The organism is Bacteroides zhangwenhongii, from assembly GCF_009193325.2.
GTDB lineage: Bacteria > Bacteroidota > Bacteroidia > Bacteroidales > Bacteroidaceae > Bacteroides > Bacteroides zhangwenhongii.
In genome coordinates this window covers 230,104-287,774 of the sequence record NZ_CP059856.1, presented here as the reverse complement: position 1 = coordinate 287,774, position 57,671 = coordinate 230,104, and the positions used below count along the sequence as shown (strand labels likewise).

General features: G+C 44.1%; 47 protein-coding genes, 2 tRNA genes, 2 rRNA genes and 1 pseudogene (2 of these 52 only partly in view). 30 read left to right on the top strand and 22 right to left on the bottom strand.

The window, feature by feature from the left end; all coding sequences use genetic code 11:
• The 9 genes from GD630_RS01290 to GD630_RS01250 form a co-directional block, all read left to right on the top strand.
• Positions 1-228: ribosomal RNA gene (locus GD630_RS01290) — 23S ribosomal RNA — on the top strand (it extends 2,652 nt beyond the left edge of the window).
• 95 nt (positions 229-323) lie between these two features.
• Positions 324-434: ribosomal RNA gene (gene rrf, locus GD630_RS01285) — 5S ribosomal RNA — on the top strand.
• A gap of 251 nt (positions 435-685) precedes the next feature.
• Positions 686-1,126 carry a hypothetical protein gene (locus GD630_RS01280; RefSeq protein ID WP_143865348.1) on the top strand — a complete coding sequence of 147 codons (441 nt, stop codon included), beginning with the start codon at positions 686-688 and terminating at the stop codon, positions 1,124-1,126.
• A 164-nt stretch (positions 1,127-1,290) separates the two neighbouring features.
• Positions 1,291-2,094: a MotA/TolQ/ExbB proton channel family protein gene (locus GD630_RS01275; protein WP_143865346.1), complete on the top strand. Its 804-nt coding sequence runs from the start codon at positions 1,291-1,293 to the stop codon at positions 2,092-2,094.
• 29 nt (positions 2,095-2,123) lie between these two features.
• Positions 2,124-2,729, top strand: a complete 606-nt coding sequence (locus GD630_RS01270; RefSeq protein ID WP_143865344.1) for an ExbD/TolR family protein — start codon at positions 2,124-2,126, stop codon at positions 2,727-2,729.
• A 16-nt stretch (positions 2,730-2,745) separates the two neighbouring features.
• The gene (locus tag GD630_RS01265) at positions 2,746-3,399 is read left to right on the top strand and encodes an ExbD/TolR family protein (protein WP_143865342.1); all 654 of its coding nucleotides are present in this window, start codon (positions 2,746-2,748) and stop codon (positions 3,397-3,399) included.
• Between the two features lie 26 nt (positions 3,400-3,425).
• Positions 3,426-4,241: an energy transducer TonB gene (locus GD630_RS01260; RefSeq protein WP_007767748.1), complete on the top strand. Its 816-nt coding sequence runs from the start codon at positions 3,426-3,428 to the stop codon at positions 4,239-4,241.
• A 4-nt stretch (positions 4,242-4,245) separates the two neighbouring features.
• Complete coding sequence (locus GD630_RS01255) at positions 4,246-5,193, top strand: PstS family phosphate ABC transporter substrate-binding protein (protein ID WP_143865340.1); 948 nt, start codon at positions 4,246-4,248, stop codon at positions 5,191-5,193.
• Positions 5,194-5,214: 21 nt separating this feature from the next.
• Complete coding sequence (locus tag GD630_RS01250; protein ID WP_182505680.1) at positions 5,215-6,681, top strand: tetratricopeptide repeat protein; 1,467 nt, start codon at positions 5,215-5,217, stop codon at positions 6,679-6,681.
• Between the two features lie 92 nt (positions 6,682-6,773).
• Here GD630_RS01250 and GD630_RS01245 read toward each other — a convergent pair whose 3' ends face one another.
• From GD630_RS01245 to GD630_RS01220, 6 genes are all read right to left on the bottom strand, one after another.
• Positions 6,774-8,411, bottom strand: a complete 1,638-nt coding sequence (locus GD630_RS01245; RefSeq protein ID WP_143865338.1) for an alpha-galactosidase D — start codon at positions 8,409-8,411, stop codon at positions 6,774-6,776.
• Between the two features lie 71 nt (positions 8,412-8,482).
• Positions 8,483-8,555: transfer RNA gene (locus GD630_RS01240), tRNA-Pro, on the bottom strand.
• A gap of 13 nt (positions 8,556-8,568) precedes the next feature.
• Positions 8,569-8,641: transfer RNA gene (locus GD630_RS01235), tRNA-Phe, on the bottom strand.
• Between the two features lie 185 nt (positions 8,642-8,826).
• Complete coding sequence (gadC, locus tag GD630_RS01230; protein WP_143865336.1) at positions 8,827-10,491, bottom strand: putative glutamine/gamma-aminobutyrate antiporter GadC; 1,665 nt, start codon at positions 10,489-10,491, stop codon at positions 8,827-8,829.
• A 178-nt stretch (positions 10,492-10,669) separates the two neighbouring features.
• Positions 10,670-11,635 carry a glutaminase A gene (gene glsA / locus GD630_RS01225; RefSeq protein WP_007767643.1) on the bottom strand — a complete coding sequence of 322 codons (966 nt, stop codon included), beginning with the start codon at positions 11,633-11,635 and terminating at the stop codon, positions 10,670-10,672.
• A 7-nt stretch (positions 11,636-11,642) separates the two neighbouring features.
• Positions 11,643-13,085 (bottom strand): glutamate decarboxylase, encoded by a 1,443-nt coding sequence (locus tag GD630_RS01220; RefSeq protein ID WP_143865334.1) that lies wholly within the window; start codon positions 13,083-13,085, stop codon positions 11,643-11,645.
• 189 nt (positions 13,086-13,274) lie between these two features.
• Here GD630_RS01220 and GD630_RS01215 point away from each other — a divergent pair, with 189 nt between their 5' ends.
• Together GD630_RS01215 and GD630_RS01210 are read left to right on the top strand one after the other, a co-directional pair.
• Positions 13,275-14,498 carry an MFS transporter gene (locus GD630_RS01215; protein WP_143865332.1) on the top strand — a complete coding sequence of 408 codons (1,224 nt, stop codon included), beginning with the start codon at positions 13,275-13,277 and terminating at the stop codon, positions 14,496-14,498.
• 3 nt (positions 14,499-14,501) lie between these two features.
• Positions 14,502-15,416 carry a DMT family transporter gene (locus tag GD630_RS01210; RefSeq protein WP_007767632.1) on the top strand — a complete coding sequence of 305 codons (915 nt, stop codon included), beginning with the start codon at positions 14,502-14,504 and terminating at the stop codon, positions 15,414-15,416.
• 80 nt (positions 15,417-15,496) lie between these two features.
• Here GD630_RS01210 and GD630_RS01205 read toward each other — a convergent pair whose 3' ends face one another.
• The 3 genes from GD630_RS01205 to GD630_RS01195 all read right to left on the bottom strand — a co-directional run bounded on the left by GD630_RS01205 (position 15,497) and on the right by GD630_RS01195 (position 17,741).
• Positions 15,497-15,889 carry an HIT family protein gene (locus tag GD630_RS01205; RefSeq protein ID WP_007756718.1) on the bottom strand — a complete coding sequence of 131 codons (393 nt, stop codon included), beginning with the start codon at positions 15,887-15,889 and terminating at the stop codon, positions 15,497-15,499.
• A 52-nt stretch (positions 15,890-15,941) separates the two neighbouring features.
• Positions 15,942-16,406 carry a transcription elongation factor GreA gene (gene greA / locus GD630_RS01200; protein ID WP_007756719.1) on the bottom strand — a complete coding sequence of 155 codons (465 nt, stop codon included), beginning with the start codon at positions 16,404-16,406 and terminating at the stop codon, positions 15,942-15,944.
• Between the two features lie 183 nt (positions 16,407-16,589).
• Positions 16,590-17,741 carry a DUF4369 domain-containing protein gene (locus tag GD630_RS01195; protein WP_143865330.1) on the bottom strand — a complete coding sequence of 384 codons (1,152 nt, stop codon included), beginning with the start codon at positions 17,739-17,741 and terminating at the stop codon, positions 16,590-16,592.
• Positions 17,742-17,936: 195 nt separating this feature from the next.
• Between GD630_RS01195 and pnp the strand changes: the two genes are divergently transcribed.
• The gene (gene pnp, locus GD630_RS01190; protein WP_007767627.1) at positions 17,937-20,063 is read left to right on the top strand and encodes a polyribonucleotide nucleotidyltransferase; all 2,127 of its coding nucleotides are present in this window, start codon (positions 17,937-17,939) and stop codon (positions 20,061-20,063) included.
• A 549-nt stretch (positions 20,064-20,612) separates the two neighbouring features.
• Here pnp and buk read toward each other — a convergent pair.
• Entirely contained in the window at positions 20,613-21,674 is a 1,062-nt protein-coding gene (gene buk / locus GD630_RS01185) for a butyrate kinase (protein ID WP_143865328.1), read from the bottom strand.
• A 23-nt stretch (positions 21,675-21,697) separates the two neighbouring features.
• Complete coding sequence (locus tag GD630_RS01180) at positions 21,698-22,657, bottom strand: phosphate acyltransferase (RefSeq protein WP_007756724.1); 960 nt, start codon at positions 22,655-22,657, stop codon at positions 21,698-21,700.
• Between the two features lie 187 nt (positions 22,658-22,844).
• Between GD630_RS01180 and GD630_RS01175 the strand changes: the two genes are divergently transcribed.
• From GD630_RS01175 to GD630_RS01140, 8 genes are all read left to right on the top strand, one after another.
• On the top strand, positions 22,845-23,753 hold the full coding sequence (locus tag GD630_RS01175) for a S66 peptidase family protein (RefSeq protein ID WP_143865327.1): 909 nt from the start codon (positions 22,845-22,847) through the stop codon (positions 23,751-23,753).
• A 70-nt stretch (positions 23,754-23,823) separates the two neighbouring features.
• Entirely contained in the window at positions 23,824-24,807 is a 984-nt protein-coding gene (locus GD630_RS01170) for a M20 family metallopeptidase (RefSeq protein ID WP_143865326.1), read from the top strand.
• A gap of 10 nt (positions 24,808-24,817) precedes the next feature.
• Positions 24,818-25,243: a SufE family protein gene (locus GD630_RS01165; RefSeq protein WP_007756730.1), complete on the top strand. Its 426-nt coding sequence runs from the start codon at positions 24,818-24,820 to the stop codon at positions 25,241-25,243.
• A gap of 140 nt (positions 25,244-25,383) precedes the next feature.
• A complete protein-coding gene (locus GD630_RS01160) occupies positions 25,384-28,440 on the top strand; it encodes a SusC/RagA family TonB-linked outer membrane protein (RefSeq protein ID WP_143865324.1) in 3,057 nt (1,018 codons plus the stop codon).
• A 12-nt stretch (positions 28,441-28,452) separates the two neighbouring features.
• Positions 28,453-29,844, top strand: coding sequence for a RagB/SusD family nutrient uptake outer membrane protein (locus tag GD630_RS01155; protein ID WP_143865322.1), 1,392 nt, complete (start codon positions 28,453-28,455; stop codon positions 29,842-29,844).
• A gap of 26 nt (positions 29,845-29,870) precedes the next feature.
• On the top strand, positions 29,871-31,103 hold the full coding sequence (locus GD630_RS01150; protein ID WP_143865320.1) for a DUF4929 family protein: 1,233 nt from the start codon (positions 29,871-29,873) through the stop codon (positions 31,101-31,103).
• Positions 31,104-31,121: 18 nt separating this feature from the next.
• Complete coding sequence (locus GD630_RS01145) at positions 31,122-33,968, top strand: M16 family metallopeptidase (RefSeq protein ID WP_143865318.1); 2,847 nt, start codon at positions 31,122-31,124, stop codon at positions 33,966-33,968.
• Complete coding sequence (locus GD630_RS01140) at positions 33,961-34,848, top strand: ChaN family lipoprotein (RefSeq protein ID WP_143865316.1); 888 nt, start codon at positions 33,961-33,963, stop codon at positions 34,846-34,848. Before GD630_RS01145 ends, GD630_RS01140 begins: the two co-directional genes overlap by 8 nt.
• Here GD630_RS01140 and GD630_RS01135 read toward each other — a convergent pair.
• From GD630_RS01135 to GD630_RS01115, 5 genes and pseudogenes are all read right to left on the bottom strand, one after another.
• On the bottom strand, positions 34,838-35,611 hold the full coding sequence (locus tag GD630_RS01135; RefSeq protein WP_143865314.1) for a CPBP family intramembrane glutamic endopeptidase: 774 nt from the start codon (positions 35,609-35,611) through the stop codon (positions 34,838-34,840). The two genes, GD630_RS01140 and GD630_RS01135, sit on opposite strands and share 11 nt — an antisense overlap.
• A gap of 143 nt (positions 35,612-35,754) precedes the next feature.
• Positions 35,755-36,735: a riboflavin biosynthesis protein RibF gene (gene ribF, locus GD630_RS01130; RefSeq protein WP_143865312.1), complete on the bottom strand. Its 981-nt coding sequence runs from the start codon at positions 36,733-36,735 to the stop codon at positions 35,755-35,757.
• Between the two features lie 10 nt (positions 36,736-36,745).
• Entirely contained in the window at positions 36,746-37,369 is a 624-nt protein-coding gene (locus GD630_RS01125; protein WP_143865310.1) for an HAD family hydrolase, read from the bottom strand.
• The gene (locus GD630_RS01120; RefSeq protein WP_143865308.1) at positions 37,359-40,064 is read right to left on the bottom strand and encodes a calcium-translocating P-type ATPase, PMCA-type; all 2,706 of its coding nucleotides are present in this window, start codon (positions 40,062-40,064) and stop codon (positions 37,359-37,361) included. The genes GD630_RS01125 and GD630_RS01120 overlap by 11 nt, the downstream gene beginning before the upstream one ends.
• A 108-nt stretch (positions 40,065-40,172) precedes the next feature.
• Positions 40,173-40,655 (bottom strand): annotated as a pseudogene (locus GD630_RS01115) (hypothetical protein); the annotation flags it as partial.
• A 223-nt stretch (positions 40,656-40,878) separates the two neighbouring features.
• Here GD630_RS01115 and rd point away from each other — a divergent pair.
• Complete coding sequence (gene rd, locus GD630_RS01110; protein WP_007767584.1) at positions 40,879-41,043, top strand: rubredoxin; 165 nt, start codon at positions 40,879-40,881, stop codon at positions 41,041-41,043.
• Positions 41,044-41,135: 92 nt separating this feature from the next.
• On the opposite strand, the gene GD630_RS01105 is transcribed toward rd, so the two are convergent.
• The 3 genes from GD630_RS01105 to GD630_RS01095 all read right to left on the bottom strand — a co-directional run bounded on the left by GD630_RS01105 (position 41,136) and on the right by GD630_RS01095 (position 43,707).
• Entirely contained in the window at positions 41,136-41,522 is a 387-nt protein-coding gene (locus tag GD630_RS01105) for a HepT-like ribonuclease domain-containing protein (protein WP_143865304.1), read from the bottom strand.
• A complete protein-coding gene (locus GD630_RS01100) occupies positions 41,506-41,799 on the bottom strand; it encodes a nucleotidyltransferase family protein (RefSeq protein WP_143865302.1) in 294 nt (97 codons plus the stop codon). Before GD630_RS01100 ends, GD630_RS01105 begins: the two co-directional genes overlap by 17 nt.
• 210 nt (positions 41,800-42,009) lie before the next feature.
• On the bottom strand, positions 42,010-43,707 hold the full coding sequence (locus GD630_RS01095; protein WP_143865300.1) for a Na/Pi cotransporter family protein: 1,698 nt from the start codon (positions 43,705-43,707) through the stop codon (positions 42,010-42,012).
• 83 nt (positions 43,708-43,790) lie between these two features.
• Between GD630_RS01095 and GD630_RS01090 the strand changes: the two genes are divergently transcribed.
• Both GD630_RS01090 and GD630_RS01085 read left to right on the top strand, forming a co-directional pair.
• Complete coding sequence (locus GD630_RS01090) at positions 43,791-45,464, top strand: nucleoside kinase (protein WP_143865298.1); 1,674 nt, start codon at positions 43,791-43,793, stop codon at positions 45,462-45,464.
• 96 nt (positions 45,465-45,560) lie between these two features.
• Positions 45,561-45,962 (top strand): hypothetical protein, encoded by a 402-nt coding sequence (locus GD630_RS01085; RefSeq protein ID WP_007767559.1) that lies wholly within the window; start codon positions 45,561-45,563, stop codon positions 45,960-45,962.
• A 107-nt stretch (positions 45,963-46,069) separates the two neighbouring features.
• Here GD630_RS01085 and GD630_RS01080 read toward each other — a convergent pair whose 3' ends face one another.
• Positions 46,070-47,443 (bottom strand): aminopeptidase P family protein, encoded by a 1,374-nt coding sequence (locus tag GD630_RS01080; protein ID WP_007767557.1) that lies wholly within the window; start codon positions 47,441-47,443, stop codon positions 46,070-46,072.
• Between the two features lie 139 nt (positions 47,444-47,582).
• On the opposite strand from GD630_RS01080, the gene rpoN reads away from it, so the two are divergent.
• From rpoN to GD630_RS01050, 6 genes are read left to right on the top strand one after another with little or no spacing between them, the layout of a single operon-like run.
• The gene (gene rpoN / locus GD630_RS01075; RefSeq protein WP_143865297.1) at positions 47,583-49,067 is read left to right on the top strand and encodes an RNA polymerase factor sigma-54; all 1,485 of its coding nucleotides are present in this window, start codon (positions 47,583-47,585) and stop codon (positions 49,065-49,067) included.
• Between the two features lie 21 nt (positions 49,068-49,088).
• Complete coding sequence (locus GD630_RS01070) at positions 49,089-49,760, top strand: phosphatase PAP2 family protein (RefSeq protein WP_007756778.1); 672 nt, start codon at positions 49,089-49,091, stop codon at positions 49,758-49,760.
• A gap of 29 nt (positions 49,761-49,789) precedes the next feature.
• Complete coding sequence (gene gcvH / locus GD630_RS01065) at positions 49,790-50,170, top strand: glycine cleavage system protein GcvH (protein WP_007756779.1); 381 nt, start codon at positions 49,790-49,792, stop codon at positions 50,168-50,170.
• A gap of 16 nt (positions 50,171-50,186) precedes the next feature.
• Complete coding sequence (purE, locus tag GD630_RS01060; protein ID WP_007756780.1) at positions 50,187-50,696, top strand: 5-(carboxyamino)imidazole ribonucleotide mutase; 510 nt, start codon at positions 50,187-50,189, stop codon at positions 50,694-50,696.
• Entirely contained in the window at positions 50,696-52,546 is a 1,851-nt protein-coding gene (locus tag GD630_RS01055) for a 4-hydroxy-3-methylbut-2-en-1-yl diphosphate synthase (protein ID WP_143865296.1), read from the top strand. The genes purE and GD630_RS01055 overlap by 1 nt, the downstream gene beginning before the upstream one ends.
• Before the next feature lie 45 nt (positions 52,547-52,591).
• Positions 52,592-53,026 carry a DUF6078 family protein gene (locus GD630_RS01050; protein WP_143865295.1) on the top strand — a complete coding sequence of 145 codons (435 nt, stop codon included), beginning with the start codon at positions 52,592-52,594 and terminating at the stop codon, positions 53,024-53,026.
• Between the two features lie 122 nt (positions 53,027-53,148).
• Here the strand turns inward: GD630_RS01050 and GD630_RS01045 are convergent, their stop codons facing one another.
• Positions 53,149-55,263, bottom strand: a complete 2,115-nt coding sequence (locus GD630_RS01045) for a BT4734/BF3469 family protein (protein ID WP_143865294.1) — start codon at positions 55,261-55,263, stop codon at positions 53,149-53,151.
• A 608-nt stretch (positions 55,264-55,871) separates the two neighbouring features.
• On the opposite strand from GD630_RS01045, the gene GD630_RS01040 reads away from it, so the two are divergent.
• A complete protein-coding gene (locus GD630_RS01040; RefSeq protein ID WP_143865293.1) occupies positions 55,872-57,368 on the top strand; it encodes a hypothetical protein in 1,497 nt (498 codons plus the stop codon).
• Positions 57,369-57,615: 247 nt separating this feature from the next.
• Here GD630_RS01040 and GD630_RS01035 read toward each other — a convergent pair whose 3' ends face one another.
• Positions 57,616-57,671, bottom strand: the end of a protein-coding gene (locus GD630_RS01035) for a hypothetical protein (RefSeq protein WP_143865292.1). The gene runs 1,927 nt beyond the window's last position; only the last 56 of its 1,983 coding nucleotides appear in the window; the start codon falls outside the window, past its right edge; the stop codon is at positions 57,616-57,618.

The window sequence follows — 57,671 nt, the reverse complement described above, 5'->3', positions numbered from 1 at the left end:
GTACGAGAGGACCGTGTTGGACTGACCTCTGGTTTACCAGTTGTGCCGCCAGGTGCATTGCTGGGTATCTAAGTCGGGATTGGATAAGTGCTGAAAGCATCTAAGTACGAAGCCAGCCACAAGATTAGATTTCTTAGGGTCGTCAAAGACGATGACGTTGATAGGATGCAGGTGTACAGGTGGTAACATCATAGCCGAGCATTACTAATTGCCCGTCCACTTTCTTTCGGACTTGTACGGATCGCGATATATACGTTTAGCGGATTACCCCCGGAAACGGGTAATACACTGAGATTTTACTTTTCATCATGTCATAACCTTATTCAGGTGGTTATAGCACGAGGGTTCCACCTCTTCCCATTCCGAACAGAGAAGTTAAGCCTCGTCACGCCGATGGTACTGCGTAACAGTGGGAGAGTAGGTAGCCGCCGTTTTTGAAGAAGCCCCTTGATTCAGCAATGAGTCAAGGGGCTTTCTGTTTTCTGTCGCTTCTGAAAATGATTGTTATAAATCTTTTTTAAGACATTAAATGACTTTCTTTGGAAACAAAATCCTTTCTGGCTTGTTCTAATAGTATGATTAAGATTTATAGTTTAAATGATGTGAATGATGATAAACTTAATCAATTTAATGGCTATATTTGCGACCGGATTAGGTAAGACTAATAAATAACAACTAAGATATAATGAAAAGTTCTCCGAGATTCATATTGGCTTGTGTTCTGCTGATGCTATCTTTTAGCATAAGTGGAAATGCTATGGATTTCTCTACTTGCATATCTAGTTGTGAATCGACTTGTCAGTTCTCTGAATCATCTTCAGACAATACGAATCATCGTTCTTCTGTAGGTGGTCATCATGTAGATTATGATAGCACACAGTCTTTATCCATTTCTGATGTAGAATTGGGCTTTAAGCCTGTTTCCGAAACGAATTCTAATTATCGTCTGCGTAGAATCATTGAAATTAATGACTCTTTGAAAGACATTATTAATAAGTTTTTCTTGTTGAGAGAAAACTCACTGGTATTAGATCAAAGTAAATCCTATTACTCGGATAAGGATCCTCATTATTCCATTATCTGCAGCGACTATTATGTATTCGCTCTGAGACGTATCCTTATTTAGTATTTATTCCCTTCACTTCAATTAGTAATTTACTTTTCATACCCTGTATGGACTGTGTGGCTTTTTGTATCTAAAAAGTTACCGGGTCTATAGCGCAGTGTGTCTAATTCTGTTGACAATTTTTTCTAAATAACTAAAATTAATATCTTAACAAAAAACTTATTATGGAAACTACTAAAAAAACTCATGTCGTAGGTATAAAGAATGCCGGTATCGTTATTATTTGCTGTTTTATTCTGGCAGTATGTATTTATCATTTCCTATTGGGAAATCCGTCAAACTTTATGAACAATGATCCGAACAATCACCCGTTGCCAGGAAACTTTTTGGGTACCATTTACAAAGGTGGTATTATCGTGCCTGTCATTCAGACATTGCTGTTGACTGTACTCGCATTGAGTATCGAACGCTATTTTGCTCTCCGCTCTGCTTTCGGAAAAGGTTCTTTAGCTAAATTCGTTGCTAATATCAAAGCTGCATTGGCTGAGGGGGATATTAAGAAAGCGCAGGAAATCTGTGATAATCAGAAAGGTTCGGTAGCTAATGTGGTTACTTCTACTCTTCGTAAATATGACGAAATGGAGAAGAATACTGCTTTGTCTAAGGAGCAAAAATTGTTGGCAATCCAGAAAGAGCTGGAAGAGGCTACTGCATTGGAAATGCCTATGATGCAACAGAATCTTCCGATTATTGCCACAATCACTACATTGGGTACATTGATGGGATTGCTCGGTACTGTAATCGGTATGATCCGTTCGTTTGCCGCTTTGTCTGCAGGTGGTGGTGCTGACTCTATGGCTCTGTCACAAGGTATTTCCGAAGCCTTGATTAACACTGCTTTCGGTATCTTGACCGGTGCATTGGCTGTTATTTCCTACAACTATTACACTAACAAAATTGATAAACTGACTTACGGTCTCGACGAAGTCGGATTCTCTATCGTGCAAACTTTTGCCGCTACTCACTAATTCTGCGGACCCTTTAAAATCTATAAGTCATGGGTAGAGCGCAAATTAAAAAGAAAAGTACGTTCATAGATATGACCGCTATGAGTGACGTTACTGTATTGCTTCTTACCTTCTTTATGTTGACTTCAACATTCGTGAAGAAAGAACCGGTGCAAGTAAACACTCCGGCTTCCGTATCGGAAATCAAGATTCCGGAGACAAACGTGCTCCAGATTCTGGTAGATCCTAGCGGAAAGATATTTATGAGCCTCGACAAACAGCAGGATATGCAGGCTGTTTTGGAGAGCATGGGCGAAGAGTATGGCATTAAGTTTACTCCGGAACAGCAGAAGCGGTTTACGTTAGCTTCTACTTTCGGAGTGCCTATCAGAAGTATGCAAAAATTCCTCGATCTTCCTGAAGAACAACGGGATAAGATTCTTAGAAACGAAGGAATTCCATGTGATAGTACCGACAACCAGTTTAAGGCATGGGTACGCAATGCGCGTGCAGCCAACACTGATTTGCGAATCGCTATCAAGGCGGATGCATCTACTCCATACTCGGTGATAAAGAACGTTATGAACTCACTTCAGGATTTGAGAGAGAACCGGTACAACCTGATTACTTCTCTCAAAGGGGAATCTGAAGAATAGAAAGGAGGAAAACAGTATGAGTGCTGAAGTACAAGAGAGCGGCGGAAAAAATGGAAAGAGCAAACAGAAAAAGTTTGCCGTGCGGGTGGATTTCACTCCGATGGTGGATATGAATATGTTGCTGATTACTTTCTTTATGCTTTGTACCACCCTGAGCAAGCCTCAGACGATGGAGATAAGCATGCCGAGTAACGATAAAAATATAACAGAACAACAGAAGAGTATGGTGAAGGCTTCGCAGGCAATCACATTGCTGCTGGGAGCGGACAATAAGCTCTATTACTACGAGGGTGAACCGAACTATAAGGATTACACTTCGCTGAAAGAGACGAGTTACACTCCGGATGGAATACGTTCCATACTTCTTCAGAAGAATGCGGCTGCCGTGAACAAAGTGAGGGCTTTGAAGCAGCAGAAGCTGGACCTTAAGATTTCAGAAGAGGAATACCGGAAACAGGTTTCCGAAATTAAGAGCGGAAAAGATACGCCGACCGTGATTATCAAGGCGACGGATGATGCTTCTTATAAGAATCTGATTGACGCGCTGGACGAGATGCAGATATGTAATATAGGTAAGTATGTGATTACGGACATTGCCGAAGCAGACGAATTCTTGATGAAGAATTTCGATGAGAAGGGTGCCTTGTCACAGAATCTGGCCGATAAATGATGTAACACCTAAAACAGAAAAGTAAAATGGCAAAAATAGATTTGACTTCTTCGGAATGGTGTCAACTGATTTTTGAAGGCAAGAATCAGGCGTATGGTGCCTATAAGATGCGTGCCAATTCGACAAAACGGCATAATCTGGCAATGTTTGCCGTATTGGTCATCGCATTGATCGGGTTTACGATTCCTACGTTGCTCAAGTTGGCAACTCCGAAACAAAAGGAAGTGATGACGGAGGTTACTACTCTGTCGAAATTGGAAGAACCGGAAATCAAGCAGGAAGAGATGAAGCGGGTAGAACCCGTAGCTCCTCCACCCCCTGCATTGAAGAGTTCTATTAAGTTTACGGCTCCCGTCATCAAGAAGGATGAAGAGGTGCACGAGGATAATGAGATCAAGAGTCAGGAAGAGTTGACTTCTACTAAAGTAGCGATCTCCATTGCCGATGTGAAAGGTAATGATGAAGAGAATGGTGCGGATATCGCCGACTTGAAGCAGGTAGTAACACAGGCTGAGCCGGAACCGGAAAAAGTGTTCGATATGGTAGAACAGATGCCTGCCTTCCCGGGCGGAATGCAGGAATTGATGGCTTATCTGGGAAAAAACATCAAATATCCTACCATCGCGCAGGAGAACGGAACACAAGGACGTGTTATCATTCAGTTTGTCGTAGAGCGCGACGGTACTATTTCGGATGTGCGTGTGGCACGTGGTGTAGACCCTTATCTGGATAAGGAAGCCGTACGTGTGGTAAAGAGTATGCCGAAGTGGATTCCGGGCAAGCAGAACGGTAAGGCGGTGCGTGTGAAGTTTACAGTTCCGGTAATGTTCAGATTACAATAAAAAGATGATGAAAAGACAATTTTGGCTGATAGGAATCGTTTTGCTGGCGGCATTAAGTGCTTGCCGTTCTAAATCGAAAGACGGACCGACGGATACGTATTCGTCTGGGGTGATAGCTATTGCGGCGGATGAAAGTTTCGAACCCATTGTGCAGGAAGAAATCGATGTGTTTGAGAGTTTGTATCCTCTGGCCGGAATTGTTCCTCGCTACACTACTGAAGTAGAGGCGATTAATTTACTTCTGAAAGACAGTGTCCGGTTGGCAATCGCAACCCGGACACTGACTGAGGAAGAAATGAATTCGTTTCACAGCCGTAAGTTTTATCCTCGTGAGATTAAGCTAGCTACGGATGGACTGGCACTGATTGTGAACCGTGAGAATCCGGATTCATTGTTGAGTGTGCGCGATTTCCGCCGTATCTTGACGGGAGAAGTGAAAGATTGGAAACAGGTAAATCCGGGTTCCCGTCTGAAAGGTATTCGGGTGGTGTTCGACAATAAGAACTCCAGTACAGTACGCTTTGCGATGGATTCGATCTGCAACGGAAAACCGTTGGCGGAAGGAAATGTGAGTGCTTTGAGGACAAATCAGCAGGTGATAAATTATGTAGCGCAGAATCCTGATGCGATAGGTGTGATAGGTGTGAACTGGCTGGGAAACCGCAGTGATACTACCAATCTCTCTTTCAGGGAGGAAATTAGGGTGATGGCGGTGAGTGCCGAAGATGTGGCGACTCCCGGAAACAGCTATAAACCTTATCAGGCTTATTTGTATTATGGCAATTATCCATTGGCACGGCCGATTTATGCAATTCTGAATGATCCTCGCAACGGGCTGCCTTGGGGATTCACTTCTTTTATGACCTCCGACAAGGGGCAGCGCATCATATTAAAATCCGGACTTGTCCCGGCTACTCAGCCGATACGTGTAGTCCATGTGAATGACGAATAATAACTAAAATTAGAGACTATCATGAAACGAGTACAAATGTTTTTAGCTGGAGCGTTTATAGCAGTTGGGTCGCTCTATGCACAAACTCCTGCCTCCGAATGGAAAGCGGGTGTTGCAAAATTGAAAGAAACTATTCAGGCGAATCCGGCACAAGCGGCCGAAGAGGCTGAACAAATGATAAAAGGCAAGAATAAAAAGAATATAGAGCTGTTGGTGGCTATCGGTGAGGCTTATCTGGAAGCCGGCAAAATACCGGAAGCTCAGCAATATGCGGCTCTTGCCAAAAAAGCGAACGGCAAATCGGCTGATGCGGCCGTATTGGAGGGAGATATTGCCCTCAAACAGAAGAATGCCGGTCTTGCTTCTCAAAAATATGAGGAAGCCATTTACTTTAATCCGCGCTGTGCGGCGGCTTATCTGAAATTTGCGGATATCTATAAGATGGCAAATTCGAGTCTTGCTATCGAAAAGCTGAATCAACTGAAAGCTTTGCAACCGTCTAACACCGGTGTAGACAAGAAGCTGGCCGAGATTTATTATTTGAAGAATGATTTCAGCAAAGCTGCGGATGCTTATTCGCGTTTTGCTATGGGACCGGCAGCTACTGAGGAGGATTTAGTGAAGTATGCGTTTGCTTTATTCTTGAACCATGATTTCGAGAAGTCGCTTGAAGTAGCCAACATGGGACTGCAAAAGAATCCCCGCCATGCTGCGTTCAACCGCCTGGCAATGTATAATTATACTGACTTGAAGCGTTTTGACGAAGCGATGAAAGCTGCGGATATTTTCTTTAATGAAACCGATAAAGCCGATTATTCTTATTTGGACTATATGTATTACGGACATCTGCTGGAAGATTTGAAAAAATATGATGAAGCTGTGATACAATATGAAAAGGCGGTTCAATTGGATCCCTCCAATACGAACTTATACAAAAACATCTCTGCTGCTTACGAGCGGAAGAATGATTATAAAAAGGCGATCAGTGCTTACCGGAAATATTATTCATCTCTTGATAAGGCAAAGCAAACTCCGGACTTACAGTTCCAGTTTGGCAGACTTTATTATGGAGCGGGTACGCAATCTGATTCATTGACAATCACTGTCGAAGAGCGTAAACAGGCTTTGGCGTCTGCCGATTCTGTTTTCCAAGCTATCGCAGTGGCAGCACCGGATAGCTATCTGGGTAATTTCTGGAGGGCGCGTGCCAATTCCGCACTTGACCCCGAGACTACTTTAGGATTGGCTAAACCTTTCTATGAGGAAGTGGCTACTTTATTGGAAAGTAAAAATGATCCTCGTTACAATGCTGCCTTGGTTGAGTGCTACAGTTATCTGGGCTATTATTATTTGTTGGCTATCGAGAATCCGGCATTGAAGACCGAAGCGAAAGCGAACAAGGAGACGTCTAGGGACTACTGGAGTAAAATTCTGGCTATAGACCCCGCTAATGCTACTGCTAAAAGAGCATTGGATGGCATCAAATAGTGAATAATTTTAGTTGTTTGTCGTGACGGGAGGAGTGGAGAGTGATCTTAGCTCCTCCTTTTTGCACTTTTTCTATTTATTGCTATTGCAATTTATAATGTCTTTGTCAATGTGAAACAGTCTATGTCCGGTGCCCAATCGTAGCTGTTGCCGATCCGAATGGTATTGTAACCGGCTTTCAGTTCTACCGGAATTGAGATTTGGCTGTGATTATCGTCCTCTCCCAAAGAGCTGATTTTTGTGATGATACCGTTGACATCTACCTCTATCTGCCGTCCTTGTCCGTGTGAATAGTGGATGGTCATATTATAACGTCCGCCGTTTTCACTATATACTTCGCGCCATTCGGCATAGTTCTCCGGTTTTCCACCAAGAAATCCAACTTTCATTTTGCCGGAGGCTTCTTTGTCATAAGCATACTGGATACCTTTGGCGTTTTTGCCTAAGTCATTGAAAAGAGGCAGGTAAGCCCATTCCGCTTCATACAAAGTCGGTTCCAGGCGTGCCTCACCTTCCATGCGGAGGAACATGGCACTGTGGGCAGGGAGCGTTTGCTCAAAAATACCGGAAAAACTGCCTAAATCACTGTGTCTTACTAAATCACGCACTTTCACATTTCCACCGAATTCCAAAGAAGAGAATGGGACGGAGAATCTACATACGGTGTCGGATGGGTTGTACAATGCTACGGCACGCACATTGCCACGTTTCTGCTCGATATCTTTCACCAATACGTATCCTTCGTTTTTATGTTGTGCTACGTATGCCTGTAATCCCAAAGGATCTTGGTTGAGTGCGATTAATTCCTTATTTTTCAGTAATTCGAGCGAAGAATCCGGCATTTTTTCCAAGTCGCATCCGATGAGTAACGGAGAGCTCATGATACACCATAGGCCGAAATGGGCTTCCTCTTCGGTCGGAGTAAGACCGTTGCCGCCTACTCTGCTATTGTTACGGAATCCGATCACCATCATATCCATGTCGTTATAATGTCCGTTTCCGGCATAGGCAGACAGGTAGAGGTTCTTCCCGACTACATATTTTAATGAATTCCAATGTGCATTGATATCGCCGCTGATACGCCAGGAAGTTGCCGCGTCTTTGGCCCAAGTGCCGGGGTAAGCCCATCGGCAGATGTTTATGGAAACATTTTTATTCACTTTGTCTATGCTGTTGCGGATAGAGGTATATCGTTCTTTCTCATCCAGTCCTAGCGCTTCTCCACCGCAATAATCTATTTTGATGAAATCGAAGCCCCAGTCGCCGAAGTATAATTGGGCGTCTTGCGGTTCGTGGCCGTAGATACCAGCTCCTATTCCTATAGAGTCCTTGTTCCAGAGAGAGCCGCACGTTCTAGTCCCTGCATCCGTATAGAGTCCCGCCTTCATTCCCAAACTGTGTATATGGTCTGCCACAGGTTTCATGCCATTAGGGAAACGTTTCTCGTTTGCTTGCATGACTCCGTTTTCATCCCTTTTGCCGAAGTATCCGTCATCTACATTGATGTACTGATAGCCTGCGTCTTTCAATCCTTTCTCCACCATGAGGTCGGCCTGATGTTTAATAATGTCTTCGCTGATGTCTACCAGAAAGGCGTTCCACGAACTCCATCCCATAATAGGTGGATTGAACGGTCGTTCGTTCTCTGAAAGAGTGGTTTGGGGCTTTGTACAACTGACGCACAAAAGAGAAGCTGCTACTGCTGTAAAGATAAAAGATCTGTTTTTCATGATATAATAGGTTGGTGTCTTAAAACACAAAAGGTAACTTACTGAAAAACAGAAAGCTACCCTTTTGATTGTCGGAATGAGGCGACTCGAACGCCCGACCCCTACGTCCCGAACGTAGTGCGCTACCAACTGCGCTACATTCCGATTGCTTAAGAAGTGGTGTCACCAGGAATCGAACCGGGGACACAAGGATTTTCAGTCCTTTGCTCTACCAACTGAGCTATGACACCTTTCTTGTTTGCGGGTGCAAAGATAAGTATATTTTTTAATACCGCAATAACTTTGGAAGAAATTTTCGCCAATTTCTGATATGGAGAATAATAGTTGTATTTTTTAGATAATATATATCCCGTATCAACTACCTGAATAGCCGATACGGGATTACTTTTTATATACAGAGATATACCTTTACCTTTTAGGACTTAGGTATCTCCTTTTTGGTGTTTCCGGTTTCCGGAGATGTATTATTAGGGGTTGCACTTCCGCTTGAAACCTTAGAACTTCCTGACGGAGTAGCACCGGAAGCTGTTGCACCAGAAGCTGTTGCATTGGAAGTTGTTGCACCAGAACTTGTCGCATTGGAACTTGTCGTATTGGCACTACCGACAGCTACATTCGCAGTTTGAGGTTGTACTTCCCAATGGAACGGTTCGAAATTGGAATTCGGGTCTACCCAAGACGGTTTCTTTGCTGCATAGATGATGAATGGAGCAACAACGACAATGATAGCACCGATAATCAGTACGGAGAACCATACCGTGTTGCTACCTGTAGAAATCTGGCTGGGCGGGATAAAGCTAAGGATAAAGGCAAGCAATGATCCGCAGAAACCGAGTCCGCCGACGAACCACATCAAACCGTTGCCACTCTTACCGATACGGAACGGGCGGTTCAGTTTTTTCATCTTATAACGAAGTGCGATTGCTCCGGAGAACATCAGCAGGTACATGATAAGATAAAGAATCACTGTCAGCTGAGACAGGATCTGGTAGAAACTCTGTACAGAAGGCATTACCACAAACAACAGACTTAATACAGTTACTGCTATACCCTGTACGAACAGAATGTTTTTCTGTACACCCAGTTTATTTGTTTTCTGGAAGAACGGAGGCATATAACCGGCTTTACCTACGGCAAAGATACCTTTTGACGGACCGGCAACCCATGTCAATACACCTGCCAATACACCGAAGGCAAGGGCGATGGCAATGATCGGTGATAACCAGGAAGCATGGATATACTTGAAGTAGTTGTCAAAACCGACAAGTAAGCTCTGAGTCAGGTTAATATCATTTGCGGGGATGATGACACCAAGTGCGAAAGTACCCAGCACAAAGATAAGAACGGTGATAAGCGCACCGATAAATACTGCTTTCGGGTAGTTCTTGGATGGATTATCTACATCTTTCACGTGGATACCGCCCATTTCCATACCGGCATAGAACAAGAAGATACTGGCGGCTAGAACGACATTGTCGAAATTGGTAAAGTCGGGGAAGAAGCTGCTGTCGAAATTCATGTTAGAGTGTCCGCCTGTTGCGAGATAAATGATACCTAGGATGATCAACAATCCGGCCGGAATAATCGTACCGACCAAACCGCCGATTTTAGCCACTTTACCAACCCAGCTCATACCTTTCAAGGAAATGAATGTTGCCAGCCAATAGATGATAAGTACGACGACAAGCGTGTAATACTTGTTGTTTGCCAGTGACATATCATGTACGTCATTCATTCCGATGAAGGCGATGGATACGGCACCGAATGTTAGTACTGTGGGATACCAGATTGTACTTTCAATCCATTGTACCCAAATGGCGAGGAATCCCAGTTTCTTGCCGTAGGCTTCGCCTACCCACCGGAACACACCGCCTTGTTTATCCTGGAACATGGCCGCCAATTCTGCTGCGACGAGCGATGTAGGAATAAGAAAGACAATAGCTGCAAAAAGATAATAAAAGGCCGAACTCATTCCGTATACGGCCTCGGCCGGTAGTCCACGCAATGATACTACTGCCGTAACGTTCATGATAGCGAGGGTAAACACACCCAGCTTCACTGCATTTTTAATATTTGCCATAAGTTAAGGTTTTAAGTGAAAAATATTTTAAAGTCAGTGTTATAACAACATTTTGTACAAGATGTTCCCGCAATCTCTTTCAAAGTTCGTTAATTAACATCGTAAAATAAATAGATTGTAATAGAAAAAGGTTACTATCGCGCAATAGTAACCCTTCACTTTTTATCGGGAAAGTCTTTTAATCGACGATCGTGATATGATTCTGACCGAATACATTCAGTCCTAGCTTGTTCATGATGTACTGGATAGCCAACTGTGCTTTTACAGAGTTACCCGATCCATCCAAAGGAGGAGCGAATGCTGCGATACCGAACTGTCCGGGCAACACACCCATCACACCACCTCCTACACCTGTCTTGGCAGGAATACCGGAAGTATACATCCAGTCGCCGGTATGTTCGTAGAAACCTACCGCGGCAATCATGGCTGTGATTTTAGGAGACAAGCTGGCGTCGAACACTTCTTTCTTGGTCACCGGATTCACACCGCCGTTGGCGATTGTTCCGGCAGCGATGGAAAGCTGCAATGCGGTCACTCCCAATGAACATTGACGCGTATAAAGGTCTAGAGACATATCCGGATCATCATAGATACGGTTGTAGTTCTTCAGCAGCCAGGCAATGGAGCGGTTGTTGAAGTTAGTATCCGATTCGGACTTATACAATTCGTCTATCAGTTGAGGAGCACTGCCGCACAAGTCGGTTATGTTTCCTACGATGGCGTCCCATTTCTTGGCAGAGTCGCCTATTGGTTTCACCATACTGCAAGCGGAGATGGCGCCGGCGTTTACCAATGGAGTAGACGGGTGGTCGTTTTCCAGCAAGATGGCGATGATAGAGTTGAAAGGCAAGCCTGTCGCGTCAGCTCCGATCTTGTCCAATATTTCCTTGGCGCCATATTGACGCAGAGCCAGGATAGCCGTATGTACTTTGGATACGGATTCTATTCCGAAGCGGTAGTCGGTATCCCCCACATGGATGGTCTGCCCGTTGAGCAGGCAGACACTGATTCCAAAGAGATCTTTGTTGACATTGGCCAAGTAAGGGATATAGTCGGCATTCTTGCCTCCCGTATTCGTCTTTACCTGATCGTATGCCTCCTGTACCACTTCTTGCAATTGAGCGAGTGTTACTTTTTTATTCATAGATCTTTTATTTTTTAGCTGTTTTACGACGGCCGCCGTGGTTGAATATTTTAGCTTCTACCGGAAGATTCTTCTCCTGTGCTATGCGGGTAGGAGTAGGATAATCCAATTTTTCCAGTTCTGCAATGGCGTTCTTGATGTCGCCCAGCAACATATCTGCCATATCGCGGCTGAATCCCTGACGGACAACGACACGCATCACTACATAATCTTCCAGTTTGGAAGGCAATGTATAAGCCGGAACCATCCAACCGTGTTGAGACAGTTTATCCTGCAAATCATACAAAGTCCATTTAGCGTTCTTTGCATATTCCGGTTTCAGATACCAGATGAACAACGGGTTTACCACTTCGTTAGAGTAGTTGACGAACGGAGCCATCTTGGCTATTTCGTCATGGATGTATTTAGCGATCTGCAAAGAGTTGTACTGTACTTCTTTGTAACCTTGGAATCCTAAACGGATGAACTGGTAGTACTGTCCCAGAATCTGAGCAGCCGGGCGAGAGAAGTTCAAACCTACTTGAGTGATGTTAGCACCCAGATAATTTACACTGAACGACATCTCTTCTGGCAGATATTCTTTGCCTTTCCAAACCACCCAACCGAGTCCCGGATATACCAGACCGAACTTATGACCGGATACACTGATGGAAAGCACCCATTTCAGGCGGAAGTCCCATTTTGTTTCCGGGTAAAGGAACGGAAGGATAAAACCACCGCTGGCTGCGTCTACGTGGATAGGAATGTCATAACCGGTCTTGGCGTTGTAAGCATCGAGTGCTTTGTCCAATGCTTCTACGTCATCGTTCAGTCCTGTCCATGTAACACCCTGGATAGGTACGATACAAATTGTATTCTCATCACACATCTTCAAGGCTTCTTCGGGGTCGAGTGTGGTTTTGTCAAGTGTCAAAGGCACTTCACGCATTTCAATCTGCCACAACTGTGCAAATTTCTCCCATACAACCTGGAAACCTGTAGAAATAACAAAGTTCGGTTTATCAAACGGTTTACCTTGAGCCTGTCTTTTCTTACGCCAGCGCAACCAGGCAGCTACACCACCCAGCATACAAGCTTCTGAGGAACCGATAGCCAGAGCACCGGTTTTCCAAGTATCTTTTTCCGGAGAATTCCATAGGTTGGCAACGATGTTGATACATTTACCGTTCATCACTGCGATACGCGGATACTCAGTTTCGTCAATGTAGTTAATGTTGATGGCTTCGTTCATCAGCTTGGTAGCATATTCATCCATGTAGGTAGTCACGAAAGTAGCCAGGTTCAGGCGCGGTTGAGTCTGAGCGAATGTTTCGTCTTTTACCATCTGATAGGCGACTTCAGGAGTAGTAGGTCCATCAGGTATCTTCTCTACCGGAGAGGGTTGCAACATTCTGTCTGAACCAAATGCTTCTGTTTTAGCATCGCCTTTTCTGAAATTTAAATCTTCCATACTTAATTTGTTTTTTAAAAGGTTTAGGGCGATGGGGATTTTCCCCGTCGAATTTCCCACAACAACAGCAGGCAGTTTTGAAAGTTTTCGGCTTTTACATTATTTGGCGTTTATTAAGGGGGGATTCGTTTTGAACTTTATGCGATGAGTATTGTTCTCATCAAACCTAAACTTTTAACGAATTTGCGTATGAAAATACAGACGGGAAGAGGAACGATTCCTCTTATCACTTTAATAGCCATCTGGTCTGTTTCGGCACTGACTTCTCTGCCGGGGCTGGCCGTTTCGCCTATATTGGGCGATCTTACGAAGATATTTCCGGAAGCTACGGATTTGGATATCCAGATGTTGACTTCGCTTCCTTCCTTGCTCATTATTCCTTTCATTCTGCTGGGTGGTAAGTTGACGGAGAAAGTCGACTTTGTCCGTATCCTGAAAATCGGGCTTTGGCTCTTTGCGGTAAGCGGTATGTTGTATCTGGTTTCCAATAAGATGTGGCAATTGATTGTAGTAAGTGCCTTACTGGGTATCGGGGCTGGGCTGATTATTCCGTTATCTACCGGTCTGGTGTCGAGGTATTTTACCGGAACTTACCGGGTAAAACAATTCGGCCTTAGTTCAGCAATCACTAATTTTACGTTGGTGATAGCGACTGCCGTCACCGGTTATCTGGCGGAAGTCAGTTGGCATTTACCCTTTCTGGTCTATTTGCTTCCGCTGATTTCTATTCTGTTGATCGGTCGTCTGAAGAAAGACCGGCCGGAAGTTGCCGCTGCGGATAGTGCAAGTTCGAAAGAAGAACGGGCGGCGATAGATACCGGCGGAAGTAAATATGGTATTCATGTGAAGCATTTGATAGAATTGATGTTCTTCTACGGAGTGACGACTTATATCGTATTGGCGGTGATATTCAATCTGCCTTTCCTGATGGAGAAGCATCATTTCTCAAGTGGAAATTCGGGCTTGATGATTTCTCTTTTCTTTCTGGCGATTATGGCTCCGGGATTCTGTCTGGATAAGATTGCGGCTACATTGAAAGAACGTACCAAAGCATACAGCTTGCTGTTCATGGCATTGGGATTGTTGCTCATCTGGATAGCTCCGCTTGAATGGCTGATTATTCCCGGATGTCTGTTTGTGGGGTTGGGCTATGGTGTCATCCAACCCATGCTTTATGATAAGACTACGCATACCGCATTGCCGGAAAAGGCCACATTGGCACTGGCATTTGTAATGATGATGAACTATCTTGCCATCTTACTTTATCCTTTCATCGTTGATTTCTTCCAATGGATATTTCATACCAAGTCTCAGGAATTTCCTTTTATATTCAATCTGGTGATTACCGTTGTCACTTTCTGTTGGGCTTATCTGCGCCGTAATACTTTTTTGTTTAATGATCAACTGAAATAACAAATGAAGAATAAGAAACTGGAGGCCAACTTGAGTATGGCTGTCTCGAAAGTGTTTAGTGGTTTGAATGTGAATGCCTTGAAGTTCCTCCTGCCTTTGTGGATGAGTCCGCTGACAGGGGCTACTTTCCGATGTACTTTTGCTGCCGTCGCTTTTTGGGTGATCAGCTGCTTCATGCCCCCGGAGAAGACAACTGCCAAAGACAAATGGCTTCTTTTCTTATTAGGCGCTTTGGGACTCTACGGCTTTATGTTTCTCTACCTGACCGGTTTGAGTAAGACAACGCCTGTCTCCAGCTCTATTTTTACCAGCCTTCAACCTATCTGGGTATTTCTGATCATGGTATTCTTTTATAAGGAAAAGGCGACAAGAAAAAAGATAATTGGTATCTCCATCGGATTGACCGGCGCATTGGTCTGCATCCTGACCCAACAGAGTGACGACCTCGCCTCCGACGCCTTTTTAGGTAATATGCTTTGCCTTCTCAGTTCTGTCGTTTATGCTGTCTATCTCATTTTGAGTCAGCGCATACTTACCGCTATCGGTGCGATGACAATGCTTAAATACACATTTTCGGGCGCTGCCGTTTCTGCTGTCATAGTGACGCTGATTACAGGATTTGAAGCTCCGGTATTGTCCATGCCTTTCCATTGGACACCTTTCCTTGTGCTGATGTTCGTACTGATTTTCCCGACCACTTTGAGTTATATGTTACTTCCTGTCGGATTGAAATACCTGAAAACGACGGTTGTTGCCATTTATGGTTACTTGATTCTGATTGTCGCGACCGTTGCTTCTTTGATATTGGGGCAAGACCGCTTCAGTTGGACACAAATGTTTGCCATCCTCTTTATTTGCATCGGGGTTTACCTGGTGGAAGTGGCGGAAAGCAAGGAAAGCAGTACAAAACCGGCTTGAAACGATTTACTTCTGCCGTATGAAAAGAAAAGAGGGCAACCCATCGCAGGCTGCCCTCTTGCTTATGTCATCATCATGTTTTATAGAGAGGAGTTGATTGCTTGTGCTATCGACTTGAATTCTTCATCCGACAATTTCAATTTCGGATTTGAGAACAACATATCCGATTCCTTTTGGATAGGAATTAAATGAATATGAGCGTGAGGAACTTCGAGTCCGATAACTGCTTCGCCCACTTTTTGGCATGGGAAAGCTTTTTCGATGGCACGGGCTACCTTTTTTGCAAATACATGCATTGCGGCCAGGTCTTCATCGCTCAAATCGAAAATATAGTCTACTTCCTGTTTGGGCACTACCAATGTATGTCCCTTTACCAACGGATTGATATCGAGGAAAGCAAAAAACTTTTCGTTTTCCGCCACCTTGTAGCAGGGGATTTCGCCTGCGATGATTCTGCTGAATATTGTTGCCATAACTTTTTATTGATAAAATAAGGCAAGCCTCACACGGAGACTTGCCTTTTTGTTAAAATGATATGTTTACTACTTCCAATGCAATTTTGCCCTGCGGAACTGTAATTTCTGCAACTTCACCTACCTTCTTGCCAAGCAGTCCTTGTGCAATCGGAGTGTTAACGGAAATCTTGCCTTCCTTCAAGTTAGCTTCGCTTTCAGAAACAATGGTATAAGTCATTTTCATACCGTTCTTCACGTTCTTCAGTTCCACCTTATTTAAAATCTGTACGGAATCTGTTTTGAGTTTGGACTCATCAATGATTTTTGCATCTGCGATCACCGTTTTCAGTTTGTTGATGCGCATTTCCAACATACCTTGCGCTTCTTTGGCGGCATCGTATTCTGCATTTTCCGATAAGTCTCCTTTATCTCTGGCTTCGGCTATTGCCGCAGAGATCTTCGGGCGTTCCACTGTTTCCAGCTCTTTAAGTTCCGCCATTAGTTTTTTGTAACCTTCTTCTGACATATAAGCCATGATGTTTTCCTCCTTTAATTGTTTTTTATGGTCATATAAACAAAAAAGAATTCCAACATGAGTCATGTTGGAACCCTCTTTTTCATTATTTCTTTGCAAAGATAGCCTTTTAAGTGATACGTGTCAAGTTAAAAAAGCTGCTATGTAACATATTTAAATGAAATATGCTAATTTATAACAACTTTAGAGCAATGACTTGACGGCAGCTTCCAAATCTTTGATATCTTCGCCGCGAAGTTTCAGTTCGTTGTTGCGATTAATCAGGAAGATGGACGGTACTTGGCGTACATTATATACAGCTACATTCGTAGAATATACTCCGTTGCCATCGCGTACGCATACCCACGGAAGGTTGGCGGCCGATGTTTTCCAATAGTGCTCGTCCGCGTCGAGAGATACCTGGTAAATTTCCAGACCTTGCGAAGCGTATGTATTATATAGTTCGCGAAGCATCAGGTTGTGGGGAGCACCTGCTGGCGATTGGAACACGGAGAAGTCAAGTAATACGACTTTACCTTTCAAATCGGTCAGCTTACGTACATTTCCTTTTACGTCACGCAATGCGATATCTATAATTCCTGTTTCTACAATTTTGTCTTGCGGAATCTCCAAAGCTTTCGCTTGCGGCTGGCGTGTATTCTTCATACCTTTGATAACAATGTTATAAAGATTCTTGGAGCGTACGGCATTGGGGAATGTGTTGTTGAGGCTCGTCGCTACGGCTGCAAAACATTTCACGTCATCTTTATTATTCAACGGATCGAATATCAGATAATTGTTCAGCTTCTGGAACAGTGCGAAATAGGCGGCTGCCGTGTTGGGAGCTGCGAAGATATAGTTCACTTTCACGTCCTCTTTATATTTACCGAGCAATGTTGCCAGACTGTCCTCAAAGACATCGTGTCCTATCTTGTTGCCGCGCAGTGCAGCCAACAGGTCATCCACATTTTTCTGGAGACGGATTTGTTTCAGCGTCAGTTCTTTTATCTTGTTGCTGTTTTCCGAACCTTCTACGGTATAATCGGTGGAGAAGTCCACATACGGAGCTTTGATCTGAACCGTTTCGATAGAGTCTACAGAAAAGTTGATTACTTTGTCGTCTATCCGCAGACGGTAAAATTCGGGAGACTCGGGACGAGCTTGTTTAAAGCTGAATGTACCTTCACCTTTCAGTTTCACTGAATCGAGCGGAACAATACCTTCCAGACCGGAAGCTTCCAGATAAAGCATTTTGCCGTCGGCTCCTGATACATCCCCGTTCACCTGGAATTTAGGACCGGTACTACAAGCTGTAATAGTAAGTGCGGCAAGTGCTGTAAAAGTTATCTTTTTCATATAGCGTGTGTTATTTACGAGTTGCAAATATACTTCTTTTCGAGATTAGTCAAAGCATTTTGTTGTGTTCTTCTCCTAATTTTGAAAAAAAAACGGTTTGCAACTAACTTTTTACCTCATTTCCACCTGATTACCACGATAAATGTATATCTTTGCAGGAATTTTGAAAGAAAAAGTATAGATAAAACAATTTTTATGATTAACCCAATTGTTAAGACGATCGAGTTGGCGGATGGAAGAACCATTACACTCGAAACGGGAAAGTTGGCAAAACAGGCAGACGGTTCTGTAATGCTACGCATGGGCAACACCATGTTATTAGCTACTGTTTGTGCCGCTAAAGATGCAGTTCCCGGAACAGATTTCATGCCTTTACAGGTAGAGTACAAAGAAAAATTTGCGGCATTCGGCCGTTTCCCGGGTGGTTTCACCAAGCGAGAAGGTAGAGCTTCTGACTATGAGATTTTGACATGCCGTCTCGTTGACCGTGCTCTCCGTCCTTTATTCCCTGATAATTATCATGCAGAGGTATATGTGAACATCATCCTCTTCTCGGCTGATGGTGTAGATATGCCGGATGCGTTGGCAGGACTTGCAGCTTCTGCAGCACTTGCCGTTTCCGATATTCCGTTCAACGGACCTATCTCTGAAGTACGTGTAGCACGTATCGACGGTCAGTTCGTTATCAACCCGACTTTTGAACAACTCGAAAAAGCAGATATGGACCTTATGGTTGCCGCTACTTATGAGAACATCATGATGGTGGAAGGCGAAATGCAGGAAGTGTCTGAGGCTGAATTGCTGGAAGCCATGAAAGTGGCTCACGAAGCCATCAAGATTCATTGCAAGGCTCAGATGGAGTTGACAGAAGCGGTAGGTAAGACGGTAAAACGTGAATATTGCCACGAAGTGAACGACGAAGAATTGCGTAAGGCAGTTCGTGAGGCTTGTTATGACAAGGCTTACGCCGTAGCAGCTTCAGGAAATAACAATAAGCACGAGCGTTTTGACGCTTTCGAAGCTATCCGTGAAGAGTTCAAGGCTCAGTTCTCTGAAGAAGAGTTGGAAGAAAAAGGACCTCTGATCGACCGTTACTATCATGATGTGGAAAAAGAAGCAATGCGCCGTTCCATCCTTGACGAAGGCAAGCGTTTGGATGGCCGTAAGACTACTGAAATCCGCCCGATCTGGTGTGAGGTTGGTCCGTTGCCCGGTCCTCACGGATCCGCTATCTTTACTCGTGGCGAGACCCAGTCATTGACTTCTGTTACGCTGGGTACTAAGATGGACGAAAAGATTATCGACGATGTTCTGGAACACGGAAAAGAACGTTTCCTGTTGCATTATAACTTCCCTCCTTTCTCTACAGGTGAAGCAAAAGCACAGCGTGGTGTAGGCCGTCGCGAGATTGGTCACGGTCACCTGGCTTGGCGCGCTTTGAAAGGACAGATTCCTGCTGACTATCCGTACGTAGTACGTGTAGTTTCCGATATCCTCGAATCTAACGGCTCTTCTTCTATGGCAACCGTATGTGCCGGTACATTGGCATTGATGGATGCAGGTGTGAAGATCAAGAAACCGGTATCAGGTATCGCTATGGGACTGATTAAGAATCCGGGTGAAGAAAAATATGCCGTATTGTCCGATATACTCGGTGACGAGGATCATCTCGGGGATATGGACTTCAAAGTGACCGGAACAAAGGATGGTATCACTGCTACTCAGATGGATATCAAGGTAGACGGTCTGTCATACGAAATTCTGGAACGTGCTTTGAATCAGGCAAAAGAAGGCCGTATGCACATCCTGAACAAGATCACCGAAACAATTGCCGAGCCGCGTGCTGAACTGAAAGAACACGCTCCGCGTATCGAGACAATGACGATTCCTAAAGAATTTATCGGTGCAGTGATCGGCCCTGGCGGTAAGATTATTCAAGGTATGCAGGAAGAGACAGGTGCTGTGATTACTATCGAGGAAATTGATGGTATGGGACGTATCGAGGTTTCAGGAACAAATAAGAAATGTATTGATGATGCAATGCGCATGATCAAAGCGATCGTTGCTGTTCCCGAAGTAGGCGAAGTGTATAAAGGTAAAGTTCGTTCTATCATGCCTTATGGTGCGTTTATCGAATTCTTGCCGGGCAAAGACGGTTTGCTGCACATCTCCGAAATTGATTGGAAACGTCTTGAGACTGTAGAAGAAGCCGGAATTAAGGAAGGTGATGAGATTGACGTGAAGTTGATCGATATCGATCCGAAAACCGGTAAATTCAAACTTTCTAGAAAAGTTTTGTTGCCAAGACCGGAAAAGAAGTAAAGAGCGAATAGCTTTATAATAGTAAGGATAGTCCGAAAACTTAGTTTTCGGGCTATTTTTTTTATACGATGAATAGGGAATAAGGAGAGAGAATCGGGCTAAAAAAGAGAATCGGAAAGTACCCCCATACTTCCCGATTCGAAACAGTCAAAAATCGACCTTAATCAATTTATTAACTTAACACGTTGCAAATATATGAGATTTTTTTCTTAGAAAGGACTTTTTACGCAAAAAAGTTTAGACTGCGAGGATAATATGCTTTTCCGTTTGTTGTTGCTTGGGATGTTTATCGGCTGTTACAAGGGAGTGATTTTACTTGGTTTTTAATGTCGCTTTTCTTGTTTTTCTTATATTAATTTCGTATCTTAAGAAATTTTGTTTTTGCCTGTTTGGGTGGTCACTTTGCAAAGTGATATTTGTCATTCTATAAAGTGCCATTTGTCTTCTTATAAGGGGACATTGGTCACCTTGTAAGGTGACGACTACCCGCGTGCATAAAAAGGTACTGTTTTGTGTGCGTCAATTCCTTATTCTCTGCGTGGAGCAACCTTACTTATATACTTGTATCGGCAATTCTCCCCGTAATGCACCGAGCGCGTTGAGGGCTAATGCTTCCAATTCATCTTCTCCGGGATACACATATACGGGAGCAATGAATGATATGCGTTCTTTCAATCGGCTGATTACATAATCGGAATGCGCGATACCGCCTGTCAGTAGAATGGCATCCGCCTTTCCGTAGAGCACGGTAGCGGCAGCCCCTATCTCTTTGGCGATATTGTAAATCATGGCATCCAATATCAGTTTGGTATGATGGTCGCCTGCTTCAATGGAACGTATGACGGTGGGGATGTCGGTTGTTCCCAGATGGGCAGCCAGTCCGGCACGTCCGGAAATACGTTTTTTAAGTTCGTCGTTCGTGAACCGGCCGCTGTGGCACAAGTCAATCAACTGCCCGGCAGGCAGTGTGCCGGCACGTTCGGGGGAGAAAGGACCGGAGCCGTCCAATGCATTGTTGGCGTCTATCGCTCTTCCGTGCCGATGGACGGCTACGGAAATCCCTCCACCTAAATGGCAGACAATCAGATCTAAATCTTCATACTTTGTGCGCTGTTCCTTGGCGAAGCGTCGGGCGATAGCCCGTTGGTTCAATGCGTGCCAGATAGTGATTTTCGGCATGAGTGGAGAGCCTGTGATACGGGCAACGTCTTCCAGCTCGTCAACAACTCCCGGATCCGCGATGAAAGCCCGGCAACCGGGAAGCAAGAGGCTGAGTTCGGAAGCTATGAGACAACCTAAGTTACAAGCGTGATTGCGCATGGCATGGATGATATCGTCCAACATGACATCGTTTACCTCATACACTCCACCGGGAATTGGTTTCAACAGCCCTCCCCGTCCGATGATCGCATCAAAGTCGAAAGGTATCTTTTCGGACTCCAGCGCTTTCAGTACCAGGTTCTTGCGGAATTCAAACTGATCGATAATACGTGGGAATGCGGCTAACTCTTCTGTCGTATGTTTTATGTTGCGGATTAGCAATGGCATTTCATTCTCATAAACAGCTATTTTGGTGGACGTGGAGCCGGGGTTGATAACTAGAATCTTCATGGATCGTGAGGCTTAAGTGTGATTTAGATGGATGAACTTGCAACTTGAGTGCCCTGCTTCCTGCATTCACAGTCTCCCGACACTTGCAGGCATGCCATAGCGATACTGTAATATTTGGACAATCCGGAGTCACTGCGCGAAGGAAGAACCACCGGGCAGATAGGCCCTTGCAACAATCCCGCCATTTCTGCTTTGGCGAAGAGGGAAACGGACTTGTAAAAAGCATTCCCCGATTCGATATTCGGGAAAATCAGTACATCTGCCTGTCCGTTGATGGGGGAGACGATTCCTTTGATATCCCCGCTTGCCTGTTCGCAGGAAGTACGCACGTCCAACGGTCCGTCAATAATTACATTGCCGAACTCGCCGGCTTCGGCAAGCTCTACGATATTCACATAATCCAATGAATGAGGGAATTTGGCACTGACCTTTTCGGTGCAGTGTATTAATGAGATGCGCGGTTGTTCGATTCCGAAATGGCGGCAGGTGCAGATGGCATACCAGATCATTTCAATGCGTTGCTGCAATGTAGGACGCGGAATGACGGCTGCATCCGAGAAGAAAAGCAACTTATCGTACGTCGGTATCTCCATGACGGCAAGATGAGTCAGGATTTTTCCTTTAGGGAGCAAGCCTTTTTCCTTGTCGAGGATGGCGTGCAACAGATTGTCCGTATTGATAATCCCTTTCATCAGGATATCGGCTCCCCCTTCGCGGACGATACGCACCGCTTCACGCGCCGCTTCGTCGGGGTCCTCTATATGAAGGGTTTTCACATATTCGGGATATTGCTTGAGTGTGGGATATTTCTCCAGAATGGCTGAATCTCCGATCATGAGAAACTCCGCAATGCCCTCTTCCAAAGCGCGGGAAATGGCGTATTCCGTGTTGGGGTCGTTGGCACAGACTACGGCGATACGTTTTCTGCGGTTCAGTACTTTAAGATGGGCTGTCAGTTGAGCGAAATTTCGAATAGGTTCCATAACGTTAGATTTTTAGCAAATATCTGAAAAATCATTGAAAAAATAACGATTCCAAACCGAAAAGTTGCGCTTGTGATGTAACATTTTGCTATATTTTGTTTGTTTTGTCGGGTAGATGCGCTTAGAATCGTTTTTTCGTGTATTTTTGCATGAGTAAATCTACCGAATCATAAATAGATTATTAAGTATGGATATTCAATTTCCTCCCTTTTTGCAGAAAGGCGATAAAGTGGTCATCGTATCACCTTCCAGTAAGATAGACAAGTTGTTCTTGAAAGGTGCGAAGAAACGGCTGGAGTCATGGGGCTTGAAGGTCGCTATGGGAAAGCATGCCGGTGGCTCTTCCGGTCGGTTTGCCGGAACAGTCAAACAACGCTTGGATGATTTGCAGGATGCAATGGACGATCCGAAAGTAAAAGCCATCCTTTGCAGTCGGGGCGGGTATGGAGCGGTTCATCTGATTGACAAACTTGATTTTACCGCTTTCCGCGAACATCCGAAATGGCTGCTTGGTTTCAGTGATATTACCGCTCTGCATAACCTGTTCCAGAAAAACGGTTATGCTTCGTTACATTCATTGATGGCGCGCCATCTTACGGTGGAGCCGGAGGATGATCCGTGTTCGCTTTATTTGAAGGATATATTGTCGGGCAATCTTCCTGTTTATACTTGTGAGAAGCATAAGTTGAACAGGCAGGGCAGTGCGGAAGGAATTTTGCGGGGCGGAAATATGGCGGTAGCTTATGGCTTGCGCGGTACTCCATACGATATTCCGGCAGCGGGAACAGTGCTTTTTATAGAAGATGTGAGCGAACGTCCTCATGCCATTGAGCGTATGATGTATAACTTGAAATTGGGTGGTGTGCTCGAAAAATTGTCCGGGCTCATCGTCGGACAGTTTACCGAATATGAAGAAGACCGTTCGCTGGGCAAGGAACTGTATGCGGCTTTGGCGGATTTGGTGAAAGAGTATGATTATCCCGTTTGTTTTAATTTTCCGGTGGGACATGTCGCGCACAATCTGCCACTTATCAATGGAGCCAGAGTGGGGTTCACCGTTGGAAAGAAAAATGTGGAATTAAAGTTTATATGTTAATAATCTATTCCATCCGGGTGATACTCTGATGAAAATAACTAATTTTGAGACCTTAATAGATAAGAGGATAATGAAAAAGAAACCTATGATGTTATTGACGACTGCTTTTCTGCTACTGTCTGCATTTTCGTGCGGAGGAGGCAACAAGGCGAATATAACTAATGAACAAAGCGAAAAGATAGTGGTGAATGTACCTCAGTTTGATGCGGACAGTGCTTATTTGTACGTAAAGAATCAAGTGGACTTCGGACCTCGTGTCCCCAACACAAAGGGACATATAGCTTGTGGAAACTATCTGGCGCATCAATTGAAAGAGTTTGGCGCACAGGTGACCGATCAGTATGCCGACTTGATAGCTTATGACGGTACTTTGCTGAAGGCTAGAAACATCATTGGCTCCTATAAACCGGAAAGTAAGAAAAGAATCGCTTTGTTCGCACATTGGGACACACGCCCATGGGCCGACAATGATCCTGACAAAAAGAATCATAAAACACCTATTCTCGGTGCTAATGACGGAGCAAGCGGGGTGGGGGCTTTGCTGGAGATTTCCCGTCTGGTTCATCAACAGCAACCGGAGCTTGGAATCGACATCATCTTTCTTGATGCGGAAGATTATGGAGCGCACGATCAGGATAACGAAGAGTCGTGGTGTCTGGGAGCACAGTATTGGGCGCGCAATCCTCATGTTCAAGGATACAATGCCCGTTTCGGAATTCTGCTTGATATGGTAGGAGGTAAGAATACGGTCTTTCTGAAAGAATCTTATTCCGAGAAGTTTGCGCCGGACGTTAATAAGAAGGTCTGGAAGGCTGCCCGGAAGCTGGGATACGGCAATCTGTTTATCAATGAAGATGGAGGAGGGGTGACGGACGATCATTTGTTCATTAACCGGTTGGCGCGTATCAAGACGATTGATATCATTGCTTCTGATCCGGAAGGTGGATTTACCCCTACCTGGCATACCCTCACGGATAATATGGATCACATTGATAAGAATACATTGAAAGCAGTCGGTCAGACTGTATTGGAGGTAATCTATAACGAGAAATAAAATAAATAGTATGTCAATTAATGAATTACAAGACGAAGTAATTGCAGAGTTCAGTGACTTCGATGATTGGATGGACCGCTACCAGCTACTTATTGACTTGGGAAATGAGCAGGAACCGCTGGATGAAAAATATAAAACAGAACAGAATCTGATTGAAGGTTGTCAGAGCCGGGTATGGCTTCAGGCGGACGATGTAGACGGTAAGATTGTATTTAAGGCGGAAAGTGACGCTTTGATTGTAAAAGGAATTATAGCTTTGCTGATCAAGGTATTGTCGGATCATACTCCTGATGAAATCTTGAATGCCGATCTTTATTTTATAGATAAAATCGGGTTGAAGGAACATTTGTCACCTACCCGTAGCAACGGTTTGCTGTCGATGGTAAAACAAATACGGATGTATGCGTTGGCATTCAAAGCAAAAGAGGGGAAGTAGTTAAAAGTAAAACAGATGGGCAGTTCCGCTCTACCTATTAATAGGTATAATCCTTAAAATAGTTTAATTATTGTAGGTATTATTTGTCTTTATTAGCTTTTCTTTGTTTTTTTACGCCATATAGTTAAAAGACAAAATGTATGAACTACTATTTAAAGAGACGGATACTGTTTTTAGCTTTTCTCTCATTTTGTGTCATTTTGCAAGCGCAAAGAGAAGAAAAACGAATTTCTGGTCATGTGCGCGATGCGCAGGATCTTCCGTTAGCGGGAGTTAATATTAAGGTAAAAAATACGCCTTATGGAGCTATCTCCAATGAAAAGGGGGAGTATGTGTTGAAGGGACAGTGGGAGTCCGGTGTGAGTATTGAGTTTTCCTTTATCGGTATGAAGCGGAAAATAGTTACCTATAAAGGACAAACACGGCTGGATGTGACTTTGCTTGATGATGTGAATAATATGGATGAGGTTGTTGTCACAGCCAAAGCTAATATTAATGAGATTGATATTCGTGCCCGCTCCGGAGTGGTGCAAGAGGTGGATATGCGACGCATCAATAGTAAGCCGATGATCGATATGGGGCTGGCGCTGCAAGGTTCTGTTCCCGGATTGATTATCCAGAATACCGGGGAATTGGGGTCGACTCCTGAAATCCGTATTCGTGGAAACTCTTCTTTACGTAAAGGGAATACGACGAATGAACCGTTGTATATCATGGACGGTAAGGTCATCAGTCCGGAAACTTTCTACAATCTAAACCCGATGGACATCAAGGAAATAAAGGTGCTGAAGGATGCGGCTGCCTGTGCCTTGTATGGAATCAAGGCTGCCAACGGAGTATTGGAAATCACTTCTCAGCGAGGTGTCAGCGGGCAGACAATGGTTACTTATACGTTGGACATGGGAGTCACGACGCGTGGTCGTCGCGGCGTGTCTATGATGGACTCAGCGGAGAAACTGGAGCTGGAACGGTTGCTGCAGAATCCGGAGACTCCGGGATATCGTTACAGTGCTGATTACTACAATAAATACTATGCGGGCGATCCTAACCTGTCGCAATTGATTGCGTCGGGGGAACAGAAGTTGAACGAATTGAGGAATATCAATACAGATTGGTTCAAAGAGTTGATTCGCAACAATCTGTATCAGAAACATAATGTAAGCATTCGGGGCGGAAGCGAACAGACTACCTATTATATATCCGCCAATTATACCAAGCAAGGAGGACGTTTGCCGGGTAACGACAAGCAGCGTATGAGTTTGCGTATGAATCTGGATCAGAAATTGGGACATATCGGTTACGCTCTGCTGAGTGTGAACGGTGGATATGCGAAGACGAATACTCCGAACGGATCTACTTCCGATCCGACTCAGTTGGTTTATGAGTTGAATCCTTATGAAACGAAAGACGGTGGCGAACTGATTTCTTATCCGGGACGTACTTATAAGGACTTGATGAATCAGTTCAGCCAGGAGAGTGCGGCGAAAACTGCCGGAATCAGTGGTAGCCTGACCTTGAATCCCTTGCCCGGACTGGATATTGCCGCAGTGGCGGGATTGGACTTTCTGTTGGATGAAACGGAACAGTTTACCCCTTCTACTTCTTATTCGGAAATGACAAGTGGTATTCCGGAACTTAAACGGGGTATTTTCGCAAAATCAAAGAATACGACCACGAACATCTCTACTAACATTCGTGCGACTTATAATCATGTATTTGCCGGTAGGCATGACCTTACGTTGGGAGCTAATATGGACTACTACCTCACTCAGTTGGATAATGTGTCCATAACCGGTTATGGCGTGGGAACGATTAATTCGGCTGCTGCCATCAATCACTCCATTCAGGGAACCCGTCAGGCGGAAGTCGGCGCTCTGAAAGATAAAAACGCGCAGTTGGGATTGGGAGCTGTATTAGGTTATACCTTTGATAATATTTACGATTTCTATGCGACTTATAAAGCGGACGCGTCTTCTATCCTGCCTTCGGACAAGCGTTGGAATAGCGCTTGGGCAGTCGGTATCGGCTGGACTCCCAGCTATTACTCTTTCCTGGCAGACAATACTGTCCTGACCCGCTTGAATCTGAAAGCGTCTTACGGATATACAGCCAATCTGAACGGTGTTTCCGTTTCCTCTACGGTAGCTACTTTCGCCTATTCCAATAATGCGTATGAGGATCAGCGTGTTCTGGAGTTGATGGGACTTTATAATAAGGACTTGAAACCGGAACAGACGAAATCCATTGATGCGGGAGTCAGTATCGAGCTATTCAATCGGGTGACTTTGGAGACAAGCTGGTACAATCGCCGCACGGAACAAGCGTTGCTTGATGTGCCTATTCCTTCTTCCACCGGTTATACCACATTGAAGCGCAATATCGGTATATTGGAAAACCGGGGAATTGAATTCGGACTGAAAGCGAAAGTCCTGGATACAAGAGATTGGATTTTGAATTTGAGATGGAATATGGCGTACAATCGTAACAAGGTAATTGACTTGTATTATGCAGACAAGATATATGCGTCTGAGGAGGCATTGATTCCGGATTATGAAGTGGGCAAGTCATACGATATGCTCTATGGTCCTCAGTCTTTAGGCATTAATCCTTTGACCGGTTATCCGGTATTCCTGGTGAAAGATAATAAGGAGAAGCAGGCGAGTGAAACATTGACAGTGGATGATGTGGTAGCTTTGGGGCATTCCACACCACCGTATACCGGAAGCTTCGGCCTGTCTCTTTCTTACAAAGCCTTCGACTTGGATGTGGATTTCTATTATGTACACGGCGGCATTCATCAATTCAACTATTCGTATGTGCGTGATAAGGATAATGTGAACCGGAACGCTGTGGCAGGACAGACGGAAAGAATGTGGTTCAAAGCCGGTGATGAAGGGAAAGTATATCCTACTCCTTTTTATACTTCAGCTACTGCGGAAGAGAACCTTACTTTGTATCCCAACTCCTTGACTGTGGGAAAGAGTGATTACCTGAAACTCTCTATGGTTTCTCTGCGATATCGTGTAGACCAACGTTTCTTGCGGAAAACGATACCGTTCGTGAAGTATGCTACTTTTGCTTTTCAAGGTTCCAATCTGTTTACCTGGACTTCATACAAAGAGTCCGACCCGGAAAGCGGTACACTTGCAGGAAGTATGCAGCCTATTTATACATTCAATATGAATCTGACTTTTTAAAGGATAACGATTATGATAAAGAAACTCATTTATATATGTGCCGTCATGGTGGGGAGTCTGTCGGGATTGTCTTCTTGTTCATTGGACATTCCCCCTTCCGATCAGTATTCGGATCCGGATGCTATTGTGGATATTTCAACGGCACGCTCTCTTTTGTCCTCTGTTTATAGTTTGTACCCACATTACGAATATGAACTTTCTATTTTGGGCGATGATTTTTGCCCGACTTCCATTGTGGGAAAAGATATGAGCCTGAAGAACCTTTATGCTTGGCAGGACAATTCTATAACGACTCTTGCCGAAAGTTTGTGGGGAGAGTATTATAATACGATCGCCTCCTGCAACGCTTTATTGGAACGCGTGGATAATATAACGCTGGAGAATGCTTCGGAGGAGAAGGATAAAGCGGCTATCATTAGTGAGGCGAAAGCATTAAAGGCGCTTTGCTATTTCAATCTGTTGAGACTGTTTGCTCCTGCCTATGACAAGAATCCGCAAGCGGACGGGATTGTATTGAAGGATGAACTGGGACTTGCTTTTCCGAAACGTTCTTCCATCGAAACCTGTACGACTACTATCCGTACATTACTGACGGAAGCTGCTGCGGTTGAGAATAATCCGGATAAGAACGGCTGGCTGTCTCAGACTGCGGTTTATTATCTGTTGGCTGAGTTGGAACTGTATGCCGGACAGTATGGGCAAGCCGCAACTTATGCGGAGAAGGTGCTGGAAAAAGCGACGGATGATATGTTCACGGAGAATGGTTACGGAAGACTTTGGGAAACGGCTTCCTGCAAAGAGCGTATATTCGCTTTTTATACATCGAAGAGTTTTTATGCAGGTATTCAGTTTGATGCGACGAACGGTGATTACTTTGCATTGAATCCCGCTATCACTTATGGAGACGATGATATACGTCAAACTTATAATGTATATCCTTTCGAGATGGATGGAGAGTCCCGAAATCTGATGGGGAAATATAATAAATGGAATAAGGAATCCAAAAGTATACAGTATATCAACGTGATGCGCTATGCCGGTGCTTACTTTATTGCTGCTGAGGCTTATAGTCGGCAGACCGGGCAAGAAGGCAAGGCGATTGAAAAGATGAATGAATATCTGGAGGCTTGCCAAGCTACTCCTATGGAGGATGATTTGACGGGAACCGATCTGATAGAGGCTATTCATAAAGAAAAACAAAAGGAATTTGCCGGTGAGGGCGTGCTTTACTTCGATTTGAAGCGTTCGCACTCGGGAGGTTTGTCCCGATTGTCGCAGTGGGGAGATAGAGAAGATACCAAAATAAAGGTGGATGATTATCGCTGGTGTTTTCCCATTCCTCGTTCGGAATATAAATATAATGAGAATATAACTCAGAATGAAGGATGGCCTTTGAATAGGTAAAATTGATTCAATAAAAAAGGAAGATTATGAGATATAACTATTATTATCTGTGTTTACACGTCCTTTTCTTGTTGGGATTAGTGACAAGTTGTAGTAACGATATTGATTATACTTACAAAGGAAGTAATTATATACAGATTAGTACGGCGGATGACCCTGCCATAGCGGAAAATGATGATCGTCCTGTTACCGTAGATGTGCTTTTGGCTACTGCTGTAGAAACAGACGCTACAATTCATTTTGAATTGTCGGGCAATGAGGATGGAGTTTTGAATATGGAGAACGATGGGAATGTGCTGATTAAGGCTGGCGAAAAAAAAGCGAGCTTTAAGGTAGCTTCCAATCATAAAGGATTAATAAAAGCTCAACGGTCAATGACTTTGAAGGTAAAGGGTTATACTGATCCTCGTATGCAAGCCTGGAGAGATTTAAAACTGATTGTGAAGCCAAGTGTGGAATCACCTACTTTGACTGAAGAGCAACTTGAACTTATTAAAGGGTATAAAGAAAAATATGGTTTAGACTTGAATCAGTTTATTGGAGTGCTGAAATGTAATGTGGAAATACGTTATCCGGAAGGCGATATTGGAACATTCTATGATGAAGAAACCCGTTCTTTTGAAGGTAAGAGTGTGATTACGTTAAGTGATAATGCTACTGCTGAACGACCGATATTGAAGATGATTGATAATCCGATGGGGCTGACCTCATTCTTATGGGAGATATTACAAAAAGAAACGATAGAGGAGGAAAGTTGGGCTGCTAATGAATGGAATCAATGTATGTTGACTGCTATTGGGTTTGATCGTGATAAAGAAGAGTTTGAGGTGACACTTGATAATTTGGAATTATTATTGGAAGAACGCTCTATTTCATTTTTGGGAACAGTGTTGGATAATTATGATGAACCAATAATTTCAGTTCCTTTTAAGTATTCTTTTACAGCATGGAACCGTTGGAAACAAAAAGCTGATAATGGTGAGAAAGTAGCTGTTCCGGATGGAGATGGGGATGGTGGAAACCCAATATATACAGAGTACAATGTATCTGATTTAATTGAAATGGGTACTACATTAGAACCTCGTATTTACTTGGTTACATCAACTGTTGATGAGGATATCTTTGAAAATGAACCTTCCGACTTTATTGAATCGAAGGGCTCTTTTAACGGGGATACATTTACTTTCCAATTCCCATGGGATCATTATAATTCAGGTGGTTATACCCAAATTTATGTAACTTATACCTTAAATAAATAACAGACTTATAATTAATTTATGCTACAACAAATTAAAACAAAAGCTATTCTAGTCTTAGCATTTCTTTTAGGAGGAATATCTGTAGATATGCTTGCGCAACAATCCGTTTCAGAGAAGAAGATCGGTTTACCTCCCAACACCGTTGAAGGTGTATTACCGAATGGTTTGCACTATCTGATTCTCCCGAACGGGACACCGGCTCATACGACGGAGTTTCGTTTGGTGATGCGGCTCGGCTCGGCACAGGAGACGGATAAGCAAAAGGGAGCCGCCCATTTTTTGGAACATATGTCTTTTGCCGGTAGCAAACACTTTCCCGGACGCAGTATGGTGGACTACTTGGAAAGTCTAGGAATGAAGTTTGGACGGGATATCAATGCTGTGACCGGCTATGACCGTACTATCTTCATGCTGACAGTGCCGATGGATAAGACTGATTCTGCTGTAAGTGATAAAGTTCTGTTGATACTGAAAGATTGGTTGGACGGACTCTCCTTTGAGGAAGAACGGACGAAGAAAGAACGTGGAGTGATTTTGGAAGAGTTGCGCGGCTATGACATAGGAGATGACTTTTATAGCTTGAAGATCGGTCAAAACCGTTTTACCGACCGTATGCCGTTAGGTAGTTCGGAGGATATCCGTAGCATTGACCGTAAAACACTGATTGAGTTTTATCAGCAATGGTACTCTCCACAAATGGCCACTGTTGTGGTGGTAGGCGATGTAGATCCGGTTTCCATAGAGAAGAAGATCAAAGAAATGTTCGCTTCCATTCCCCGTAAGAAGGTGAAAGGGTATCGTGTTTATCCTCTTACTTATGAAAAAGGAATAGCTCTTCATGAGATAGGAGATGATCTCAAACGCAGTTCTGAACTGGAATTGATGATCCCTCATCCTTGCGTAGTGGGAAATACAGTTGGAACTATCTACCGTAAAGAGCTTGGTTCTTTGTTGGTACGGGCTATTACTAACCGTTTGCAAGCTCGGCAGATTCGTAGTAATGTATCCGATGCCTGGTTCCTTTCCGATAAGAATCATTTTGTGTTTACTTTTTCCGGAACGGATAAATCCGGTCTTTTGCAGCAAGTATCCGATTTGTCTAACGAGCTGGAATGTATCTTGAAGAACGGCTTTACACCGGAAGAGCTGGATGATGCTATCAAAGAGCTTTCCAGAACATTGAAGGTGGACTGTTCCGCACAGTTGTCCGGCAAGTGGTGTGATGATTTTGTAGATTACGTTATATCCGGCGACCGCTACATACAGTCGGAGGAGGAGATGCACCAATTGCTTGAAAAGGTACGGTCGACTGACAGTGCAACTTTGCAGAAATTATTGCAGGAATGGCTTTCTTACAAAGAGCAGGCTTTGCTGGTTGCCTATCGCAATAATACGGGTAAGCAGAACTCTATTCAGAAAGAAGACATACTACGTGCATGGGAAAAAGGAATCCGGAGTCCGTTAAAAGAATTTGTCTACGTACCCAAAGAGGTGAAGGAAGAGACGGTAACGACACCTGTATGTCTGACCAAAAGCCACGTGTTTGATGCTTCTGATATTGTCAGTGAGAAGAAATATCCGGAGATGAATTTGACGGAAGTCTTTTTGAAGAACGGGCTGCGCTTTCTGCTCCGTCCTACGGATGATGAGAATCAGTCTCTCTTTGTGACCGCTTTCGGTAGGGGAGGCGTTGGAGATTTGTCGGATGAGGATTATCCGCTTTACGAAGGAACGGGTGGCTATATGGAAATGGGAGGAATAGCATGTGTGCCTTATGATACCCTGTCTTCTTATATGCAACAAGAAGAAATATCCATGAACCTTGCCATCAGTAACTTCTGGCATGATATAATGGGAATGGCACCTGCCGACAAAGCACAAGAACTGTTTAACCTGATGTATGAGAAGATTTATCGTCCGGAACTTTGTTATAAAGATTTCGATGAAATCCGGCAGGACGAGATAGAACGTTTGGGAAAGGAAACGGTACTTGAGCAGATGATGAAACGTGCTTCGGACCGTGCCTTGACGAATCGTCTGGATTCGCTGATGGGGAATATGGTTTCCCGCCCGGCGTTGACAAAGAAAGATTTAGAGTCGCTTAATCTGGATAAGATTGCTGCCTATTACCGTTCCTTATATGCCAATCCCTCGCAAACGGTGTTCGTCGTGACCGGTAAGTTTGATACGGACAGCATTAAGAAGTTGCTGACCGCTACTTTTGCCCGTATGGAAAAAGTAGAGACGGGATTGTCCTTTTCTGACAAACCATTCAAGTTGCCCGGAAAAACGTATGTCGAAGCATTCCCGAATGAAAATGATACGCAGACTATATTCGATTATGTATTTTGTGGCAATTACCAACCCTCTTTGAGGAATAGTCTTACACTGAAGCTGATGCGTGATATTTTGCAGAACCGTGTGTTGAGTATATTGCGCGAACGGGAAAATATCGTTTATTCTCCGTATGCTTCTTTGTTTTATAATGGACTGCCGCAGCAGGTGTTTTATTTTGATTTGTCTGCTTCCGTTGATTGGGGCAATACGAAGAAAGTGGAAGGATTGATAAAGGAAATCATTCATGAACTCCGTACTCATAAAGTGTCGGAAGAGGAACTGGATGCAATGAAAAAATCGTTCTTGCTGACAAAACAAAAGGTCCTTTCAAACGAGGCGTCTGCGGAATGGCGTACCAATCTGGTGAATTTGTTGAAGAACGGAGAGACGATAGATGACTTTGAACAGTACGAAAAATGCCTGTCTTCTATTTCCACCACGGATATTCGGAAAGCATTCAAGGAATTGGTGAACCCTGACAAGTTTGTATTATTATATATCGGAAAACATCAGAAATACAATGAATAAACTATTTTCTAAAAAAGTATGTGTGTTGTTACTCCTATGTTTGGTAGGAGTGACAGCCTTTGCCCAAAAAGGCTATAAGAAAGCGTATACCTTGTTTGATGCGAACGGCAAGGAGATTGGATATGACGAACTGGTTGCTGCGTTGGCGCAACCGGACGTCGTGTTTATCGGTGAGATTCATAATTGCTGCATTACTCATTGGTTGGAGTACGAGCTTGCCCGTTCTTTGTATGCCATTCATAAGGATAAACTGATGATGGGGGCGGAAATGCTGGAGGCCGACAATCAACTGATTCTGGATGAATATATGAATCGGCAGATCTCTTATGACCGTTTTGAATCGGAAGCGCGTTTGTGGGACAATTATAGTACGGATTATGCTCCGTTTGTGTTCTTTGCTAAGGAGAACCGTATCCCGTTCATTGCGACCAATGTTCCCCGTCGCTATGCAAACGTGGTGAAAGACAGGGGATTGCAGTATCTGGACTCATTGTCCGATGAGGCTAAACGCTATTTGCCGCCTCTCCCGGTATCGTTCACATATAAAGAAGAGGAACAGGGAGCTTTCGCATTGATGCACATGATGGGGAAAAGCAAGGGAAATGCGGAATATCTGGCACAGGCACAGGCCATCAAAGACGCTACGATGGGATGGTTTATTGCCCGTAATATGAAAAGCAAGTTCCTTCATTTCAATGGAAACTACCATTCGGACTTTCAAGGCGGAATCATTCCGTATCTGCTTCAATATCGTCCGGGAACAACGGTAAAGACCGTTTGTTCGGTGCGCCAGGAGAGTATCGGACAATTGGATGAAGAGAATAAAGGAAGAGCGGATTTCTATATTTGTGTTCCGGAAGATATGACCTCTACTTATTAGAGGTCATGCGCTGCATATACAGGATGGTTGCTATGAATATGAGACAGACTCCTGCAAGAACGTAAATATATAAATTGCCGTTTATCAGGTCGTCCATATTCTCAGCTTCCGGAAACTTGATACTGAGATATACCGACAACGAATTATTCAGTATATGCATGAGTATGCAGGGAATTAAGCTGCCGGTTTTGTAGAATATCCATGCCAGCAGGATGCCGATTAAGAATGCCGGAAGTATCTGGGCTGGATTGATATGAAAGGCACCGAATAGGAATGCTGAAATGAGAATTGCTTTTGCCGGACTGTATTGCTGTAACAATGCTTTGGTGATTGCCCCGCGAAACAATAACTCTTCGAGCACAGGACCTATGATGGATATGGCGAGAATACCTCCCCATCCGGATTGGAGAATATCGAAAGACTGTTTCATGATATTAGGAATCCAATCCAGCAGCCCCATCAATGCGGATACTGCAAATCCGGCCGTGAGAATGGCCAATGCGCTGCATGACAGATAGCCCGCTGATACGGGAGACCATGTAGCTTTTTGCGTACTGATATAACCGGCTTTCCATAAATAAATACCCATCATCACTTGTCCCGCCAATTGTGCCGGAATCATAATCGCTTGTGTCAGTATACCTTTATCCAGATTCCCGGTGGTGATCAATAAATAGATGGTATAGGGAATCATTACCAGAATAGGGGCAGCGATCTGCGCGATGACAAGGTCTATTAATATTAATTTGATAGCCGTCTTCATACCACTTTATGTCTTATCGGGTTGTGAAGAAACTGCATATAAACATGGCTAGCATTGATATTGCTATTACCACCAGGGAGATACTCATGAATGTCTTTTGCATACGAATCTGCTTTTAAAGTTATTACTCAGTTATATGTTATTTAGTTCGGTCGTAATTTTGACCGCTCTGCTTGTTTGCCAAGAAGGATTGTTTCCGTCTCTTCGGCGTCTTTATGCAATTGCACTATCAGCTCGTCAATGCCGGCGAATTTCAGTTCGGGGCGTGTCCGTTTGACAAACGTAAGCCGGATAAACTTGTCATATATGTTAGAATGGAAGTGAAGGATATTCACCTCGATTGTACGGTTAGGACCGTTGTCGATAGTCGGGCGGACACCGATGTTCAGCATTCCCATATAGGTTTGTCCGTCGAATGTGACCCATACGGCATAAACTCCGTCTGCGGGAACCAGTTTATCCGGATCGTCTACACTTAAATTGGCGGTAGGAAAACCTATTTTCCGGCCTACTTGATAACCGCCTACTACTGTTCCGTCCAAAAAGTATTCGTATCCCAGGCAAAGAGCGGCCTGTTCCACCTCTCCTTCATGTAGAAGTTTGCGGATCAGGGAGGAGCTAATCGGGGTATTCTGATGTTCTCCTATCTTTATATTATTGGTATAGGCGTGAGCACGAATCACTTCTATGCCTATTTCCTTACCGTAACGTACGTAATCCTCGAAACCTTCACTGCGGTTGTGACCGAAGCGGTGATCGTAACCGATGACTAAGCATTTTACCTGATAGCGTTCTTTCAGCACTTGAGCCATGAACTCGCGGGCTGTCAGCCGGGAAATCTCAGGAGTAAAGTTAAGCATGAGACAATAATCTACTCCGATGTCATCCAGCAGTCTTATTTTCTCTTCCGGAGTAGTCAGTAACTCAGGACGATAATCGGCGTTCATCACCTTGCGGGGATGTACCGGAAAAGTCACTAATGCAGAACGTAAACCTTTGGCGGCCGCTATCTCTTTCACTTGTCGGATCAGATAGCGATGTCCCGTATGCACTCCATCGAAGAAGCCGATGGTAGCTACGGAAGGTTCCGGGCGAAGAGTCGATATGTCACGTATAATCTGCATCTCTACGAATTTACTTGTTCTTAAAAAGGTGGCTCCAGTCTTCTCCGGCTTTGGGGGTATAAGTCGAGATACCGAGTTCTCGGGCTGCTTTGCAATTTATCTCAGAATCGTCAATGAAAAATGTTTCCTGCGGTTCGATGCCTGCATCTTCGATGACTGCTTTAAAAATTTCGGGCTCCGGCTTTACCAGATGCATCTCATATGAGAGGTATGCCTTTTCAAAATAGTCCTCTGCTTTGAACGTACGGTATGGGAACGCATTCTCGCAAGCCCATTTCCAATGAATCTCATTCGTATTGCTAAGCAGATAGACTACATATTTTTCACGCAATTTCAAAAGTAAGTCAAGCTTGTATGTGGGGATGTCTATCAGGAAACTGTTCCAAGCCTCGTCGATTTGTTTGTCGCTGACTGCTTTACCGATCATTTCCCGCATCCCGTTCCTGAACTCTGCGGAAGTAATCAAGCCTTTTTCCTGTTGCATGAAGATACCGTTCAACTGTTGGATATTCAAACGTTCTTCTACATCCGTGAACCCTAATTTCTTAAAGTTCTCCATACATCGTTGGCGGTCGAGATTGATAAGTACACCGCCCAAATCAATAAGAAGGTTTTTGATCCCTTTATTTTTCATTTCTTTCTTTTTTGTGAATCATACGTTGAACAAGGCGAATAAGTTCTCCAACCCATAACACCATGGACGAAACGCCTATAATAAGAAGCCACGTCTGCCAGTCAAGCGGTTCTGTACGGAATACTGCTCCACCGAACTGTACGATCAGGAACTGTCCGACCAGGATGGCCAATACAATTAACTCCATCCCATACGATTTGGAAAGGCCTTTGAATGCCGAATCGGTAGTACCGAATACACGGGCATTGAACAGGTTCCAGAACTGCAGCATGACAAAGAAGGTAAAGAAAACGGTAAGATTGTGTATATCCATACCTTGTGTGCTGTGGTCGAAATAGTAGATCATTCCGAGCAGTATGATAAGGAAGACAGAACCTACACCTATTATATTAGACCGCATCGCTTTACTGATAATAAAGTCAGTGCTGCGACGGGGCTTTTCAAGCATAACGGTTTCACTTGGCGGAATAGAAGCCAAAGCTAGAGCGGCAAAAGTGTCCATGATCAGATTTACCCATAACATCTGTGTTACGGTCAACGGCAGTTCCGTGCCTATCACCGAACCGAGCAGGACAATCAATAGCGCGACAAAATTGATAGTCAACTGGAATACGATGAAACGCTGGATGTTCTTATACAGTGAACGTCCCCACATCACGGCGGTTCCGATACTGTTGAACGAATCATCGAGAAGGGTAATGTCGCTGGCCTCTTTGGCAACGGAAGTACCAGTTCCCATTGACAGGCCTACTTGGGCATGATTCAAAGCCGGAGCGTCATTGGTTCCGTCGCCGGTCACGGCTACTACCGCCCCTTTCTGTTGGAGCAATTGCACCAGACGTTGTTTATCCGTAGGACGGGCACGGGACATGATTTTAAGATCCATCACACGGTCCAATGCTTCCTCATCACTCAACTCGGAGAAAGCAACTCCGGTGATGCGATTCCGCTCCGTATCCGTTTCCGGATTCCAAAGACCGATCTGACGTGCGATTTCCGTAGCGGTTCCCGGAGTATCACCAGTCACAATCTTGATTCCTATACCTGCCGACTGACATTTGGCAACTGCGGCCGGCACATCCGGACGAATCGGGTCGGAGATGGCTACGATACCTAAGAAGTTTAGGTCGTTGGCCGATACCAATGCCGTGCAGTCGTCCGGTTCATTCTCTTCTACAATCTTGAAAGCGAATCCCAATGTGCGCATGGCCATGTTCTGGTAGTTCAGCAGTTGTGCTTCAACTGTCGAACGATATTCGGTAGCGTCTACCTGCTGTCCGTCCAACATGACTTTTCTGCACTTCCCGAGCACTATCTCCGGAGCACCTTTTATATAGAGAATTTTCTTTCCCAGCAAGGCCGACTCTACAAGCGTTGCCATAAACTTCCGTTCTGTGGAGAAAGTCAGCTGATCGAGGATCTGTGCGTTTTCGCGGAGTTTCAGATAATTTCTTCCTTGACTATTGAGCCATAGCAATAGCGCTACTTCGGTGGGATTTCCCACACCTTTCGGCTTTTCACCGGTGTCGGTCTCTTCAAGAAAAGCAGTAGAATTGGCGCTGATACCTTCGGTGATAAGTTTGCTGATATCGTCGTCGGATAATTCGCTGCCGTTCTTTAAACCATAGAAGTTGGGCTCGTGCACTTGCATCAGGTTTTGCGTCAGTGTACCCGTCTTGTCCGTACATATCACGGTGATGGCCCCCATTGTTTCGCAAGCGTGCATCTTGCGTACCAGGTTATTGGTAGCAAGCATACGGCGCATATTCAACGCCAGACTGAGCGTGACACTCATTGGTAATCCTTCGGGGACGGCCACTACTATCAAGGTGACAGCCATCATGAAATATTTGAGAGTCCGTTCAAAAACCGGCAACCATTCGTGCCACCCGTTCAATGCTCCGAAGTCGAAGTAGAGCAGTACATCTTTGACAAAGAAAATAAGGAAAGCGAGTCCGGCAACCGTAAAACCGATCTTTCCGATCAGGTTGGCAAGTTTGGTCAACTGTATGTTTAACGGAGTCGGTTCGAGGTTCTCTTCGGTACTTTGGCGAGCTACCTTTCCAATCTCAGTAGCATCGCCTACGTGGAGAACGCGCATCGTGCCGTGACCGTCGACTACGGTAGTGCCTCGCATTACCAGATTGGAAGCGTACGTCGCTTCTTCATCGAAGTCCGCTTTTATGGTTGTTTTGTTGATAACAGGTTCCCCCGTCAGGTTCGATTCATTTACTTGTAAAGAAATGGCTTCGAGCAGCTCTCCGTCCGCAGGAATCTCTTCGCCTGTTTCCAGAATAACGATATCACCTACTACTATATCTTTGCGTGGGATTTCCTGTACACGGCCGTTCCGGATGACTTTAACTAAAGTCTCTTCATTGACCGCATTCAGTAAGTCGAATTTCTTGTTCGCATCATATTCGAAGAAGAAACCAATTCCGGTGGCCAGCAAGATAGCGGCTATAATTCCGATAGTTTCGGCATATTCATTCTCGATGATAGAAATGATTAACGAGAATGCCGCCGCTACCAACAGTACACGTACAACAGGGTCTTCGAATTTCTCTAAATACAGCTTCCACAGAGAGGGACGCTTGGGAGGTGTTAGTAGGTTGGCACCGTTCTTTTCCCTACTTTGTAGGACTTCATTATCAGTAAGTCCTATGTGATAGATATCATCTTTATTTGTACTCATGCAGATACATGCGTTTAGTTTGAGTTGCAAAAGTACAATATAAAATTGTGATTGACTGTTTAATTAAAACTTTTTATGAAGTTGGATTTATTACTGTGATTTTCCGTTATCGGCTTTCTCTTTGGCAAGTTCCAACTCTTTTTCCGTATTCTTCAAGCGGGTGATGTCATGCACGGTGAGTACCATGTTTTCTTCATCATTCAGAAGAAAGTAGGAGCCGGATATGATAGCATCGCATTCAACGGCCTGATCATCGGCTGTTACAACCGTCAGTGCCGCTTCGAGATCGGTGAAACTTTTTTTGTGTTCAAAAGCCTGACGGATGGCCTGGCGTATCGGACACGAGCCGCAAAGACCGTGCGTGCCGCAACCTCCTTGAGAGGATAAGGCATTACGGCATTGCAACAAGTCACCCACTCTTTTTTCTTCCAGCCCTTTTCTTGTCCCTGTCTTTTGATAGTAATTGGTCTTGAGTACTTTGAAATCATTATCTATCAGCAGTATGTAGGCGTGTACATTCTTTAGAATAGCGCTGGTGATATGATTGGTGCGGTCTAATTTCCTGGATTCCCGGAATAATCGTTTTTGTATCCGAAGACATTTCTTTCGCTCCCATAAGAAGCTGACTAATAGTATAATGGATAAGACTATAAAAGTGGATGATAATGCGATGAGCATGGCTGGTATCTTTGTTTTAGTTTGATGAATCTAGCTACAAAGATAGTTTTTTCTTTCAATATTTGAATAAAGTGTTGAACAAATATATTGCTTTATGTGTTTTATTATACAGAAAACCAATAAAAAGACGAACATTATGAAGAAGTACATTTGCACGGTCTGTGAATATATTTACGACCCTGAACAAGGAGATCCGGAAAGCGGAATTGAACCGGGAACTGCATTTGAAGACATTCCGGAAGATTGGACGTGTCCTCTGTGCGGAGTTGGAAAGGAAGATTTCGAACCGTACGAAGGTTAAAATTAAAAGAGAGAGAATTTATTGAGAGAAAAATGGCTGGGTGTATAGATATATGCCCGGTCTTTTTTTTGCGGCAATACAAGACATTGGATTTATATATTAGCGGCAATATCATTTCTAATCAGCTGAATCGCAAGAAGCAGTTTAGGTAAATGTACTTTTACTATTTTAAAAATCTCTTCGGGGTCAATAGATAAGTATTCATGAGAAATAATATTACGTAATCCAATTATACTCCTCCACGGAGTACCGGCATAATTTATTAATAGTTTATGATTAGTCAGATTATCTATGTTCTTAATAGTTTCACCTATGGTCTGCAAACGCATACAAGTCGCATCAAAAATATCCATCTTATCAGGAGAAGCCAAGAAGTCATTCACAGAGATAACGCTACTACATCTTTCTATAGTTGTATTAATACGTTCTTCAACAAAAAGAAGCATATCCAATATGTCGGCATTAGATATAAATTGCATCTTTCTCTATATGATTTCGAAATAAACTACGCATAATTGCGGTTAAAGACACGACATCCACTTTTGCATTAAAACGCTTTTCTAAAAACTCTTTTATTTCCATTCGAGTAAAATAATCAGGCTCTTGGAGTTTAATACAAATATCAATATCACTATCTTCCTTCTGTTCACCACGGGCCACAGAACCGAAAAGTCCCAACTTTTCAATTCCATATCTCTCCCCAAACTCTTCTTTAAAATTCCGGAGAATAGCGATTATTTCATCTTTTGTTTTCAATTGATACTATAGTTGTTATGCAAATATTAAAATTAATATTGGAATTAGCAAATTCTCAATCACATTTTGTCCTACTACTAATTAAAAAGATGCACAAGCATCGAATTTTCATCGATTCCTTGTGCATCTACTATACTCAATAGTCATTTTCAAGACACATCAACTGAATTATGAGCAGCAGGACCCGGTGCTTCTGTTGATTTTGTTTTATCAGGAAGCTTTCTTCTCTTTTACATCACTGCTGGCTTCTACCACATTTACCACATAGTCACCCAGTTTCTCGCATTCGGCGATAATATCCATATAGTAAACTCCCATCTGATAATCATATTCTTTGTTGTTTACGTCCAGAATATTCTGATTCTTCAGTTGGTTGCGGTAGTTATTGATTTCATTTTCAATGTTGAACGACTTATTGATGTCGATGCTCTGATGTTCCGGTTTCTCCACCACTACGATCATCTGTGCGAGCGCATCGTCAGTCAGCTTCATCATGAAATGGATATGCTCATATTGTTTCTCGGTAAAGTCTTGATTGGTCTGGCGTTTACGGTTGATAGTACGTGCCAGATTATAACAACTGTCACCGATACTTTCGATTTCCGTCACCTCCCGCAACATGGCACGTATCTGCAATTTACTTTCCGAGCTTAGGCGTCCTTCAGAAACCTGATTCAGATAATTGGCAATTTCAAGTTCCATGTTATCGCTGATATTTTCATATTTTTCTATACGGCTGAATACTTTATTGAAATCATCATCCTTTTCTGTGTGTAGCAGATCTTGCACCATGCCGAACATACGATGGGTACGCTCTGCAAAGAGATGGATTTCTTTACGTGCCTGAAGTATAGAGAGCTCTGCAGTGGAAAGCATACCTCCGGTGATGAAGCGCAATCGTGGTTCTTCGTCCTCTTCTTTCGGGTGGATGAGAGCGCATACGGTACGTTCAATCAATTTCACGCCCCATATCAGGATACATACGTTACAGATGTTGAAAATAGAGTGGAAAGCCGACAATTTGTAGGAGATGGCGACTTCCGGATCGCTGCTTTGGAAGAAAGTGTCTACTACCCAGTTAACCATCTGCATGAAAGGATGGAAAATAATCAGCACCCAGATAACACCGAATACATTGAATACAAAATGGGCCAATGCTGCCCGCTTAGCCTGTGTGTTGGCTGTCAATGCGGCGAGATTGGCGGTGATGGTTGTTCCGATATTTTCACCCAATACGAGGGCAGCTCCCAATTCCAGGCTGATCCAGCCGTTGGCACACATGATTAGCGTGATTGCCATCGTAGCGGCGGAGGCCTGTACGATCATGGTCAGTATAGTACCGATGAATAAGAACAGGAGGATGGAGAAAAATCCCATATCCGTGTAGCTTTGTACAAAGGCGAGCATTTCCGGATTGGCATTCAAGTCGGGAGCATTGGCTTTCAAGTTAAAAAGTCCCATAAATAAGAAAGAGAAACCGAAAATGAATTCACCGACGGATTTGCGGTTGCTTTTGCCAGAAAAGATAAGCGGAAGGGCAATGGCCAGAAGTGGAAGGGCGAATGCAGCCATGTCAACCTTAAATCCGAAAATAGAAATAATCCAGGCGGTTACGGTAGTACCGATATTGGCGCCCATAATGACGCTGATGGATTCGGCAAGAGTGAGCAGTCCTGCATTAACGAAACTTACGACCATTACAGTCGTTGCTGAAGAGGACTGGATAAGGGCTGTGATTAGCACACCTGTTAAAACACCCGTTACCCGATTGGTAGTCATTGCCGTCAAGATACTTCGTAGCCTGTCACCCGCGACCTTTTGCAAGCCCTCGCTCATGATCTTCATTCCGTACAAGAAGAGTCCCAGTGAACCGATGAGCTTTAAAAAATCATAAAAAGAATATTCCATCTATAATATTTTTAATGGTTATTTGTTCTCAATCTGATTATAAGTATATTTAGTCCCATAATATTCACCTTTTAACGAACTCGATGAAACAGATGTTACAAATATGTTGCAAAAATAATAATATTTCTAAAGAATTCCCTATCGGGAGCTCACTTTTGGATATTTATTACGGTTTTAATCTTAATTTTCCTTACCAGGTGGTTAGCGCCAAAGTCAATAATCGATCTGAAGGGCTTAATTTCAGAGTCTATAATAATAAGGATATAGAGTTTCTGGATGTGCGTGACCAGTCCGGTATGCGGACTTATGTCCGTTCGCTTTGCTTTGTACTGTTCAAGGCTGTCACGGAACTGTTCCCGGAAGGAAAATTGTTTGTAGAGCACCCTGTCTCAAAAGGATATTTCTGCAATTTGCGGATCGGGCGGCCTGTGGAGCTGGAAGACGTGATGCGTATCAAGCAGCGTATGCAGGAAATTATTGCTGAGGATATTCCTTATCATCGCATTGAATGCCATACGACCGAGGCTGTGCGTATTTTCAGCGAACGGGGAATGAATGATAAGGTCAGATTGCTCGAAACTTCCGGTTCTCTCTATACCTATTATTATACGTTGGGAGATACGGTTGATTATTACTATGGTAATCTGCTGCCCAGCACCGGATATCTGAAGCTGTTCGACATTGTGAAATATTACGATGGATTACTTCTTCGCATTCCGAGCCGTGAGAATCCGGAAGTCTTGGAAGATGTCGTGAAGCAGGAGAAGATGCTGGATGTCTTTAAGGAATATCTGAATTGGAGCTATATCATGGGGCTTAACAATGCGGGTGATTTCAATCTGGCATGTGAAGTAGGACATGCGACGGATTTGATAAACGTTGCGGAAGCATTGCAGGAAAAGAAGATTGCTCAGATTGCCGATACCATCTTCCATCGGGGAGAAAACGGAAACCGGGTGAAACTGGTGCTGATAGCCGGACCGTCTTCTTCGGGAAAGACTACTTTCAGCAAACGCCTTTCTATCCAGCTTATGACGAACGGGTTAAAGCCGTATCCTATCTCTCTCGATAATTATTTTGTAGACCGTGAAGATACGCCGTTGGATGAGAACGGAAACTATGATTATGAATCGCTTTATGCGCTCGACTTGGAACTGTTTAATCGGCAGTTGCAGGCATTGCTTCGTGGAGAGGAGGTGGAACTTCCCCGTTTTAATTTCTCACTCGGAAAGAAAGAGTATAAGGGTGATAAACTGAAAATTGAAGATAATACGATTTTAATCCTGGAAGGTATTCATGCCTTAAATCCCGAGCTTACTCCTCATATTCCGGCAGAACGGAAGTTCAAGATTTATGTTTCTGCGTTGACGACCATTTCGTTGGACGATCACAACTGGATTCCGACAACGGACAATCGTTTGTTACGCCGTATTATCCGTGATTTCAATTATCGGGGATATTCTGCCCGTGAGACAATCTCGCGTTGGCCTAGTGTGCGTGCGGGTGAAGACAAGTGGATCTTCCCTTATCAGGAAAATGCAGATGTAATGTTTAACTCGGCACTGCTTTTCGAGTTTGCCGTGCTTCGTCTCCATGCCGAGCCTATATTGATGGGAGTACCGCGTAATTGTCCCGAATATTGCGAGGCTTATCGGTTATTGAAGTTTATCAAATATTTCGTTCCCGTACAGGATAAGGAAATTCCGCCGACTTCTTTGCTTCGCGAATTTCTTGGGGGAAGCAGCTTTAAATATTAAGTGGAAAGAGGGTGTGTATAATGATATTAAACGCTAAAAGCCTAAACCTTTGATTTCATATTCTGTTAAGTAGTTATATACAAAAATAGTAAGAGTATGATTTTTTATAATAATCTTTTAGCAAAATGGTTCTTAGGAAAAGGAAAGAAGCATTGTTTTATGTTGGGTGGTCTTTTTTTTACCCGATATAAATATTTGGAGATTTGGGAAGATATGGAAGTCAGAATCCATGCAAGGCAGTTCTGGGAATGCTTCTTGTTGACGTTGCTACCCGCTTTGGTCTTGTCGTTGTTCTTCTCATGGTGGTGGATGTTGCTTCCCTTTGCGACTTACCACATCTTTTATTGGTTGGAGAAGTCCTTCCGCCCTCACTCTGTCTTTGATTGGGAGGCACTGGAGAATTGTGGTGATACACTTTATCTTAGAAAAAGGAAGGCGTATGCCTGGATGAGGTGGTATGGAAAGAAAGTATTACCTTTATCCGATTGGGATGATTGAAGTCATTTTCACCACAGATTACACGGATTAACACAGATAATAAATAGATATTGATACTCAATGTATTAATCTAATCTGTGTTAATCCGTGTAATCTGTGGTAAACAATTATCGCAAAGCCTCCACCTCTTCCGGCGTTAAAGGAATCTTCTTGCCTAATCGACGGGCACCGGTTTCGGTAATCAGATAATCTTCCTCATTGCGGATACCGCCGAAATCTTTATAAGTTTCCACTACGTCGTAGTTGATGAAATCGGTAAATTTCTTTTCCGCTTTCCACATATCGATCAATTCCGGAATAAAGTATATACCCGGTTCTACCGTATGTACAAATCCAGGTTCCAGAGGTATGGCAAGGCGTTGTGACTTACGGCCGAACTGCGTACTCTTCGGCTGACCGTTGTAGCCTACCCATATTTCTCCTAGATTTTCCATGTCGTGTACATCCAGCCCCATCATGTGGCCTAATCCGTGCGGATAGAACAAAGCGTGCGCACCTTCGCGAACAGCGTCTTCCGTATTGCCTTTCATCAGTCCGAGAGCTTTCATCCCATCAACCATGACACGGGCGGACAATTCATATACATCCATATAAGGAATGCCCGGTCGGAGTGCTTTAACCGATTCCAGATGCATGGCATTCTGTATCTCGTAGACTTCCCGTTGGCGGGGCGTGAATTTCTTGTCGGCAGGAATGGTAGATGACATATCTCCTGCATATCCCGATTCAACCTCCGCACCGGCATCTATTAAAAACAGATCACCCGGTTTTACTTTATTGCCGTGATAATGGTTATGCAAAGTTTGTCCGTTGATGGTAGCGATTGTAGCGAAAGAAAGTTCGCAGTTATTGGACTCCGCTACCCGGTTCATTTCCGCCACCACTTCATATTCATACATACCCGGACGAAGTACTTTCATGGCGGTGATATGCATATCTGCAGTCACATTGCAGGCCTTTTCTATCTCTACGATTTCTTCTGCCGATTTATAGTTCCGCTGGGCTACTACGGCGCGGATGAATGGAACGGAACCTTCCTGATGTGCAGGGGGAATACCCAGCCAATCCATCAGTTTTAGCTTATGTTCGGGACGGTAAGGAGGCAGATAATGCACCGACTTCCCTTTCTGGACACATTTATGGAGATAGCTGACAATTTCTGCGGATGGCAGTAAGTTAGCCACGCCCACCCGTTCGCATTTTTCATGTAGTGTAGGTTGTGACCCCATCCACACGATGGCATCAATTGATAATTCATCACCGAAAATAATTTCCTTGTCTTCGTCAATATCGATTATTGCCGAAAGTCCTGCACATGACAGTCCGAAATAATAAAGGAAAGTAGAATCCTGACGATAGCGGAAGGTGTTATCTTCGTAATTTAGTCCGCACTCGTCATTTCCTAGAAATAACAAAACTCCGGAGCCTAATTTCTTTTTCAGCAGGGCTCTTCGCTGCATATACGTTTCTTTGGCAAACATATTGTTCTAATTTTAAGTTCGTGCAACAAAGATAACGATTTTTGTGTTATAGGATTAAAAATTATTCCTCTAATCTGTGTAATCTCTGGTTAAAAAGTTACTTTTGTAGCGAGAAACAGAGTAGAAAGCAAAAACGAATATGGCACAAGGTTCCCGTCAAATACAATCGCAGGCGCAACAGCAAATCCAAACGCTCTCGCCTCAGCAGATTCTAGTCGTGAAACTGTTGGAGCTTCCCGCAGTAGAGCTGGAAGACCGTATCCATGCTGAACTGCTTGAAAACCCGGCACTTGAAGAGGGCAAAGAAGAGAATGTCGCAGATGAATATTCCGATGGTGACACTTCCGGAGAGGGTGTGGAGAATGATGCCAACGAATACGATTCTTTGAGTGATTATCTCACCGAAGACGATATTCCCGACTACAAACTGCAAGAGAACAACCGATCCAAAGACGAGCAGGCGGAAGATATTCCGTTCTCCGACTCTACCTCTTTCTACGAAATACTGAAAGAGCAGCTTCGTGAACGCAATTTGACAGAACACCAGCATGAACTGGTGGAATACCTGATCGGCTCGTTGGACGATGACGGCCTGCTCCGCAAATCTTTGGAAAGTATCTGTGACGAACTGGCTATTTATGCCGGTATAGAATCTACGGAAGAGGAGCTGGAAGAAGCACTCTGCATCTTGCAGGATTTCGATCCGGCAGGTATCGGAGCACGTGACCTTCAAGAATGCCTGTTGATACAGATCCGCCGGAAGAAGGAAGAAGGGATGAATCCCGCTCCTATATTGGATATCGAAGAACGCATCATCAGAGATTGTTATGAAGAATTTACCCGGAAGCATTGGGAAAAGATTATAAAAAAGCTGGATGTTGATGAAGAAACATTCAATGAAGCTATCAGTGAGATTACAAAGCTGAATCCCCGTCCGGGAGCTTCTTTGGGAGAGGCTATCGGGAGGAACCTCCAGCAGATAGTCCCCGACTTCATCGTAGAAACGTATGATGACGGTACTATCAATGTCAGCCTTAATAACCGTAATGTTCCGGAGCTTCGTATGAGCCGTGATTTTACGGAGATGGTGGAGGAACATACCAAGAATAAGGCCAACCAGTCCAAAGAGTCCAAAGAAGCGATGATGTTTCTGAAACAGAAGATGGATGCGGCGCAAGGATTTATAGATGCGGTCAAACAGCGGCAGAATACGTTGATGACTACTATGCAAGCTATCATCGACCTGCAGCGTCCTTTCTTTCTCGAAGGGGACGAATCCCTGCTGAAACCGATGATTCTGAAAGATGTGGCCGAACGCACGGGACTGGATATATCGACCATTTCCCGTGTCAGCAACAGTAAATATGTGCAGACCAATTTCGGTATTTATCCGTTGAAGTTCTTTTTCAGCGACGGATATACGACGGAAGACGGGGAAGAGATGTCTGTCCGCGAGATTCGTAAGATTTTGAAAGAATGTATCGACGGAGAAGACAAGAAGAAACCGTTGACAGATGATGAATTGGCGGACATACTGAAAGAAAAAGGCTACCCCATTGCACGTCGGACAGTGGCGAAATACCGTCAGCAGTTGAATATCCCGGTGGCAAGACTTAGAAAATAATTGATTAATAGATAATTGATAATGGACAGAGAGAAAGAGCATATCATAGCGGATAAGACAATGTTGCAGGTGGCAAGAGTCACTTCGATGGTGTTTACCCCGTTTTCTATTCCGTTTTTGTCATTTCTGGTGTTATTCCTGTTTTCTTATCTCCGCATCATGCCGATGGTATATAAGTTGATTGTATTGGGAATTGTCTATTGCTTTACTATATTGACTCCCACTATAACCATCTTTCTGTTCCGCAAGATCAACGGTTTTGCCCGTCAGGAGCTGGGCGAACGGAAGAAACGTTTTGTACCTATCCTGCTGACTATCATTTCGTATGTATTCTGCCTGTTGATGATGCGTAGGCTGAATCTGCCTTGGTACATGACCGGCATTATTCTGGCTTCTCTCGTAGTCTCCATCATTTGCATAGCAGTAAATCTGAGATGGAAACTGAGCGAGCATATGGCGGGCATAGGCGGAGTGATAGGCGGATTGGTTTCCTTTAGCGCCTTGTTCGGTTATAATCCGGTAGGGTGGCTGTGCCTGTTTATATTGATAGCCGGTGTGCTGGGTTCTGCCCGTATCATTCTGGGACATCATACGTTGGGAGAGGTCATCTCCGGTTTTACGGTCGGCCTGGTATGCGCCCTTTTGGTGCTTCATCCGGTGAGTAATATCTTATTTCGAGTATTTTTATTTTAAAACAGTATAAATCCTAAAAACTAATTATTATGAACTTTCCACAGAATTTGAAGTACACGAACGAACATGAATGGATTCGCGTAGAAGGAGACATTGCATACGTAGGTATCACCGATTATGCTCAGGAGCAATTGGGCGATATTGTGTTTGTGGACATACCGACGGTCGGTGAGTCGCTGGAAGCCGGTGAGGTTTTCGGAACTATCGAAGTAGTGAAAACAATTTCCGATCTTTTCCTGCCGGTAGCAGGTGAGGTGCTGGAACAGAATGAAGCGCTGGAAGAGAATCCGGAACTGGTGAACAAAGACCCATACGGCGAGGGTTGGTTGATTAAGATGAAACCTGCTGATGTGAAGGCGGTAGAAGACTTGCTGGATGCGGAAGGGTATAAAGAAGTGATTAACGGATAAATTAAACATTAAAAATATGACTCCAATTGTAAGTATCATCATGGGCAGTACGTCCGACCTTCCAGTTATGGAAAAGGCCGCACAACTGCTGAATGATATGCATGTACCGTTCGAAATGAACGCGCTTTCCGCTCACCGCACGCCTGAGGCTGTGGAAGAGTTTGCTAAGAATGCCCGTACCCGTGGCATTAAAGTAATTATCGCTGCTGCCGGAATGGCTGCCGCCCTTCCCGGTGTAATTGCGGCTAACACTACACTTCCTGTAATCGGAGTGCCGGTGAAAGGCTCCGTGCTCGATGGTGTGGACGCACTTTATTCCATCATTCAAATGCCTCCGGGCATTCCCGTAGCCACTGTTGCTATCAACGGAGCGATGAATGCGGCTATTCTGGCCATTCAGATGCTTGCTTTGAGTGATGAAAAGCTGGCGGAAGCATTTGCAGCTTACAAAGAAGGACTGAAAAAGAAAATCGTAAAAGCAAACGAAGAACTGAAAGAAGTCAAGTTTGAATATAAAACGAACTAATGGATCTATTCAATTATTTTCGGAGGGAAACTACCGAAGTGAATATTGGGGCCGTACCGTTGGGTGGCCCCAATTCTATTCGTATCCAGTCGATGACCAATACGTCTACGCAGGATACACAGGCTTGTGTGGAACAGGCGAAACGTATTGTCGACGCGGGTGGTGAGTATGTCCGTCTGACGACGCAAGGTATCAAGGAAGCGGAGAACCTGAAAAATATTAATATCGGTTTGCGCAGTCAGGAATATATGGTTCCGTTGGTTGCCGATGTACACTTTAATCCGAAAGTTGCCGATGTGGCAGCCCGATATGCGGAAAAGGTACGCATCAATCCGGGAAATTATGTAGACGCTGCACGTACTTTTAAGAAGCTGGAATATACCGACGAGGAGTATGCGCAGGAAATACAGAAAATTCATGACCGCTTTGTGCCTTTTCTGAATATCTGTAAAGAGAATCACACGGCTATCCGTATCGGTGTGAATCACGGCTCTTTGTCCGACCGCATCATGTCCCGTTATGGTGATACGCCCGAAGGCATGGTAGAGTCTTGTATGGAGTTTCTTCGCATTTGTGTTGAAGAGAACTTTACCGATGTGGTTATTTCCATCAAAGCGTCCAATACGGTTGTCATGGTGAAAACCGTTCGTCTGTTGGTAGCTGTGATGGAGAAAGAAGGGATGGCTTTCCCGTTGCATCTCGGGGTGACAGAAGCCGGAGACGGTGAGGACGGACGTATCAAGTCCGCTCTCGGCATTGGTGCGCTGTTGGCCGACGGACTGGGGGATACTATACGGGTATCTTTGAGCGAAGCTCCTGAAGCGGAAATTCCTGTTGCCCGTAAGTTGGTGGACTATATACTGTTGAGGCGGAATCATCCTTATATTCCCGGACTGGAAGCGCCTGGATTTAACTATTTGTCGCCCGAACGCCGTAAGACGCGGGCTGTCCGCAATATAGGAGGTGAACACGTGCCTGTGGTCATTGCCGACCGTATGGACGGGAAAAACGAAGTGAATCCGCAATTTACTCCGGACTATATTTATGCCGGACGTGCTTTGCCCGAACAACGGGAAGAAGGTGTGGACTATATTCTTGATGCGGACGTATGGACCGGAGAAGCCGGTACTTGGCCTGCTTATAATCATCAGCAACTGCCGTTGATGGGAGGATGTAATGCGGAACTCAAATTCCTGTTTATGCCTTATATGGCACAGACGGATGAAGTGATTGCCTGTCTGAAACAACATCCCGAAGTGGTTGTCGTTTCTCAAAGCAACCATCCGAACCGTTTGGGCGAACATCGTGCGTTGGTACATCAACTGATGACAGAGGGGCTGCAAAATCCGGTTGTTTTCTTCCAGCATTATGCGGAGGATGATGCGGAGGATGATGCGGAGGACTTGCAGATAAAAGCTGCGGCGGACATGGGGGCTCTGATCTTTGACGGGCTTTGTGACGGAATCTTTATATTCAATCAAGGCAACCTCAGTCATGCGGTAATTGATGCGACGGCTTTCGGAATCTTGCAGGCGGGACGTACCCGTACTTCAAAGACGGAGTATATCTCTTGTCCCGGTTGCGGACGTACACTCTACGACTTGGAAAAGACGATTGCCCGTATCAAGGCGGCTACTTCACACTTGACAGGACTGAAAATCGGCATTATGGGATGTATCGTAAATGGTCCCGGTGAGATGGCGGATGCGGACTACGGCTATGTCGGTGCGGGACGGGGTAAGATCAGCCTGTATAAAGGGAAAGTCTGTGTAGAAAAGAATATTCCGGAAGAAGAAGCGGTGGAAAGGCTGCTGGAGTTTATCCGGAATGACAGGAAAGAAAACTCCTGATAGCATTTTCTGTGGAGTATATCTGTGTGACTAATAAAAATGATAATGGAAGATAATTTTGACTATGGGGCAGTACCATACAATTTTGCCCACTGCTTTAATGACAGGTGTTCGAAAGGAGAAAAATGTTTGCGTCATTTGGTGGCGGTGCACAGTACCGATCTGCATTCCATCATTTCTGTGGTAAATCCGAAATGTGTTCCGGAAGAGGTGAACATCTGTCCGTTCTATAAGCCGGTTCGGAAGATACGGGTCGCTTGGGGAGTTACCCATTTGCTGGATACAGTTCCGCATCGGGATGCAGTGTCCTTGAAGAATATGTTGCTAGGGCATTTCGGCCGTGCCATGTATTATCGCTTTTATCGTAAGGAGAAATATATTGCTCCCGAACAACAAGAATACATTTGTCGGCTGTTCCGTCAGAAAGGTATTACGGAAGAACCTGTGTTCGACTCCTACACAGAAGAATTTGAATGGTAATCATCTGCCATCCTACACCGGATGGTATGTATCCTGTTGAATGACAATGAGTTGACGGGGTGTAAGATAGGGGTTGCAGATGGGTGTAGGATAAAGTATCCTACACCCATCTGTTCCTTATATTATGAAAGCCTTACTACATGATAAACACTCCCGTGTTTCGTGCGTTTTGAAGGAATCTCATGCTTGCGAAGCACCCGCCCGAACACACTTACCCGCTTGTTGGACAGAGGAATAGCACTGTTCCTGCCAACCTCATCCAGAATCTCTGCCGGGGAAAGCCATTCACCGACTTCCTCCTCTTTGGCGGCACGGAAATAACGGTAAAACAGTTGCTCCTCTAGTGAAACCTGTTCAAACTCACGGTTACTCTCGGTCATAATCCGCTCTTCGGCCGGATCAAACCAATAGCGTTCGCCATGATCCAACTCATACATGGCTTGTGCGTACAGTTGTTCATAGTCTATCGCCCGATTGGTATCTATTGTCCCCAACACTTCGATACAGATGAAACGACGGCTGCCCGTAGGGTCGGTCAAAAGATCTTTCTGATTGCTCGTGGCGATAAAAGAAGCATAACGGCGCAGCTCCAGCACGGCGGTAGCGTGAGGCTTGCGTATATTAACGATGGGCTTTTGCAGAATATGTTTCAGAAATCCCTGTTGCGTAGCGCTTATCTGATCGAACTCGTCAATGTTGATGAGCGCAAACCGGTTCAGATAAAGTTCGGCGTCTTTCTTTTGCGAGAAGTCAATGCTATCCGTATAGTAAACACGTATGGCAGGAGGGATGAGGCTGCGGCAGAATGTGGACTTACGCGTGCCTTGTGCGCCCACCAATAGCGGAGAAACGTTGTTCGCGTGCATTTTATCTGTACCTCTCCAATGAACGACCATGTTCAGAAACCACCGGTGAAACAGCTCCACCCAATGCGGATTTCCGCAAGGCACTGTTTGTGCCAGTTTGCGGATGCGGTCCTTTCCATCCCAGCCGGGGAGATGGTAAAGAAAATCTTCCAGCGGATTGAATACCGGCACACGATTCGAATAAATATACCGGTTGATATCCCGGTCCCACAACGGAATACCTTCCGCTTGCGCGTCCAGCGCGATACTGTTCAATATCCGCTTGTCGATCGGGTTGAAATAAAAGCGGAACGAGTTTCGTTCACGATATTCGACTTCCCCTATTTGAGTATTGTAACGGAATTCGTAACGTCTCTTCATAAACTCTTCAGTCTGCATGGCGAGTAGTTGCTCTTTGCCTAAGCTGTTTTTCTTCCCGAAGTTGTTTTTCTTGCCGAAGCCTTCGCACTCTTCATATACATTCCTGATTAACTGCCGGATCAGTGTTTCCTGCCTTTGCAGATAAAAATGGTAGATCGTGCGTTTCAACGTCTCTTCTTCGGGAATGCCCGAATAGAAGCAGTTGGCGGCAAGTCGTGTCACTATGGCTTGAAAATCATTTTCTTTGGGACGTGCTCCGTCATTTTCCGCTTTATAAATTTCTTCGCGTGTCTTTTTCAGAGCGGCTTCGAAGAGCATGAATGCCGCCCGTTCCGTATCATATCCCGGAACGGCACGTGTCAAGGGTGATTTTTCCGAGCGTACTGCTTCCCGATAGGACAGCTCTTCGGGCATCCCGGCGGGTTGCGACAGATAGAACGGTACGGAGTCGGGGCGGTACTTCAGATCCGGATCGAACGACAACCGTGAAAACTGTTCCAGCGAAGGTGCTTTGAGTAAGATATTGAACTGCATCTGCGGCTGATAACATTTCACAGCCAACTGATAGGCGTGCGCATGGAACATTTCCGCCTCTTCTCTTTTTTGCGGGAGAGAACCGTCCGGACGGGTAAACCGGACCCAGATTTTTACGGTTCGCTCGCTTGAGCCTGTAAAAGTGCAGAATGTCTGCGGTTGTTCCCAAGCCCGCTTTTTTACGAATGCGATCTCCGATTTTCCGGAAAGCGGACCGACGGTCAATTCTACTATTCCGTTATAACTTTTCATTTGTTTTCCCCCTTCTGTCCGGCGGAAATCGGCGGCGGGTAGAATCTTGGGTAACTTGTCTGCTCCGTAGCAGCGTTCATCGGGTAGGGTATACTTGAGCATTTCTCTGAAAACGGTAACCGGTCGTGCCTTGATTTCAGTTTTTGTTTTTTCTATCCATGTTTCTATGTCCATTGTGGTGAGGGCAGTAGTCTCTTCTTTGTCTCTTAACTGAGTAATTTTCATGAATTGTTTTTTGTTTGAAATATCCTATAAAGGTAGTACATTTCTTCTGTTCATGCAAGAAAACTCGTTGTTATATAGGTCCTTTGTAGAAATCTCCGGTCGAATGTTCCTGTTGCTCTTTATTCTTTTGTTTCATAGGCGTTTGAAACACTCTATTCCATGTTGTGAAACATTCTGTTTCACGGCGGTAAACACTTTGTTTCACGCTGGCGAACATATTGTTTCACGCTGATGAAACGCCATTCTATGCCGTATGTTTAGGGTGAAACGTATAGTCGTTTTAGCCGAATCGTGTAGTCGTATGCGGCGAATCGTATAGTTGTATTGGGTGACAGATACGTATATCCTACACCATCTGTCACCTGTATCCTACACCTGCTTAATTTGTTGTTGTTCAGTGAAATAAGTTGTAGATGGTGTAGGGTGGCAGATATTCTTCATATTTCATCGGACTTTTCAGTATATAGGATAATTAATATTAAATGATGTAACGGAAAACTTGATTATTCTTGCAAAATATATATATTTGCTTGATTTATATATCCACTCTGGCGGGCGAATATGTAAATAAGGGTTTAAGTCTTTATATATAATGTAATAGGATGATAATGAAAAAGCTTAGTTTTTATTTGTTAGTTGCGGGTGCTCTGTTAACAGGCAGCTGTTCTGATGATTCAATCGGCGAGCAAATCCCCGATGGTGGAACTTCTATTCCTACGGTATCAAAAATTACTTCAGTTTTCACCAATGGAACGAATCTGAGCATTGGACAGAAGCAAAGTGCTACACGTGGTGGAGGATCTCTTGTTGTAGGTGAAGAGGAAACTCTTTGTGCCAAATATGATGTGGCTGCCGGATTTCAGTCAAACGGCACAGTGCCCTACATAAAAGTAGCAGTACACGTCTATCAAGAGTGCGCCAGTGAGTGTGAGAAATTACGTCTTACATTTAAAGATATCGAACATCTTGAATGCAAAGCCGATGACTTTGCTATCCGTTCTACAGATGGAACTTATCTTGATGGTTGCTATGGGGTTGATGCAGAGGGAAATAAAATCAACGAATATAAATACGGCAACTTGTCGGTTTCCGGTGATTTTGATATTATTATCGGTGGTCTTGACAATCTTTATGAAGGCAATAAGCAGGGCGGTGATGAAGAACCGGTGATTAATACTTTCGAAGTGTGGATTTGGCCGCAGAATACCGCAGGGCATACTTGGACGGAAGTAGAACTTAAAGCACTGGCTGACAGTCACGATCCGTTAATGTGCGTAAAAAGCAGTACTTCTAAAGATCCTCATCCGGGCAAAGATATGGGTAAGATTATCTGGTCTGAAGAGAATATCGAAGGTTACTATGCATGGGGTGAGATTTTCACAGGGAAAACGATTGACCATCCCGGAGACAATGAGAATACCTCGTTTACGTATGGGGATGTAACTTATAAGAACGATGCATCTTATTATCCATATACCAACAAAGCCGGCAAGAACTACTATAATTACAATAATTACCGTTATTTTGACGGTACGACTAAATTGACCAAATATCAGTGGACGGAAAATAAAGTGTCACAGGACGGAAAGACGCGTCTTGATCCTACGGATGATGTAGCTGTGATGCGTTGGGGAAACGGATGGCGTATGCCGACCAGTGAAGAAATGAACGACTTGTTTAACGGTCCGAATACAATGTGCGTACAGGGTAAAACAAAAGTTAGTCGCTATAACCATGAAACGGGTGAATCTTATGAGGTAGAGGTAGATGCGTGGATGGTTACATCAACAATCACCAACAATACTATCGTGTTCCCTAAAACCGGATATTACGGCAGTAATGAAAAAACTAATACGGATAAAAGTATTACTATAAAGGAACTGGATGATGCTTGGTGGCCTTATTCGGGATTGTATTATTGGACAAGTGATTTGTCTACGCAGATTTCTGCAAGTACTAAACGTCATGGAGGTTACCTTTTTGGCGCCGGTCAAAAGTTAGGATGGTGTGATGAAAGCTTGGCGACAATGGGTTTCGACTACACTCAACTGAACGGTTATGACCGTTGTTTTGGAATGAAAGTCCGTCCGGTAAAGGATAAGTAAAAGTTGATTGATAACACATATTAAAAGGTGTGCCTGTAAAAAACAAGGTACACCTTTTTTCTTATAACGAATCTGGAGAGTTGTCGTTCTAATAGAGGAAAAATATTGCATTACCTAAGAATATAATCCTGTTATAGGAAAGGTAGGTAATGATTCTTACGATAGGGAGAAAACGAGGATAATACTTAATATATTGAGCATAATTTGCCTATATTTGTGCAATATAAAATTATTCATTAAAAAACGATTATTCCTCTATGCGTTTACATGTTATTACTCTGAAAGCTGTTTCTTCAGGTATCG

Coding starts and splice junctions, on each gene's coding strand:
- rd (WP_007767584.1), top strand. CDS start 40,879: ATGAAGAAGTACATTTGCACGGTCTGTGAATATATTTACGACCCTGAA.
- ribF (WP_143865312.1), bottom strand. CDS start 36,735: ATGCAGATTATACGTGACATATCGACTCTTCGCCCGGAACCTTCCGTA.
- GD630_RS01070 (WP_007756778.1), top strand. CDS start 49,089: ATGGACAGAGAGAAAGAGCATATCATAGCGGATAAGACAATGTTGCAG.
- GD630_RS01050 (WP_143865295.1), top strand. CDS start 52,592: ATGGAAGATAATTTTGACTATGGGGCAGTACCATACAATTTTGCCCAC.
- GD630_RS01260 (WP_007767748.1), top strand. CDS start 3,426: ATGGCAAAAATAGATTTGACTTCTTCGGAATGGTGTCAACTGATTTTT.
- GD630_RS01160 (WP_143865324.1), top strand. CDS start 25,384: ATGAACTACTATTTAAAGAGACGGATACTGTTTTTAGCTTTTCTCTCA.
- GD630_RS01090 (WP_143865298.1), top strand. CDS start 43,791: ATGAAACAGATGTTACAAATATGTTGCAAAAATAATAATATTTCTAAA.
- gadC (WP_143865336.1), bottom strand. CDS start 10,491: ATGGCAAATATTAAAAATGCAGTGAAGCTGGGTGTGTTTACCCTCGCT.
- purE (WP_007756780.1), top strand. CDS start 50,187: ATGACTCCAATTGTAAGTATCATCATGGGCAGTACGTCCGACCTTCCA.
- GD630_RS01250 (WP_182505680.1), top strand. CDS start 5,215: ATGAAACGAGTACAAATGTTTTTAGCTGGAGCGTTTATAGCAGTTGGG.
- GD630_RS01180 (WP_007756724.1), bottom strand. CDS start 22,657: ATGGAACCTATTCGAAATTTCGCTCAACTGACAGCCCATCTTAAAGTA.
- pnp (WP_007767627.1), top strand. CDS start 17,937: ATGATTAACCCAATTGTTAAGACGATCGAGTTGGCGGATGGAAGAACC.
- GD630_RS01245 (WP_143865338.1), bottom strand. CDS start 8,411: ATGAAAAACAGATCTTTTATCTTTACAGCAGTAGCAGCTTCTCTTTTG.
- buk (WP_143865328.1), bottom strand. CDS start 21,674: ATGAAGATTCTAGTTATCAACCCCGGCTCCACGTCCACCAAAATAGCT.
- GD630_RS01145 (WP_143865318.1), top strand. CDS start 31,122: ATGCTACAACAAATTAAAACAAAAGCTATTCTAGTCTTAGCATTTCTT.
- GD630_RS01095 (WP_143865300.1), bottom strand. CDS start 43,707: ATGGAATATTCTTTTTATGATTTTTTAAAGCTCATCGGTTCACTGGGA.
- GD630_RS01195 (WP_143865330.1), bottom strand. CDS start 17,741: ATGAAAAAGATAACTTTTACAGCACTTGCCGCACTTACTATTACAGCT.
- GD630_RS01165 (WP_007756730.1), top strand. CDS start 24,818: ATGTCAATTAATGAATTACAAGACGAAGTAATTGCAGAGTTCAGTGAC.
- rpoN (WP_143865297.1), top strand. CDS start 47,583: ATGGCACAAGGTTCCCGTCAAATACAATCGCAGGCGCAACAGCAAATC.
- GD630_RS01280 (WP_143865348.1), top strand. CDS start 686: ATGAAAAGTTCTCCGAGATTCATATTGGCTTGTGTTCTGCTGATGCTA.
- GD630_RS01140 (WP_143865316.1), top strand. CDS start 33,961: ATGAATAAACTATTTTCTAAAAAAGTATGTGTGTTGTTACTCCTATGT.
- glsA (WP_007767643.1), bottom strand. CDS start 11,635: ATGAATAAAAAAGTAACACTCGCTCAATTGCAAGAAGTGGTACAGGAG.
- GD630_RS01120 (WP_143865308.1), bottom strand. CDS start 40,064: ATGAGTACAAATAAAGATGATATCTATCACATAGGACTTACTGATAAT.
- GD630_RS01270 (WP_143865344.1), top strand. CDS start 2,124: ATGGGTAGAGCGCAAATTAAAAAGAAAAGTACGTTCATAGATATGACC.
- GD630_RS01135 (WP_143865314.1), bottom strand. CDS start 35,611: ATGAAGACGGCTATCAAATTAATATTAATAGACCTTGTCATCGCGCAG.
- GD630_RS01275 (WP_143865346.1), top strand. CDS start 1,291: ATGGAAACTACTAAAAAAACTCATGTCGTAGGTATAAAGAATGCCGGT.
- GD630_RS01170 (WP_143865326.1), top strand. CDS start 23,824: ATGAAAAAGAAACCTATGATGTTATTGACGACTGCTTTTCTGCTACTG.
- GD630_RS01085 (WP_007767559.1), top strand. CDS start 45,561: ATGATTTTTTATAATAATCTTTTAGCAAAATGGTTCTTAGGAAAAGGA.
- GD630_RS01220 (WP_143865334.1), bottom strand. CDS start 13,085: ATGGAAGATTTAAATTTCAGAAAAGGCGATGCTAAAACAGAAGCATTT.
- greA (WP_007756719.1), bottom strand. CDS start 16,406: ATGGCTTATATGTCAGAAGAAGGTTACAAAAAACTAATGGCGGAACTT.
- GD630_RS01045 (WP_143865294.1), bottom strand. CDS start 55,263: ATGAAAATTACTCAGTTAAGAGACAAAGAAGAGACTACTGCCCTCACC.
- gcvH (WP_007756779.1), top strand. CDS start 49,790: ATGAACTTTCCACAGAATTTGAAGTACACGAACGAACATGAATGGATT.
- GD630_RS01175 (WP_143865327.1), top strand. CDS start 22,845: ATGGATATTCAATTTCCTCCCTTTTTGCAGAAAGGCGATAAAGTGGTC.
- GD630_RS01055 (WP_143865296.1), top strand. CDS start 50,696: ATGGATCTATTCAATTATTTTCGGAGGGAAACTACCGAAGTGAATATT.
- GD630_RS01040 (WP_143865293.1), top strand. CDS start 55,872: ATGAAAAAGCTTAGTTTTTATTTGTTAGTTGCGGGTGCTCTGTTAACA.
- GD630_RS01150 (WP_143865320.1), top strand. CDS start 29,871: ATGAGATATAACTATTATTATCTGTGTTTACACGTCCTTTTCTTGTTG.
- GD630_RS01080 (WP_007767557.1), bottom strand. CDS start 47,443: ATGTTTGCCAAAGAAACGTATATGCAGCGAAGAGCCCTGCTGAAAAAG.
- GD630_RS01210 (WP_007767632.1), top strand. CDS start 14,502: ATGAAGAATAAGAAACTGGAGGCCAACTTGAGTATGGCTGTCTCGAAA.
- GD630_RS01265 (WP_143865342.1), top strand. CDS start 2,746: ATGAGTGCTGAAGTACAAGAGAGCGGCGGAAAAAATGGAAAGAGCAAA.
- GD630_RS01155 (WP_143865322.1), top strand. CDS start 28,453: ATGATAAAGAAACTCATTTATATATGTGCCGTCATGGTGGGGAGTCTG.
- GD630_RS01205 (WP_007756718.1), bottom strand. CDS start 15,889: ATGGCAACAATATTCAGCAGAATCATCGCAGGCGAAATCCCCTGCTAC.
- GD630_RS01125 (WP_143865310.1), bottom strand. CDS start 37,369: ATGAAAAATAAAGGGATCAAAAACCTTCTTATTGATTTGGGCGGTGTA.
- GD630_RS01215 (WP_143865332.1), top strand. CDS start 13,275: ATGAAAATACAGACGGGAAGAGGAACGATTCCTCTTATCACTTTAATA.
- GD630_RS01105 (WP_143865304.1), bottom strand. CDS start 41,522: ATGCAATTTATATCTAATGCCGACATATTGGATATGCTTCTTTTTGTT.
- GD630_RS01255 (WP_143865340.1), top strand. CDS start 4,246: ATGATGAAAAGACAATTTTGGCTGATAGGAATCGTTTTGCTGGCGGCA.